At 58.6% G+C, this 56996-nt stretch carries 49 protein-coding genes and 7 pseudogenes (1 of these 56 running past the window's edge); 33 read left to right on the forward strand and 23 right to left on the reverse strand.

Translation table 11 applies throughout. The features are described 5' to 3' along the window. The 3 genes from repA to repC all read left to right on the forward strand — a co-directional run bounded on the left by repA (window position 1) and on the right by repC (window position 3992). Entirely contained in the window at window positions 1–1218 is a 1218-nt protein-coding gene (gene repA, locus G6L01_RS27355; RefSeq protein ID WP_060716600.1) for a plasmid partitioning protein RepA, read from the forward strand. A 229-nt stretch (window positions 1219–1447) separates the two neighbouring features. After that, the gene (gene repB / locus G6L01_RS27360; protein WP_060716502.1) at window positions 1448–2458 is read left to right on the forward strand and encodes a plasmid partitioning protein RepB; all 1011 of its coding nucleotides are present in this window, start codon (window positions 1448–1450) and stop codon (window positions 2456–2458) included. Window positions 2459–2672: 214 nt separating this feature from the next. After that, the gene (gene repC, locus G6L01_RS27365; protein WP_070167515.1) at window positions 2673–3992 is read left to right on the forward strand and encodes a plasmid replication protein RepC; all 1320 of its coding nucleotides are present in this window, start codon (window positions 2673–2675) and stop codon (window positions 3990–3992) included. An 8-nt stretch (window positions 3993–4000) separates the two neighbouring features. Here the strand turns inward: repC and G6L01_RS27370 are convergent, their stop codons facing one another. Together G6L01_RS27370 and fic are read right to left on the reverse strand one after the other, a co-directional pair. Next, complete coding sequence (locus G6L01_RS27370; RefSeq protein WP_060716504.1) at window positions 4001–4921, reverse strand: recombinase family protein; 921 nt, start codon at window positions 4919–4921, stop codon at window positions 4001–4003. After that, window positions 4918–6021: a protein adenylyltransferase Fic gene (fic, locus tag G6L01_RS27375; protein ID WP_060716505.1), complete on the reverse strand. Its 1104-nt coding sequence runs from the start codon at window positions 6019–6021 to the stop codon at window positions 4918–4920. Before fic ends, G6L01_RS27370 begins: the two co-directional genes overlap by 4 nt. 370 nt (window positions 6022–6391) lie before the next feature. Here fic and G6L01_RS27380 point away from each other — a divergent pair, with 370 nt between their 5' ends. Beyond that, a complete protein-coding gene (locus tag G6L01_RS27380; RefSeq protein WP_012654977.1) occupies window positions 6392–7501 on the forward strand; it encodes an RHE_PE00001 family protein in 1110 nt (369 codons plus the stop codon). A gap of 165 nt (window positions 7502–7666) precedes the next feature. On the opposite strand, the gene G6L01_RS27385 is transcribed toward G6L01_RS27380, so the two are convergent. Both G6L01_RS27385 and G6L01_RS27390 read right to left on the reverse strand, forming a co-directional pair. Beyond that, the gene (locus G6L01_RS27385) at window positions 7667–10177 is read right to left on the reverse strand and encodes a DEAD/DEAH box helicase (protein WP_070167514.1); all 2511 of its coding nucleotides are present in this window, start codon (window positions 10175–10177) and stop codon (window positions 7667–7669) included. Between the two features lie 202 nt (window positions 10178–10379). Further along, entirely contained in the window at window positions 10380–11567 is a 1188-nt protein-coding gene (locus G6L01_RS27390; RefSeq protein WP_070167513.1) for a hypothetical protein, read from the reverse strand. Window positions 11568–11800: 233 nt separating this feature from the next. Here G6L01_RS27390 and G6L01_RS27395 point away from each other — a divergent pair, with 233 nt between their 5' ends. From G6L01_RS27395 to G6L01_RS27410, 4 genes are all read left to right on the forward strand, one after another. Next, entirely contained in the window at window positions 11801–12517 is a 717-nt protein-coding gene (locus G6L01_RS27395) for an antitoxin Xre/MbcA/ParS-like domain-containing protein (protein ID WP_012654980.1), read from the forward strand. 92 nt (window positions 12518–12609) lie between these two features. Continuing rightward, complete coding sequence (locus tag G6L01_RS27400) at window positions 12610–13110, forward strand: RES family NAD+ phosphorylase (protein ID WP_337732483.1); 501 nt, start codon at window positions 12610–12612, stop codon at window positions 13108–13110. Between the two features lie 2 nt (window positions 13111–13112). Further along, entirely contained in the window at window positions 13113–14105 is a 993-nt protein-coding gene (locus tag G6L01_RS27405) for a hypothetical protein (protein WP_060716510.1), read from the forward strand. A gap of 96 nt (window positions 14106–14201) precedes the next feature. Then, entirely contained in the window at window positions 14202–14606 is a 405-nt protein-coding gene (locus tag G6L01_RS27410) for a hypothetical protein (protein ID WP_070167511.1), read from the forward strand. A gap of 28 nt (window positions 14607–14634) precedes the next feature. On the opposite strand, the gene G6L01_RS27415 is transcribed toward G6L01_RS27410, so the two are convergent. Genes G6L01_RS27415 through G6L01_RS27425 form a run of 3 tightly spaced genes read right to left on the reverse strand, consistent with a single transcriptional unit; the run spans window position 14635 to window position 16246 of the window. Continuing rightward, the gene (locus tag G6L01_RS27415) at window positions 14635–15027 is read right to left on the reverse strand and encodes a hypothetical protein (protein WP_070167510.1); all 393 of its coding nucleotides are present in this window, start codon (window positions 15025–15027) and stop codon (window positions 14635–14637) included. A gap of 3 nt (window positions 15028–15030) precedes the next feature. Next, window positions 15031–15324 carry a hypothetical protein gene (locus G6L01_RS27420; RefSeq protein WP_070167509.1) on the reverse strand — a complete coding sequence of 98 codons (294 nt, stop codon included), beginning with the start codon at window positions 15322–15324 and terminating at the stop codon, window positions 15031–15033. Between the two features lie 25 nt (window positions 15325–15349). After that, a complete protein-coding gene (locus G6L01_RS27425; protein ID WP_071205640.1) occupies window positions 15350–16246 on the reverse strand; it encodes a LysR substrate-binding domain-containing protein in 897 nt (298 codons plus the stop codon). A 117-nt stretch (window positions 16247–16363) separates the two neighbouring features. Between G6L01_RS27425 and G6L01_RS27430 the strand changes: the two genes are divergently transcribed. The 8 genes from G6L01_RS27430 to G6L01_RS27465 all read left to right on the forward strand — a co-directional run bounded on the left by G6L01_RS27430 (window position 16364) and on the right by G6L01_RS27465 (window position 25444). Beyond that, entirely contained in the window at window positions 16364–17236 is an 873-nt protein-coding gene (locus G6L01_RS27430) for a PhzF family phenazine biosynthesis protein (protein ID WP_070167507.1), read from the forward strand. Between the two features lie 554 nt (window positions 17237–17790). Further along, window positions 17791–18615 (forward strand): ABC transporter permease, encoded by an 825-nt coding sequence (locus tag G6L01_RS27435; RefSeq protein ID WP_233278968.1) that lies wholly within the window; start codon window positions 17791–17793, stop codon window positions 18613–18615. Then, window positions 18612–19415 (forward strand): ABC transporter ATP-binding protein, encoded by an 804-nt coding sequence (locus tag G6L01_RS27440; protein ID WP_081344246.1) that lies wholly within the window; start codon window positions 18612–18614, stop codon window positions 19413–19415. The genes G6L01_RS27435 and G6L01_RS27440 overlap by 4 nt, the downstream gene beginning before the upstream one ends. A 26-nt stretch (window positions 19416–19441) precedes the next feature. Further along, the gene (locus tag G6L01_RS27445) at window positions 19442–20401 is read left to right on the forward strand and encodes an aliphatic sulfonate ABC transporter substrate-binding protein (RefSeq protein ID WP_070167505.1); all 960 of its coding nucleotides are present in this window, start codon (window positions 19442–19444) and stop codon (window positions 20399–20401) included. Between the two features lie 210 nt (window positions 20402–20611). Next, complete coding sequence (locus tag G6L01_RS27450) at window positions 20612–21487, forward strand: LLM class flavin-dependent oxidoreductase (protein ID WP_139190087.1); 876 nt, start codon at window positions 20612–20614, stop codon at window positions 21485–21487. Continuing rightward, the gene (locus G6L01_RS27455) at window positions 21484–22731 is read left to right on the forward strand and encodes an LLM class flavin-dependent oxidoreductase (protein ID WP_070167503.1); all 1248 of its coding nucleotides are present in this window, start codon (window positions 21484–21486) and stop codon (window positions 22729–22731) included. The genes G6L01_RS27450 and G6L01_RS27455 overlap by 4 nt, the downstream gene beginning before the upstream one ends. Window positions 22732–22888: 157 nt before the next feature. Then, on the forward strand, window positions 22889–23659 hold the full coding sequence (locus tag G6L01_RS27460) for an SDR family NAD(P)-dependent oxidoreductase (protein WP_012654998.1): 771 nt from the start codon (window positions 22889–22891) through the stop codon (window positions 23657–23659). A gap of 159 nt (window positions 23660–23818) precedes the next feature. Then, on the forward strand, window positions 23819–25444 hold the full coding sequence (locus G6L01_RS27465) for a GMC family oxidoreductase (RefSeq protein WP_070167500.1): 1626 nt from the start codon (window positions 23819–23821) through the stop codon (window positions 25442–25444). A gap of 101 nt (window positions 25445–25545) precedes the next feature. On the opposite strand, the gene G6L01_RS27470 is transcribed toward G6L01_RS27465, so the two are convergent. From G6L01_RS27470 to G6L01_RS27485, 4 genes are all read right to left on the reverse strand, one after another. Then, window positions 25546–26442, reverse strand: coding sequence for a haloalkane dehalogenase (locus G6L01_RS27470; RefSeq protein WP_156555931.1), 897 nt, complete (start codon window positions 26440–26442; stop codon window positions 25546–25548). Between the two features lie 14 nt (window positions 26443–26456). Continuing rightward, on the reverse strand, window positions 26457–27080 hold the full coding sequence (locus tag G6L01_RS27475; RefSeq protein WP_081344243.1) for a peroxidase-related enzyme: 624 nt from the start codon (window positions 27078–27080) through the stop codon (window positions 26457–26459). A gap of 138 nt (window positions 27081–27218) precedes the next feature. After that, window positions 27219–28424 (reverse strand): acyl-CoA dehydrogenase family protein, encoded by a 1206-nt coding sequence (locus tag G6L01_RS27480; protein WP_070167499.1) that lies wholly within the window; start codon window positions 28422–28424, stop codon window positions 27219–27221. Window positions 28425–28477: 53 nt separating this feature from the next. Further along, entirely contained in the window at window positions 28478–29047 is a 570-nt protein-coding gene (locus G6L01_RS27485) for a peroxidase-related enzyme (RefSeq protein ID WP_070167498.1), read from the reverse strand. Window positions 29048–29232: 185 nt separating this feature from the next. Here G6L01_RS27485 and G6L01_RS27490 point away from each other — a divergent pair. The 3 genes and pseudogenes from G6L01_RS27490 to G6L01_RS27500 form a co-directional block, all read left to right on the forward strand. Beyond that, window positions 29233–29570: pseudogene (locus G6L01_RS27490) on the forward strand (hypothetical protein); the annotation flags it as partial. A gap of 277 nt (window positions 29571–29847) precedes the next feature. After that, window positions 29848–30834 (forward strand): AAA family ATPase, encoded by a 987-nt coding sequence (locus G6L01_RS27495; protein ID WP_045231753.1) that lies wholly within the window; start codon window positions 29848–29850, stop codon window positions 30832–30834. A 3-nt stretch (window positions 30835–30837) separates the two neighbouring features. Continuing rightward, window positions 30838–33348, forward strand: coding sequence for a S8 family peptidase (locus G6L01_RS27500; RefSeq protein WP_070167496.1), 2511 nt, complete (start codon window positions 30838–30840; stop codon window positions 33346–33348). 626 nt (window positions 33349–33974) lie between these two features. On the opposite strand, the pseudogene G6L01_RS27510 reads toward G6L01_RS27500, so the two are convergent. After that, window positions 33975–34712: pseudogene (locus tag G6L01_RS27510) on the reverse strand (ABC transporter ATP-binding protein); the annotation flags it as partial. A gap of 329 nt (window positions 34713–35041) precedes the next feature. Between G6L01_RS27510 and G6L01_RS28220 the strand changes: the two are divergent. From G6L01_RS28220 to G6L01_RS27520, 3 genes and pseudogenes are all read left to right on the forward strand, one after another. Next, window positions 35042–35146: pseudogene (locus tag G6L01_RS28220) on the forward strand (DUF7007 domain-containing protein); the annotation flags it as partial. Then, on the forward strand, window positions 35143–35451 hold the full coding sequence (locus tag G6L01_RS27515) for a hypothetical protein (protein WP_070167551.1): 309 nt from the start codon (window positions 35143–35145) through the stop codon (window positions 35449–35451). The pseudogene G6L01_RS28220 and the gene G6L01_RS27515, both read left to right, overlap by 4 nt. Then, on the forward strand, window positions 35448–35657 hold the full coding sequence (locus G6L01_RS27520; RefSeq protein WP_070167493.1) for a hypothetical protein: 210 nt from the start codon (window positions 35448–35450) through the stop codon (window positions 35655–35657). Before G6L01_RS27515 ends, G6L01_RS27520 begins: the two co-directional genes overlap by 4 nt. A 19-nt stretch (window positions 35658–35676) precedes the next feature. Here G6L01_RS27520 and G6L01_RS27525 read toward each other — a convergent pair whose 3' ends face one another. Next, window positions 35677–35982, reverse strand: coding sequence for an alkylphosphonate utilization protein (locus tag G6L01_RS27525; protein WP_070167492.1), 306 nt, complete (start codon window positions 35980–35982; stop codon window positions 35677–35679). 517 nt (window positions 35983–36499) lie between these two features. Here G6L01_RS27525 and G6L01_RS27530 point away from each other — a divergent pair. Next, window positions 36500–37099 carry a hypothetical protein gene (locus tag G6L01_RS27530; protein ID WP_071205634.1) on the forward strand — a complete coding sequence of 200 codons (600 nt, stop codon included), beginning with the start codon at window positions 36500–36502 and terminating at the stop codon, window positions 37097–37099. Window positions 37100–37412: 313 nt separating this feature from the next. Then, window positions 37413–38180 carry an ArdC family protein gene (locus tag G6L01_RS27535; RefSeq protein WP_234887848.1) on the forward strand — a complete coding sequence of 256 codons (768 nt, stop codon included), beginning with the start codon at window positions 37413–37415 and terminating at the stop codon, window positions 38178–38180. Between the two features lie 34 nt (window positions 38181–38214). Here the strand turns inward: G6L01_RS27535 and G6L01_RS27540 are convergent, their stop codons facing one another. Continuing rightward, window positions 38215–38970 carry a dienelactone hydrolase family protein gene (locus G6L01_RS27540; RefSeq protein ID WP_070167489.1) on the reverse strand — a complete coding sequence of 252 codons (756 nt, stop codon included), beginning with the start codon at window positions 38968–38970 and terminating at the stop codon, window positions 38215–38217. A 144-nt stretch (window positions 38971–39114) separates the two neighbouring features. Between G6L01_RS27540 and G6L01_RS27545 the strand changes: the two genes are divergently transcribed. From G6L01_RS27545 to G6L01_RS27575, 7 genes and pseudogenes are all read left to right on the forward strand, one after another. After that, window positions 39115–40335 (forward strand): site-specific integrase, encoded by a 1221-nt coding sequence (locus G6L01_RS27545; protein ID WP_070167488.1) that lies wholly within the window; start codon window positions 39115–39117, stop codon window positions 40333–40335. Then, window positions 40332–41270 carry a tyrosine-type recombinase/integrase gene (locus G6L01_RS27550; RefSeq protein ID WP_060716546.1) on the forward strand — a complete coding sequence of 313 codons (939 nt, stop codon included), beginning with the start codon at window positions 40332–40334 and terminating at the stop codon, window positions 41268–41270. Before G6L01_RS27545 ends, G6L01_RS27550 begins: the two co-directional genes overlap by 4 nt. Then, on the forward strand, window positions 41267–42259 hold the full coding sequence (locus G6L01_RS27555; protein ID WP_060716547.1) for a tyrosine-type recombinase/integrase: 993 nt from the start codon (window positions 41267–41269) through the stop codon (window positions 42257–42259). Before G6L01_RS27550 ends, G6L01_RS27555 begins: the two co-directional genes overlap by 4 nt. An 84-nt stretch (window positions 42260–42343) precedes the next feature. Further along, a pseudogene (locus tag G6L01_RS27560) lies at window positions 42344–42646 on the forward strand (zincin-like metallopeptidase domain-containing protein); the annotation flags it as partial. Continuing rightward, a pseudogene (locus G6L01_RS27565) lies at window positions 42646–43585 on the forward strand (hypothetical protein). The pseudogenes G6L01_RS27560 and G6L01_RS27565, both read left to right, overlap by 1 nt. Before the next feature lie 318 nt (window positions 43586–43903). Next, window positions 43904–44029 carry a hypothetical protein gene (locus G6L01_RS27570; RefSeq protein ID WP_267967336.1) on the forward strand — a complete coding sequence of 42 codons (126 nt, stop codon included), beginning with the start codon at window positions 43904–43906 and terminating at the stop codon, window positions 44027–44029. Between the two features lie 221 nt (window positions 44030–44250). Beyond that, window positions 44251–44568 carry a DUF736 domain-containing protein gene (locus G6L01_RS27575; protein ID WP_060716549.1) on the forward strand — a complete coding sequence of 106 codons (318 nt, stop codon included), beginning with the start codon at window positions 44251–44253 and terminating at the stop codon, window positions 44566–44568. Between the two features lie 85 nt (window positions 44569–44653). On the opposite strand, the gene G6L01_RS27580 is transcribed toward G6L01_RS27575, so the two are convergent. From G6L01_RS27580 to G6L01_RS27590, 3 genes and pseudogenes are all read right to left on the reverse strand, one after another. Next, window positions 44654–45265, reverse strand: coding sequence for an ATPase (locus G6L01_RS27580; RefSeq protein WP_060716550.1), 612 nt, complete (start codon window positions 45263–45265; stop codon window positions 44654–44656). A gap of 394 nt (window positions 45266–45659) precedes the next feature. Further along, window positions 45660–46465: pseudogene (locus G6L01_RS27585) on the reverse strand (hypothetical protein); the annotation flags it as partial. 71 nt (window positions 46466–46536) lie between these two features. Next, window positions 46537–47292, reverse strand: coding sequence for a DUF4160 domain-containing protein (locus tag G6L01_RS27590; RefSeq protein WP_234614006.1), 756 nt, complete (start codon window positions 47290–47292; stop codon window positions 46537–46539). Between the two features lie 531 nt (window positions 47293–47823). Between G6L01_RS27590 and G6L01_RS27595 the strand changes: the two are divergent. After that, window positions 47824–47982 (forward strand): annotated as a pseudogene (locus tag G6L01_RS27595) (DUF736 domain-containing protein); the annotation flags it as partial. Window positions 47983–48283: 301 nt separating this feature from the next. Here the strand turns inward: G6L01_RS27595 and G6L01_RS27600 are convergent. From G6L01_RS27600 to traC, 6 genes are all read right to left on the reverse strand, one after another. Continuing rightward, entirely contained in the window at window positions 48284–48562 is a 279-nt protein-coding gene (locus G6L01_RS27600; RefSeq protein ID WP_060716553.1) for an HU family DNA-binding protein, read from the reverse strand. 140 nt (window positions 48563–48702) lie between these two features. Beyond that, window positions 48703–48960 (reverse strand): WGR domain-containing protein, encoded by a 258-nt coding sequence (locus G6L01_RS27605; protein ID WP_060716554.1) that lies wholly within the window; start codon window positions 48958–48960, stop codon window positions 48703–48705. A 262-nt stretch (window positions 48961–49222) separates the two neighbouring features. Further along, window positions 49223–51097 (reverse strand): phospholipase D-like domain-containing protein, encoded by a 1875-nt coding sequence (locus G6L01_RS27610; RefSeq protein ID WP_060716555.1) that lies wholly within the window; start codon window positions 51095–51097, stop codon window positions 49223–49225. 136 nt (window positions 51098–51233) lie between these two features. Further along, the gene (gene traG, locus G6L01_RS27615) at window positions 51234–53192 is read right to left on the reverse strand and encodes a Ti-type conjugative transfer system protein TraG (protein WP_070167487.1); all 1959 of its coding nucleotides are present in this window, start codon (window positions 53190–53192) and stop codon (window positions 51234–51236) included. After that, complete coding sequence (gene traD / locus G6L01_RS27620) at window positions 53179–53424, reverse strand: type IV conjugative transfer system coupling protein TraD (RefSeq protein ID WP_114386963.1); 246 nt, start codon at window positions 53422–53424, stop codon at window positions 53179–53181. Before traD ends, traG begins: the two co-directional genes overlap by 14 nt. Continuing rightward, the gene (gene traC / locus G6L01_RS27625) at window positions 53399–53695 is read right to left on the reverse strand and encodes a conjugal transfer protein TraC (protein WP_060716558.1); all 297 of its coding nucleotides are present in this window, start codon (window positions 53693–53695) and stop codon (window positions 53399–53401) included. Before traC ends, traD begins: the two co-directional genes overlap by 26 nt. Before the next feature lie 270 nt (window positions 53696–53965). On the opposite strand from traC, the gene traA reads away from it, so the two are divergent. Continuing rightward, window positions 53966–56996, forward strand: partial view of a Ti-type conjugative transfer relaxase TraA gene (traA, locus tag G6L01_RS27630; protein ID WP_070167549.1) — the 5' portion only. It continues 272 nt past the right edge of the window; the window shows 3031 of its 3303 coding nt (coding positions 1–3031); its start codon is at window positions 53966–53968; the stop codon falls past the right edge of the window.

The following is a 56996-nucleotide window of genomic DNA, read 5'->3' on the forward strand; positions in this document are numbered from 1 at the left end:
GTGAGCAAAGCCGCTGCCATATCCCGAAATGATCGCCCGTCGGTAGATGTTACCATTGGTGAGCATGCTGAGCAGCTCAGCTCTCAGCTTCAAGCGATGAGCGAGGCTTTGTTTCCTCCGACGTCGCACAAGAGCCTTCGCAAATTCACCTCGGGTGAAGCCGCACGCTTGATGAAAATATCTGACTCAACGCTTCGAAAGATGACGTTGGCAGGCGAAGGCCCCCAGCCTGAGCTTGCCAGCAACGGAAGACGCTTTTACACGCTCGGTCAGATAAACGAGATCCGGCATATGCTCGCAGGTTCGGCTCGTGGACGCGAAAGCATCGAGTTTGTGCCTCATCGCCGCGGTTCTGAGCATTTGCAAGTCATTGCCGTAACCAACTTCAAAGGCGGCTCCGGGAAGACGACGACGTCGGCTCATCTTGCACAGTATCTGGCGTTGCAAGGTTACAGGGTGCTCGCAGTCGATCTCGACCCGCAGGCCAGTCTTTCAGCACTCCTCGGCGTTCTGCCAGAAACTGATGTCGGTGCGAACGAAACGCTCTATGCGGCTATTCGGTATGACGAGACACGTCGTCCGTTGCGAGATGTGATCCGACCGACGTATTTTGACGGTCTTCATCTGGTTCCTGGAAATCTCGAGCTCATGGAGTTCGAGCATACCACGCCGAAAGCCTTGACTGATCGTGGTACACGCGACGGATTATTCTTTACTCGCGTGGCCCAAGCCTTTGACGAGGTGGCCGACGATTACGATGTCGTGGTCATTGACTGCCCTCCTCAGCTTGGGTTTCTGACGCTCAGCGGGTTGTGTGCTGCAACATCAATGGTAATCACCGTACATCCTCAGATGTTAGATATCGCTTCCATGAGCCAGTTTCTCCTCATGACACGCGACCTTCTGGGCGTCGTGAAAGAGGCGGGTGGCAATCTTCAATACGATTTCATACGCTATCTCTTGACGCGCTATGAGCCCCAGGACGCGCCGCAGACGAAAGTGACGGCACTACTGCGCAACATGTTCGAGGATCACGTCCTTACAAATCCAATGGTTAAGTCGGCAGCGGTGTCTGATGCCGGTTTAACCAAGCAGACGCTCTATGAGATAGGGCGAGAGAACCTTACGCGGTCGACATACGACCGGGCGATGGAATCTTTAGATGCGGTGAACTCGGAGATCGAGGCTTTGATCAAGATGGCGTGGGGGCGGGTCTGATGAAAGGCTTTGCGTTCCTCACAGGTCTGTTGGGAGCTCCCAACCGAGAGGTGTTGAGTCGCCCCTTGGACATGGGGCACTGGAGAAACCGGAGAAATTTGAGACAACGATGCATGCCAATCGCTAATTGGCCAGGGTGCAATTGTCTTCTCTTGTTGGGAGCTCCCAACCAAGCGCATTTGCAATCAAAAATGCGACGCCACGACGCCAAACCCAAGAGGCCAATAACATGAGCCGCAAAGACGCAATCGATACCTTGTTCCTCAAGAAGCAGCCTGCAACCGATAGAACAGCAGTCGACAAGTCAGCCGTTCGTGTTCGTACAGGCGCGATTTCGGCCATGGGTTCGTCTTTGCAAGAGATGGCCGAGGGAGCAAAAGCTGCAGCTCGGCTGCAGGATCAACTGGCTGCGGGCGAAGCCGTCGTGTCCCTGGATCCATCAATGATCGACGGGTCTCCGATCGCGGATCGGCTGCCCGCGGACGTGGATCCGAAGTTCGAGCAGCTTGAGGCGAGCATTTCGCAGGAGGGGCAGCAGGTACCGATTCTTGTCAGGCCGCATCCTGAGGCTGCCGGTCGATATCAAATCGTATATGGAAGGCGGCGACTGCGCGCGGCAGTAAATCTGCGGAGAGAGGTTTCTGCAATTGTCCGAAATCTCACGGACCGTGAACTAGTCGTGGCCCAGGGCCGAGAAAATCTTGACCGTGCTGACCTTTCCTTCATTGAAAAGGCTCTCTTCGCCCTGCGCCTCGAAGATGCGGGTTTTGATCGGGCCACCATCATTGCCGCGCTTTCCACTGACAAGGCCGACCTCAGCCGTTACATAACTGTTGCCAGAGGCATACCGCTGAACCTCGCCACACAAATCGGTCCAGCGTCGAAAGCGGGTCGATCGCGTTGGGTCGCACTTGCCGAGGGGCTTGGGAAGCCCAAGGCAACAGACGCAATCGACGCGGTGCTTGAGTCGGAGCAGTTCAAGCACTCAGATAGCGATACCCGCTTTGCCCTCATTTTCAATGCCGTTTCAAAGCCGCCCGCTAAGGCTCCAAAAAAGGTAAGGGCCTGGAGCACGCCAAAGGGGAAAAAGGCTGCGACGATCCGACAAGAAGCCGGACGAACGGCTCTGGTTTTCGATGAGAGATTGGTGCCAACTTTCGGCGAATATGTCGCTGACCAGTTGGATGGCCTGTACGCCCAATTCATTGAAACAACAGGAGGAGGCAAGCTCGACCAATAGCCAGGATTTCATCCAATTCAAAGCTTCGCTCGATTGAGATGGACTGGCTCTCACCGCAAAAGAAAAAGGCCCCCGAAACGGCGTTCCGGAAGACCTTCTCTGTAGTCTCGCAGCTAAGAGAATCGCATTTCCAGGAATCGTAGTCAAGGGTCCCGTGAGGGAAAGCGTCATTTCGACGGGCGGATTTCTATTGCCTAACAAAAGGTAAAAGGAAATGCAGACGCATATTTCAACGACGTCCTTTGGGCGGCGGCCGATGACACTCGGCCATATTGCAAGCCAGATGGCAGCAAAAGCGGTCGCATTGGACGCTGTCGCCCACAAATGGCAGGTCTTCCAGCACATCCGTGAATCCCGGGAACAGATCGGAGCCACGGACCGCTCACTCTCGATCCTGAACGCGCTGTTGACGTTTTACCCGGAGACCGCCTTGACTGGTGGCGCCGAACTGGTCGTATGGCCTTCTAACGAGCAGCTGATGGCTCGCGCAAACGGCATGCCTGCCACGACACTGCGCCGGCATCTTGCCGTACTGGTTGACTGCGGGCTCATCATTCGCCGCGACAGCCCCAACGGCAAGCGGTTCGCCCGCAAGGGAAGGGGAGGGGAGATCGAGCAGGCCTACGGCTTCGATCTGTCGCCAATCGTAGCGCGGGCCGAAGAGTTCCGAGATTTGGCCCAGGCGGTGCAAGCTGAAAAGAAGGCTTTCCGGGTGGCGAAGGAGCGATTGACTCTTCTTCGCCGCGACATCGTCAAAATGATCGAAACTGGCATTGAAGAGAGCGTTCCGGGAAACTGGGGAAGAGTTACACAGACCTATCAGGGGATCATCGGCCGCCTGCCGCGCTCTGCACCCCGTCAGCTTATAGAGAGTATTGCCCAGAAACTTCAGGAACTCTGCGCTGAGATCCGTGACGTATTGGAATCGTTTACGAAAACAATGAATCCGGACGCCAATGAGTCCCATTCCGGTCGTCACATACAGAATTCAAAACCAGACACTAAATCTGAATCTGAACACGGCTTTAGAGAAATAGAAGAAGCGTGCGGCGGCGTTGCGGAAACCGACAACGTGCGGAGCTTGCCGAAACGCGAGCTGCCTTTGGGAATCGTGCTGGATGCCTGCCCCGAAATGCAGGAACTGGCCCAGGCAGGGACAATCCGGCACTGGCGCGACTTGGTGGCGGCGGCTGACCTTGCCCGGCCGATGCTGGGGATTAGCCCCAGCGCCTGGCGGGAGGCCCGAGAAACCATGGGTGAGCAACACGCGGCGATCACGCTGGCGGCGATCTATCAGCGGGCCGGTCAGATCAACAACGCCGGCGGCTATCTGCGCAGCCTGACCGATCGGGCCAGGGACGGGAAGTTTTCGACCTGGCCGATGGTCATGGCGTTGCTACGGACGAAGCTGGACGAGCAGAAGAATGCAGCCAGCGTCGGAAAACCACGAACGGATGAGGATGCAGAAGACGATAGCCGCGTCCACGTATCGGATTCGCTGCTGAAAAGCCTGCAGAAGCCGAGGTCGTGGTGATCTCCTCGTTACTCGGCCGCGGCGATGTCGACGTCGGTGATCAACCCCGAACGTCGGGCGCGATCGATGAGGTTCTTCACGGACGAGGGCGACCATTTGGAGCCGCCGCGCGGGGTGCGCTCGTGCAGCCTTTCGAGCTGGGTGGCGATATCGCGCAGGGTGAGGTCTGCGTTCGAAGAATGGATGCCGGCCACAAGCGTCATCAGGCGATCCTCGGGAAGCCGGGGCGGAGATTTTTTCAGCAGCGCTGCGTCCGCCATGCGTTCAGTCACCATCCACTTCACAGCCCGGCGAAGCCGTTCCGGCGTCCAGTCGAGGCCCTGCTGTTTGAGCACTCGGGTTATGTCGTCCCATGTGTGATCGGGCCGCATGCGCCGAACGGTCGGAAGCCATTGGTTCGCGGAGGCCTGAATGCGATCGCCGTATGCCGCTTTCTGGGCGGCCGTCATCCTGGCCAACGCCTCGGGGCGTTTCTCTCGTATGCCGGGGTTGCCGGGAAGTTTTCCTTTGGACTTGGCTGCCCGGATGCCGGCCTTCGTTCGTTCGGAAATGAGCGCGCGTTCGAGCTGCGCGACGGCGCCGAGAACCTGGAGCGAGAACATGCCCTGCGGCGTGGTTGTGTCGATAGGATCGCGAAGCGATCGGAAATGCGCGCCCCTCGCCGTCAGATTCTCGATCACCTCGAGCAGATGGCTGACCGAGCGCGCCAGACGGTCAAGCCGAACCACAACGAGCGTGTCTCCGGCGCCGATCTCGCGAACGAGTTTGGAAAGGGCAGGCCGGGCACGCGACGCGCCGGATCCGTGTTCCTGGACGATCACATTGCACCCGGCCGATCGCAGCTCGATTTCCTGGGCTTCTGTCGCCTGCTCGTCCGTAGAGACGCGGGCGTAGCCGATCAGGCGATGACTGGCGCTCGGACGCTTCATTGGGCAAGCTTCGCCGACGGTAGATCGCTGAGAAGAGCAAGCAGCGCCGGATTGATGTAGAGGTTCTCCCGGCCGGCTTTGATTTCCTTCAGCAGGCCGAGTTCAGCAAGGGATTTCAGGTAGACCGATGCGGCCTGTCGTTTCGCAATGTCCGCGGCCACCAGATCGCCGATACGGCAATAAGGGTTCACGAAGATCACTTCGGCCAGCTCGCGCGAATAAATCTTCGGCAGATCCCGCCTGATGCGCTCCGCGGTCTGATCGAGCAAATCCCGGATCGAACGAATGCGCGCGGTCGACCAGTTTGCAGTCTCACGGATCGCCTCAAGCATGTAGAGGATCCAGTCCTCCCAGGCAGCGTCTGTCGTCACGGCGAGCAGGCGGTCATAGTAGGCGCGCTTGTTGCCGATGATGTAACGGCTGAGATAGAGGACCGGAATGTCCAACAGGCCCTTGTCGACGAGGTAGAGCAGGTTCAGCACCCGGCCCGTTCGACCGTTGCCATCGGTGAATGGATGGATGGCTTCGAACTGGTAGTGCATCACGGCGAGGCGGATCAGCGGATCGATGTCCTCTGCCTCGTGAATGTACCGCTCCCAGTTCGAGAGCTTGTCCCGCAACAGTGCTTGCCCCTCTGGCGGAGTATAAATGACGGCGCCGGTCGCCTCGTTCATCAGCGCCGTTCCCGGCGTCGCGCGGATGTCGAGTTCGACGCCCTTGATGGTCCTGCAGACGGCGATCGCTGTCGACGTCGACACCGGACGTTGTTTGAGCGTTTGAAAGCCTTCACTGAGGGCGGTACGATACCGCAGCGCTTCCTTCGTCGCCGGATCAGCCTGGTTGTTGGCCTCATTGGCGAAGCGGAACAGTCTATCGGTCGTGGTGACGATGTTCTCTATCTCCGAGCTCGCCTGCGCCTCCAGCAGCGGAATAGAATTGATAAGGACCGCCTGGTTCGGAATGAGCTGGCCGGACACACGCAGTTCCGCCAGCGCCGCGCGTGCCGAGATGCAGGCTTTCAGCACGGCTTTCGTTTCCACGTCCTCGCGTGGCGGCAAGGTGGGGAGGTCGTTAAACGGGCGGTTCGGCTGAAACGGCATGTCGATTAATCCTCATGCGATCGACATGTCGGGTGGATATGTCGTCGGTATCGACATATCGTTAATTCATGTCGATAGAATCAAAATATAACGACACATTAAGCGTCTCGCAAGCGCCTTGTACAAATGCAGAAGATACTAACAAACGATCGTTTGTAAACGTCTCTTGGTCCTTTGGAGTCAAAGTAAACACGTCGCAAGTGGCTGGAAAACAGTGATTTTCATCGATGTCACGTCCATCGGCGCTAATCCTGTACAGTTCGAACGCCTTTGGCAGCTCTAATAGTACGCGCGCGAGAAAAAGTATCGGCTATGATTGAAGTGTATGCTATTATAGCTTCAAGATTATCAAAATAGATACGTTAAAACAATGAGATATGAAACCGGTGATTTGCCACTGGCGGCGCTGCTTCCGGCCATCGCAAGGGCGGAAGATCAGCTCGCGCGTCTCGACGAGGTTGTTCGCCGCAGCCCCGTCAGGCAGGGCTTTACCGAAAGGTCGCACTTCATCGAGGCGGCCGCCAGCATGTGGGTCGCCGGCGAGCTTGTCCATCTCGAGGATCTCGTTCTCCACGACGCAAATCGGGATGTCCGCACCCCGACCCATGAAGTCACAATCGCACATTCAATCTTGAGGGCGCGGCGGCGCATCGCAAGCGCTGACCCGGGCTGGGCGACGAGCAGGGCTGGGGTCGTAAGCCTCGCGGGGCGATCAGAGGACTCTACGGAACGAGAGGTGGTAGGCGAAGGGAGCTCGTCATTATCCATCGAACTGGCATTGAACGAAGACGAGAACGGTTTTGCGGCGGAGATGGCGGAAATCGATGCGGTCCTTAATCGATCCGCCCGTGTGCTCGAAGCGGTGGCAACGGGCGAGGGCCGCAAGGCGGATCCTTTGATGGTCGGTGAGCTCATTGTCCGGGATCCGGGTTGGAACGAGGAAGGGCGCCTTTCGGATTGGAGAGCGGCTCTGGCTGAGGCCGACGCCTTGCCGACCACGTTGGCGGCCGCAGTTATATGGGACGCATGGGAATGCATAGAGCCATTGCAGCGGCAGCATTGGCTTGGTACACAACTGGTGAATTCCTATTTCCGGGTGCGCGGAAAGGTGTCCTCGCACCTGTTCGGCATCTGCTCCGGTCTGAAAGCTGTGCCGCGGGAACGGCGGCGATCACACAATCGTGTATCACGAGTGCTTGCCGGGCTGGATGCAATGGCGAGCAGCGCTGAACTGGCCATGAAGGAAGTAATTCGGCTGGGACAGGCTAGGGAGCACCTCGAGCGCAAACTGAAGGGAAAGCGCTCATCCAGCAGTTTGCCGCGCGTTGTGGACTTGCTGATGGCGCGACCGATCGTATCCTCGTCGATTATAGTCAAGGAATTGAAGGTTAGCCATCGTGCGGCGCTCGATCTCGTCGCCGAACTCGGCGTTCGGGAAGTGACGGGGAGAGGAAGCTTCCGTGCATGGGGTGTAATTTGATGCGAAGGCAGCAAACGATGGTCGGTACGAGGTCGGGTCCTCGGGCGTTCAGATGTTTCTGGTGATAGAATCCCCTTTTGTTTCGCGGCTTATTCGTGGCGACGCTTATCGCAAAACGGCAGCGCATTTGCCGCCGTCAAAATCCGTGGGAGAGGGCGGCAACGTTCATCTGAACTCAGTTAAATAGATCGTCTTGATGCCGTCCGGCGTTAGGCCAGTACGGCGCAATTCAGCCTCACAGCGCTCTTGAAGAACCTCCCTGTCTCCGGGTTGCCCAATTAGATAGACATAGAGATTACGGACCGCTCCGACGAGCTTTGTCACTTCCTCCAACTTGAGGGCGTACGTTCCCTGGGTGCTTGCTTTCCGATCGGCGATGGGCTCCGGAAGCGCCGAAACCCGCAAAGACTGCCTTCCGGGATAGCATCGCCTGAACCATTGCTCGGCTTCTAGGAGTTGAGCATGGTCGTTCTTGTAGAGCGGGTTGTCCTTCTCCTTGTCGCTTTTGGCTTCTATGACAAAGTCGAACAAACCGCTCGTTCGCCACAAAACATCAGGCCCTGTTTTGTGCACTGCTTCCGGTCGCTCGGCGTCAAAACCAAGATATGCTCCAAGGTTCTTTAACGCTTCCTCATATTGGAACGGGGAGGCGTCGGGCACTAAAGCCGAGACCGCTTCGTTATAAGCAGGAATGAGCGACCCACGACGTTGGTATTCGAGGATTCGGCTAACAATCGCCATGGATTGTGGACCTGCCATTGGTCGCGGAATGTAGGCGGGTCGGATGCGAGGTGGGATATGGTTGTTGTTGGTTGCGAAAGCTGACGTCTGAAGTCGCTGACCCTTGTGATCGTCATTCATATGGAAAGCGATGCGAGCTGCCAACGAGGAAAGCCATGCCCTTCTCTGACCATCCTGTACTAGGTCTGGTGAGGAAATTAGGTGTTCGAGTTCTTGAATGGCGCTTTCATACTGTCCCACTCTTTCCAGCCGGAAAGCCCTGCGCTCAGCACCGGCGACCTTCAGCGCCAGTTCGTCGATACCCGGGGGCCGGGTGGCGGCTGCCAACTCTGACGCATGGTAGGCAACCCAATCCGGATCCCTGTTCAAACACTTGAGCATCGTTTCGCCAATTTCCTGATAGCTGGCGACAGCCTCACTCACTTCCTGTCCCACGTTGAGTTGGACGCGGCTGCTCGCGGTCAGATGCTCAAGATTCTTCTTGCGTCCGATCCATGCAACCAAATCGCTTCCCGTCAGGACGACAACGCAGAAATCGCCGCCGCCCCTGGAGCCGCGCCCTATGCCCTGCTCGATCCGCTGAGCCAACAACGAGTTGACCGCGGAATCTGCAAGAACACTCGTCCGAAACATATCGTAGTCGGTCGTACCCTGTGGCAGGCCATCCATAATCAGCAGGCGGCAAGACGGACCAGCCAAATCAATGCCGTCGTATCGGTTAGCAAGAACGATCGGACCCTTGAAGGATCCGGCCTGCATATCTTTTATACGGTGGCTAACCGCTTCGCTTGTCTCTGGATATTCCGCAGTATCCAACCATCCTTTGGCAATGGTCCCGGACGGCGCCAAAATCGCGACGCCGGCATAACCGGCAATCCATTTCGCGATCTGTTTAACCATCGGTGTGATAGCGACATTGCCGAGCGGCATCAGCTCGGGCACCAAGATCATGCGCTCGCCTACACCCGCAAGCGATGAAGACTGAATCGGTCTGCCAACTGCAGCAGGGGAGGCACCGAATGTGCGAACAATCTCGCTGTCGTCCGAAATCGTAGCAGACATGTAGATCCGGCGTTTAGCGTCATCGAACGTAGGAAGAAGATCAACCGGTGGAAAGGTGGGGGTGATCGTCACCGATTTGCGGCTGAAGAGGCAGTGGCACATGGCCAGATTGTCACGTAGGAGAGGCCATATGTAGGGATCAACGCCCTCGACATGCTGTGAAAGAAATTCCCGAACTTCGGGGACCTTGGACAGCCAAGCCCAGCTGGGGACCTCGATCACGCCGAAATCCTTCCCCCTCGTGATGTCAGCAAAGGCGCCGCCTCGTCCGACCTCGTCGAACGCGCCCCTGAATCGATCCGCCATCTCCTGATAGACCTCGAGGTGGTCTTTCGACGTGATTGTCAGGCTGAATGCTTTACGAACAGAGGAAAGCGCGACGTGCGCGTCGTCCAAGATGATGCCGCCGACTTTCACTGCCGGCTTCGCGGAACCCCGAACACCAAATTTACTGCGACCACTGAAAAGGCTCTCGTAGGCCCCCACGAGAACGGCGTTACCATCTAGAAACTCGGAGGCTAGAGGCTGCCCCCTCGCGTAGGGTACCGCGCGTATTCCATATTCAGTCGCTTTGGCAATAACCTGTTCGACGAGCTGGGTAGTTGGTGCGAGATAAAGAACGGGTTCACCGAGTTCATTCATGGTTGATTGTGCCATGAGCAGCGCAACCAGGGTCTTTCCTCCCCCCGTATGCAGTTTTACAACGACATCCTTGTCGTTTCTGCGGGATGGATACCAAGCATCGAGAGCCTCGGCTTGGCTAACATAAAGGTCATTGATCCCGACGGCTTTCGGGAGGGAATGAAAGATATCTCGTGGGGCGACGGGCTTCGGCTTTGCCTTGTCCTCGCGAAGCTTTTTGAAGTCGACCATCTCTTGTCCCCCAATTTACTGACAGTTCTGCTTTAACAGATGTATGCCCATGAGAGAGGCATTAAAAATTCTTACTACTTTGAAAAACCTGTTGCAGGTTATTTTTTCGGCGGGCGTTACTGACGCCTAGCGATGTGGCAGGAGCAGGATGAAAAACCATGCTTTCTGCATCCACTAATTCACAGACGTCCAAGGTTGAGGGTCAGAAATCAATTCTGTCCTCTCGCATTTCACCACCAAGGCCAAATAAATACATGGAGCCATAAAATGACAACAGATCGCTCCGCGGCGCGCCGTCGACTCGTTGTGTTAGCGCCTCGGCCACCACGCCGACGTGCTTTACGAGTGCGTCCAGATGTTGCTTTGTTGGTTGGTTCCTATCTCCAAGCGCTGCATTCAGCGCATACAGCCGTTCAAGCGGCGCGGGATGGGTCTCGGATACCGAAAACCGAGGTATATCGAGAAATCGGGAGCCCAGAAGTTCAATTAAGTGGAGGAAGAGAAATATGTGATAGGCGCCGTTGGAAAGGCGGAGTTTTGCATCTTTATCCGACCCGATGGCTGTAATCGCGTGGAGGTCAGCACTGAATTCTAGATCGTGGTTATAGGTTTTTAGATCCTCCAGATTTTCGGTCGAAGATGCTTCTTCCATATGACCTAGAAGCAAATGACTAAACTCATGCCCGAATGTGAATTCGAGCATGTCGTCTACATCGCGCTTGATAGCAGCGTCCACACTCGCTGGAAGTTTAGCTCGCGGATCGATGTCAAAGTCCTGGGCTTCTGACCCTATCATCGTCCGCAGGGCGATTAAGGCTGCATCAATCCGGTCGCCCATCGGAAATTCATAGTGTGCGCCATGAAAACATACAGTCATGAAATAGAGGAAGTAGCGCAACGCTTCGGAGACGATGATCACCTCGCCTACCAGGGACTTTAAGCAAGCGGCGTTCACTTCCAGGGTTGGGACGTAGCCACAGGGGATTGAGCGAGCGGATTTTCGTAAGGCCTTCGGCAGTCGCTCAAGATAGCGTCTCGGAGCCAAATTGACGGTTTCGTAGTAGGATGTCAGAGTCCAAGGGCGACCGTTCTGCTGAAATGCACGCTTCCGGTGGGCAAGCACCCTCGTAACTCGAGGAGAATCGGCAACGGAGTTAGCCCGAATTCGCAGCAAGTAGTCATGCGCGCTTCTCAACGACCTCAGCCGGAGAATCTCATTCTTAGAGCAGAAGGGCGCATAAACCAGTTCTTCATTGCTGAGATCTGGATCGAGTGGTTCGATCCCTGTGACGTAGAACTCGCCACGTTCATCGCCGATGATGAAACCATTCGCGGCGCGGCGCGCCCCGGGAAATTCCTTCAGCCATTTCTGTATTTCGTGCTCTTCCATTGCGAAACGACAACCCTCGTGCCAAGTAGAAAAATACGCAAACTAAAAAGTCCGATAGTAATACGCGAATAAGCCTAACTGCCCGTCTGTAAATCAGGTCGATAAAAAGAGGGTAAGTTCGCCATCAAATCTCTAAGGGCCTCAGTGCTGGCCGCTCCCGAATCTGAGGACAACAATCTGGACAAATCGGACAATCCGCATTATCTTGGCTGTAGTCAAGAAGGAAGACGAAGATGGTTGCTGTCACCCGTAAATCGCAGATGGGCGCAAAGCTAGAAGTCAATCCGGCTGCGGTAGCCGATGTTCTCAAGGTTCTGGCCCGACACAATCCAGGCCTTTCAAAGCCGGCTCTTGCAGCGACTGGCAAGGTCATGGCCGTGGTCTCTGCGGTAGCAGCGCGCCTTTCTGTCGAGCAACAGCGTCGGATTGCCGACGATGAAACGGAACTCGCCCATATTGTGGAAGCCGCCGTCGCCGAACTGGCTGCGAAGCCAGGTCATGTGCTCGCGGAGGTATCGGTCGAAAAGCCTGTGGAGGTCAGCCGAGGTGCCGGTCTGGGGCAATCGGTAGACATTGAGGAAGGGCGCCGCAGGCTCGACGAATTTGCGACGCCAACCCGCATCGAAGACTGGGCCGGTCCGGTCGCCGGTCCGGGCGATATCGAGAAGAAGTTCGGCACGAAGCGATCGACCTTGCACGACTGGCACAAGCGCGGAGCTGTCGTCGGTCTGCTCAAGGGCGAGCGAAAGCATGTCTTTCCCCTGGCTCAGTTTGTGGATGGTCGGCCGGTCGAGGGCATGCCTCAGGTCACCAAAATCATCCGCAATCCGCGTGTAGCGTGGCAATGGTTGATCCAGCCGAAGCCAAGCATAGGCGGAACGCCGCTCGACAATCTCAAGATGGGCAATCTGGACGAGGTTCTGGATGCAGCTGAGCGCGATTTTGGTTGAGCTGAATCGTGAAACTTGATCCTCAAACGGTTCGGGAGCTCGCGCTTGCGTTTCTCCCGCAATCCTATCTCCGCATCATCCCTGTAGCCCACATGTCGACCCCGCTCGGCATGGGTTTCGGTCAATCGCGATTCTCAAGTCCAAACCAGATCTTCCGACTGCTTTATGCCGCATATGATCTCGCGACCGCGATTGCGGAGACGATCGTGCGCGACCGCTTCGAGGGGACGCAGGACCGAGTGCTGGATGAGAGTGAAATCGAGGACTGGTCGGTCACTGAGGTGACGGCCACGGATGCTCTCATTCTTCTCGACCTGCGCACGACCGGCCTCCTGAGGTTGGGCGTCAGCACGGACGCAGCCCGGGGCAAGGAACATCAGGAAGGGCAGAGACTGAGCGAGTCGATCTTTCGATCCTATGCTGTCGATGGATTGCTCTATTCCTCACGCCTCACGGCGGCAGATTGCGTGGCGGTCTACGATCGGGCTGTCGCTGCGAAACTTGTCGCCTCTCCGGCGGTCGAGCTGGTTCGTCAAGCCGACTTGATAGCCGCCCTGCGGTCTATCGGGGTGTCGATCCGGGCCGGGCGATAAGCATGTCCGTTACAGTCACTTCCGCAAACTTCTCTGGGCGATTTACGGCGTTGAATGGCACGAAAACGTTGCCAGCGACACATGCCGACATCATCCGCTCGTTGCTGACCGTCGGCTATCCCAGCCGTCGAGCCGCTGTCCGCACCGTTGGCCCCTGGCGGGAGAAAATGCTGGTCGCGATGGCGACGGGCTATCTGGATGCCTCCTTGAACACGACGGCCTATTTTCGGAGTTTGGAGCAGTCGGAGAAGGTGGGGGTTTCGTTCCTTTTCGGCGAGGCGTTCACGCACTGGTATGCTCAGAGTCAGATGAGCGTGCAGTATCTCGTGCATGTCGCCGGCCTTGCCTCCTGTCGATGGGGATCCCCAACGGCTCCGGTCGCGCCGAAAGCTGGCGCAGCGCCTCCTCCTCCAAAATCGCGTCCCGATTTTATCGGCATCAAGCGAAGGGAACGCCATGTGTTCGAGAGCAAGGGTCGCATCCGAGCGCCAGCCGCAAGCACCGTTGCGAAGGCACTGGGGCAGGTTTCGGCGCTTCACACGGTCAACGGACGGGCGCCGACCACACGCTGTGCAAACTTCTTCATGTTCAAGGCCGGTGGTGCAGAGGGCAGAGTGCTGGATCCGCCGGCAAAGGGTGACGACATCACCGTGACGTTTGATCTCTTCGAAGCGATTACACGAGCCTACTCCATTATCCTCGATCAGCCGGTACTTGATCTATCCGATCAGGTTGGTGCGGGTTATGTCGGACGCGAGATCGATGATGGTGTGTTCTTGGGTATCGACAAGGAAATCCTTGCCTTGGTACGAGAGCGGCCCCCGACTGAAGCAACGCGTCGCAGGCGTGTCGCCCAGGTCTTCTCTGCTCTTGAAGATCGGTCGCAGAACTATGCGGGTCGGCAGGATAGAAGTGTTTCGTCCGGCCTTGACGGGGTCCTGCTTCTTGACCGCCGTTCGCCGCGCGCCCTTCGACGCTTCCGGACGCAGGGTTAAATGGCCGACTTTATGTCGGTGTGTTGGTTTCACCTTCTGACCAGCAAATCATGTGATTTACTACAATCCCATAATTCCATCAGAGATGCTCGCTCCATGACGACCCTTCTCGGCCTCACATATATCTCAAATGAAAAAGTGCCGCTCGCGGACCTGGACGACTATGTAACCGTCCACGTGCCGAGTGCTGGGTTTGATCAGCACCTCGGAAATCATGCACCATGGTTTTGGTCGATCGATAGGAGAGGCGGCGGCGGCGTGGATTTCAAGCAAGGGAAATATGACTATTGGGTGCGCCGGGTCGGTTCCAACCAACCAATAGGTTTTCCGGTGCTGACATCGACCTCAAAAGAGGAGGGCTGGATCTCAGTCATGGACGGCCGACATCGCATAATGGCAATTGTCGATACCGGTCGGCAGGCCTTTGCAGCGAGACTTCCCAGACCAATGCTGGGAACGGCGCAAATGATAATTCCAGGCCTCGAAATCTTTGATCTGTAGACTACAGACGGCGCCGAAGCGCCCCCTGTCAGACTTCTCCGTCGACGACCATCGAAGTCGGGAAGCCACCATGAGGCTTCGTAATGAACGCCAGGCGCGCTTTGCGGAGTGGCCACGTCTTATCTCGCCACCAGTAAAACTCCAGATGCGATCTGCCCTGCGCGCGGATTTCCGACTCGATATCGCGGCTCTCACGTGAACCCGGGACAGCAAGAAAAGTTCCCGTCACGATGCAACGGGTGCTGCCCCTTACAGTGGCCTCGGTGTCGAAGACGGCGTCGCTGATGCAAACGCCCATGAAATCCCTGCTGCGCTGGCCTTTAGGGGTCTCAATGATGAGATCACCAGACGTGCGGTCAAAGTAGATTTTCACTCGGCTGCCGATCTCAGGTGGCTGACGAGAGACGTTCGGTATATCCATTTTCTACTCCTCTGGAGACTGCGTTGGCACCTGTGGGACGGTCGCAAACACACCCGGGGAGCTGTCTTGCACCGCCGGTAGGTCGAAGCGCGGATCGGTGAGATCGAGCGCGCCAGACCGCATCAGAGACTTCTCGAGCCGATCGAATATCCATTTATCTGCCTGTGACGTGAGCGCCATATGCGGTTTTCTCATGATGGCGCGCCGCGGATTGAGATTGCCGCCACTGCCGGCGTTCAGATTGCGTTGCGTTGGCGCAAAAGAATCCGGACCAAGTTCGATCATCATATCGACCATGGACACGTCTGCCGAAAGAGGTCCGTTAATGACACATTGGCCCGAGCGATGCCTGAAACCACTCCCTAAGTGCGACGATGTCAGCTCTTGTTTCTAACCCAATAGCGCAGGCAAAGTGATAGGCATCTCCGGCAAGCTCCCCGGAAAAAGGCGCTATCAGCAAGCCCGCAGCAAGCGCATCCGCTACCAGAACCCGGCTGGCTATGACCACGCCTTGTCCCGCGATAGCCGCCTGGACGGCTAGCATGCTATCGGGAAAGCGGGGTCCGACACTGGTGTCGACGTCGGCCACACCGGCCTGCGCGCACCAGCGCAACCAGTCTGGTTCCGGCGAGGGCCGGTTTCGTCCGTCGATATGAATCAGTATAGCGCGCCGCAGATCATCAGGGTGGGACAGACCGAGCCGTGCGCTACAAACGGGTGTCATCACGTCATCGCAAAGGCGGGTGCTGATCACGCCAGGGAAGGGACCACGCCCGTAACGTATTGCAGTCTCGACACCACCCGCCCGCAAGTCCTCGACGGAATTCGAAGTATGCAGCCGGAGATCGATCATCGGAACAGCCAGGCGGAGCGTATCCATCCGCGGCACCAGCCAGTGGCTGAGAAACGCAGTCGTGGACGAGAGGGTGACTGTCGTCGGGGTCGTATCTGCCAGCAGCCGCGTGACTGCCCTTTCGATTTCGCCGAAACCAGAGGCCGTCGCCTCGTACAGCGTCTTGCCCTGCGGCGTTAACGTCACCGCTCTCGGCGACCGGTCCAGGACACGCAGGCCCATATGGGCTTCGAGTTGCTTGATCTGATGGCTGATGGCCGTCGGCGTCACGGAGAGTTCTTCAGCCGCGGCCTTGAAACTCGCCCGCCGTGCAGCGGCTTCGAAAGCGCGAAGGGAGGACAATGGCGGCAAGCGAGAGCGACTCATGCTGAATCCAGTTCACCTTGAAGCTGAGTAATTTGACTTTTTCTATTTGTATAAGCGGCTGTACAGTGCTGATCGTCAAACCCTATCAAAATAAACTCATTCAAGGCAGCAGGAAAAATGGTCGAACTGGTCGCAGGTCTCATTGATGTCTTCGCAGATGCGCCATTGACCGGCAATCCGCTCGCGGTGGTGCAGGACGCCGACGACCTTACCGATGATGCGATGCGGCGGATCGCCGGTGAATTCAATCAGGCCGAGACCACCTTCATACTTCGGAGCGCATGTGCCGATTGGAAACTGCGGTCGTTCACCGCCAGCGGCGCGGAAGTGTTCGGTGCGGGCCACAACGCACTTGGTGCGTGGCTCTGGCTAGGAGAACATGGGAATCTCGGTTCGCTGACGACCGCCCGGACCTTTCAGCAGGAGATCGGTCAGGATGTTCTGCCGATCGAGCTCGAATTGATCGGCGGTCGCGTCCACGGCCGCATGCGCCAGGCGCCGCTGCGCTTGTCGGACCCGCTCAGTGATGTCGCGCCTCTCGCCGACGCCCTTGGCCTCGGTCTGGGCGACATTCTGTCAGAACCGCCGCCACGTCCCGCCGACACCGGCGCGGCTCATCTGATGGTGCGCGTTCGCAATGCCGGCACGGTTGACGAGGCGCGACCCGATGCCGGCAAGCTGCTCGCCGTTCTGAGAAAGACGGCGGCGGAAGGCTGCTATGTCTATGCGTTCGATGCCGAAGCACCGAACACTGCCTACGCCCGGTTCTTCAATCCAACCGTTGGCCTGTGGGAAGATTCTGCGACCGGAACCGCCGCTGGGCCCTTGGCCGCGTATCTTGCAGCCACGGGAAACCTCAGGAACAACGAATTGGTGATCGAACAAGGTACCAAGATGGGGCGCCGCAGCATTCTGCATATCCGGCTGAAGCCCGAACCGGAACTCTCCGGGACAGGCATTGTCGTGTTGAGAGGCGTGATCCGGCTTTAATGCTTGCACCCGGTCCTAGCGCCCGTACCGATCCTTCAAACTTCAGCAAGCCGGCGCTGCGACGTCTCTTGGTTCTGGGGCGACGACTTTATCGTGCTGCCGCCCTTTATGCGAGCCAACCGCGCTCTCTTCCTCGAACACGTAATGCCAATTCTTTAGGATCGCGGCATTTTCCATAACGACTGTACCGGCGGCGCCGACGCGAGACTTTTGCCCTGCCGCTCCCCAAAGCCAGTACGTGATGGCCCGCAGCAAAAAATCTGCATTTGAACAACTTAGAAAACTCACTTTGCTTCCTCGTGCCCATAAAAGAGAACAACATTTCATGACTTTATACATAGATTTTATAGACTGGCAGGCTCAGGCTCGTTTTAAGTCCATACCGTAAGGCACGCGGAAAACGAGGTTCACCCTACAATTGCGACGAGGAGGTTGGATGACAGCCAACGGTCTGTCCATTCTGGTGCGTTCAATTCGAGAGACGCCCTTCTCCTCGGCTCTCATTTCCTGGACGCCAAACGCAACGTCGTGGCAGCCGGGAGGGCGGAGGGATCGTGAGTAAGCAAGCTGTCTCTACCACCATTGGTCATTCAGTTCCGTCGTATCGCCCGTTCGCGCTCCTCTCCGCGTTCGCCGTTCGAGTGGGGCCGCTTGTGGTGCTCGTCACCGTTTGGCAGGTGGCATGTGATTTTGGAGCCGTGCGACCCGTGTTGCTGCCGGCCCCATCAACCATCGTTCGCACCATATGGAACATGACATTGAGTGGGGAGCTTGCCGAGCATGTGGCGGTAAGCAGCGCCCGTGTGCTCCAAGGATTCGGCATCGCCGCTGTGCTCGCCCTCGCGCTTGGCATCGTTATGGGGCTCATCGGGCCGTTGAACCGGCTGGCTGATCTAATGGTGCAGGTGTTAAAACCCATCCCGCCTATTGCCTGGATCCCGCTGTCCATCCTGTGGTTCGGTATTGGGGAGGAGGCCAAAATTTTCATCATCGTCCTCGGCGCCTTTTTTCCCATTTTAGTAAGCACTCTTGACGCTGTCCATCAGACTGATGTCCGCTATGTGGAACTAGCTCGGGTGCTGGAGGTGCCACGGCTCAACTTCATCCGTCAGGTGATGATCCCCGGCGCCCTGCCGCAGATCATGTCGGGGCTCAGGCTCGGCATCACCATGTCTTGGATGTGTGTTGTGGCAGCCGAGCTGATCGCAGCATCGAGTGGCATCGGATTCCTCATCATGGACGGCCGCGTAATGTCGAATGCCAGCGTTGTGCTTGCGGGAATGATTACCCTCGGCGTCCTTGGCAAGCTGACCGACGATGCCTTACGCTTCGCTGAGCGACGTCTGGTGCGCTGGCGCGCCGGCTTCAGCGGGTTATGAGGGGTGATATGACCGCTGCCGCATTCCCTGCAACACCCCCCGCCGCTACCGATCACACGCTGCTGGTCCAGGGCGTCTCCAAAAGCTTCAGTCGGCCTGACGGGTCGGAAGTGCGTGCTCTGGACCATGTGGATCTCGTTGTACGGGACGGCAGCGTCACCTGCATCATCGGTGCAAGCGGCTGCGGCAAGAGTACCCTGTTGCGCATCGTCGCTGGCTTGGAACCACAGTTCGGCGGGACGGTGCTGCTGGGCGGTCGGCCGCTGAAGGGACCGGGCCTCGACCGAGGCATCGTGTTCCAGGACCACCGCCTCGTTCCCTGGATGACGGTGGAGGCGAACATCGCCTTCAGTCTCCACCGTTTGCCCAAGGCGGAGCAGCGGCGAGTCGTGACTGAGAAGTTGAAGCTGGTGGGCCTTGAAGGATTTGGGCGGTCCTATCCGCACCAACTGTCCGGTGGTATGGCGCAGCGCGTCGCCATCGCGCGCGCGCTTGCGCACCAGCCGGATTTGCTGCTGCTGGACGAGCCCTTCGGTGCGCTCGATGCGCTGACCCGCCTCCAGATGCAGGACGAGGTGCTGCGCATCCGCCATACTGACAATCTGACCACCGTGCTCATCACTCATGACATCGAGGAGGCCATCTATCTCGCAGACGAGATCGTGGTGTTCTCTGATCGTCCCGGCCGTGTACGGGCGCGGTTTACCGTGGAGCTGCCCCATCCGCGCGACCGCGGCGATCCCGCCTTCGCCCGTCTGCGCCATGAGTTGCATGCCCAGTTTTTCCACCACCGCAATTAGCTCATTTTGAAAGAAAGTCGTCCAAGATGCTAAAAAACATTGCCAAAACTGCCACTGCCTTGGTCGCCGCCGCACTTCTCTGGTCCGGTTCCGCTGCAGCGGAGACCGTAAACATTGGATTCATGCCGTTCGTGCCTTATTCCGCCATCCTGCTGGCCAAACAAAAAGGTTGGGTAGATGAGGAGTTTACCAAGGCCGGCTTGAAGGACGTGGAGGTAAAGTGGCACCAGTTCGCGGGCGGTCCGCCGGTGAACGAGGCCTTCGCCTCGGGCGCTCTCGACATTGCCGCGCTGGGCGACACGCCCTCCCTCATCGCCTTCGCCAATGGCATCGATACTCGCTTTGTAGGCCTCGCCTGCAAGGGGGCCAAGGCTGAAGCGCTGGTAGTGCTCAAGGACAGTTCGGTGAAGACAGTGAAAGACTTGAAGGGCAAGAAGGTCGCCACCCTGCGCGGCGGCAATGTACATGAGCTGCTGGTGTTGGTGCTGGCCGAGGCCGGCCTGAAGATTTCCGACGTGGAGTTTCTCAATCTTGGCCTGCAGGACATGGGCATCGCCCTCACCAAAGGCGACGTCGATGCCGTCCTGGTGTGGGAACCGCTACTTACCAAATTGGACAGCGAGGGTGTCTCGCGTACCCTGCGAGACGGCGCCGGCCTGAAGAGTAACCTCAACCCGATAGTCGCCTTAGGCAGCTTCGCCGCCAAGCATCCGGATGTGCTGAAGGCCTATTTGCAGGCGGTAAAGCGCGGGGCCGAGGCATTGCGCTCTGATCCGGCCGGTTCAGCCCAGGTCCTCGCGCCGGTAGTAGGCCTGACGCCAAAGCAGACTGAGCTCGCCTTCTCCCGTTTCGAGTGGAAACCGACCGTAACCGAGGCGGACCAGGCAGAGCTGGCGGATTCCGTGAAGTTCCTCCTGGACAACCACTTCATCAGGCAAACCTTCGAAGTCTCCAGCTTCGCGGATCAGGCCTTTTTCAATTTCTAACGCGAGGCAGAGGATGCCCGAGAAAATCAGGTCAAATGCGTTTTTTATGAATACCACCGGTCACCTCGTTCCGAGGCTTTGGCGGCATCCGGAGGATCAGACCCGGAACTATTGCGATCTTGATTTTTCGACCAAAAACGCACGTTCACGCAACTTGGGTCTGGCTCAGCAACACGAACACGCGTTCAGCGAAATGAGAAGGGTATGTTGATGGGCGTTCGCCAAGTATTCGGTCTTGGGCTGACGATATCAGACCCAATCACTACGGCAGATCTTGTTACGGTCGCCCGAACGGCTGAAAAGGCTGGGTTCACGACACTGACTATCGGGGGCAGGGAAACCATCCTGGATCCTACAACAATCCTGGCCGCGCTGGCGGCCAGGACCGAGCAGATCGGGCTGGTTGCGGCGGTGAACGTCGATACGGCTCTGCCTTACGATTTTGCACGCCGTCTGGCGTCTCTTGATCACCTCTCGAGTGGACGGGCAGGCTGGAAGCCATATTCGACTGCCGATGAGCCTGAAGAAGCCCGGATCGCGGAGTTCGTGCATGCCGTCAGCCACCTCCTGGACAGCTGGGATGACGATGCCGCCCTTTACGACAAGGAGAGTGGAATTTATGTCGACATCAGCAAGGTTCATCGGCTCGATCACATCGGGGAATATTATAGGGTAGCTGGCCCGCTCGATATACCGCGCGCCCCTCAAGGTCGACCGGTCCTGGTTCGAGAGGTCCTCGCTGCCGATCTTGCCGAAGGCGCATGGCCCACGGCGGACATCATTGAAATCGTTCCGGTCCCCGGTCAGAGCACGAACAAGCCCCTCGCACCTCGTGCCGAGGGAAATACCACCCTCCTAAGTATCGTTGCAGACACTGGCGATCTCGCGTCGATGCATGCACTGCTCAACGATGGGGACGTTGATGGAGCGACTGTCCGTGTAGCGCCACGGATCGATGCCGTCGCGCGGGCGGCGAGAGATATTGGGTTATGGTCAAAGCCGCGCGGAAGCAATTTGCGTGACACGCTTGGGTTATCCCGTCCGGAAAGCCTGTTTGCCCTTAGAAGAAATGGAATTTCCGCATGACCAGCCGTCCTCTCGCTCTTCTGGTCAATCCCCTGCTGTGCGGCCACCACGAGGCAGCCTGGCGGACGGAACGCGCACAGCCCGAGCGGATTCACAGTCTCGATTACTTCCAGCAACTCGCCCGGACTGCCGAACGTGGACGATTCGACGCCGTGTTCATGGCCGACTTTTTCATCTTCAATCCTGCGGTCATGTACAGCCCGCGTTGGGAAGTCGAACCCGTCACGCTCTTGTCTGCGGTCGCTCAAGCAACCGAGAATCTCGGTTTCATCGCCACGGGCTCGGCGATCTTCTCCGATCCGGTTGAGGTCGCCCGGGTCTTTTCGACCTTCGACCATGCCACGGGAGGCCGCGCTGCCTGGAACATCGTGACCTCGGGCGAGCCGGCGGCCGGTGCCAACTACGGCCTCGATAAGCCGATCCCCCATGCCGAGCGCTATGAATTGGGCGCGCGCAACACAGAACAGGTGCTCGCATACTGGGACGGCGCACCGGTCCCCGACGATGTTGCACCGATTGCCCGTCCGGTCCAGGGCCGCCCGGTTCTGGTGCAGGCCGGGTCTTCCGCCACGGGGCGAGATTTCGCGGCCCGTTTCGCCGAACTGGTGTTTAGCGCCCAATGGAATTTCGAAGCTGGCAGGGATTTCAGAAATGACCTTAGGCGCCGCGCCGTGACGCATGGCCGAAACCCCGATGATGTGCGTCTTATCCTGGGCCTCAGCTTTGTCATCGGCTCCACCGAGGCAGAGGCCCGCAGCAAGAAGAAGGCGCTTGACGACTTGATCCTGCCCCACGCCTCACATGGCTGGTTACAGAGTTTCGGTATCGACCTGACCGCGTTCGATTTCGACGAGCCCCTGCCGCGGACACTCGGGAACATCGATCTGTATGAGGGCATCAAGAGCCGCTTTTCGGTCATTTCATCCCTGGTTGACAGCACATCGCCACTAACCATCCGGCAACTGGCCAGCGCCTTGGCCGGAAGCCGCGGCCATCATCTTGTTATCGGCACGCCGGAACAAATCGCTGATGCGGCAGAAACCTGGTTTGTGGGAGGGGCGGCGGACGGATTTATGGTGATGCCCCATGAATTGCCTGCGGAATTCGAGTTGTTTGTGGACGAGGTCATCCCGATCCTGCGTCGTCGAGGCCTCGTGGATCGCGATTATCGTGGACATACGCTTCGCGAGAACCTTGGGCTGCCCATCAGCCCGCCCGCGCCGTCATGGGCATTCCAGACATGAATATCGAACAGGGTTCCACCGGACAGCGGCGGCAAGATAGCTGTCGCAATTCCGAGCATGTTCGGGATACGCACGTCTTTAAAGACCTGTCAGTCGATTACGGACTTGCAAGCGGCGTGCAGGGCTCGCGTTCGCATCCCATGATGGTGGGCCTGTCATGACATATCCTTCGCAAATCCCCAACATCTCGACGCTGTTTGACCTTTCCGGTCGGAGGGCCGTCATCACGGGCGGCGCTCGGGGGATCGGGCGCGCTATCGCTGACGGCTTCTTAGAAGTGGGAGCTGATGTCGTCTGCATCGACCGTGGATGGGAAAGCTCTGACCTCCCGGCCGATAACCGGCAGATTGTCACGGCCGATCTTAGCGACCGTAGCGACCTGAAGCGCGGATTCGATGAAGCTGTGGAGCGACTGGGGGGCCAGATCGATGTCCTTGTCAACAACGCAGGCATCTGGGACGACACGCCGTCGCTCGATATGGAGCTCGAGATGTGGGACAGGATCATCGAGGTCAATCTGACTGCGGCCTTCGCGCTGAGCAGGCATGCAGCCAGGCTGATGCTTCCCCGAGGCCGCGGACGAATAATAAACATTGGCTCCATCCGCAGTCTGAGGGGAGGCCACAATGCGGCTGCCTATGCAGCCAGCAAGGGAGGGATCGCCTTGCTCACTCAGACCTTGTCGAATGAATGGGCACCTTCAGGACTAAGGGTCAATGCCATAGCGCCCGGCGCTATGGTCACCGCCCTGACTGAAAAGCTGCGCCACGATCCTGAAGTGGTCACCCGCTTCATCGAGCGCATCCCTGCCAGAAGATGGGGATCGCCCGCCGATGTGGCGGGCCTGGCGATCTTCCTGGCCAGCGACGCCTCCGATTATGTCACTGGTGCAATCATCCCCTGCGACGGGGGGTTCCTTGCCGGTTAATCGAGCGAAACACGTTTTTCTGGAAAAGCAGAGACCGGACCAAAGGAAAACAGGAACTGATGAAGTGGTTTCAATCCACGCAGCGCTGGCTCGTTCGAGGCGAAACAGTTCAACAGGAACGCCGGTAAAGTTTCATTCTCAACACGTGGGAAGAAAATCTTGAAGCAAGTAGAAGCTGATGAATTCGATTTCATCGTCGTCGGAGGAGGATCCGCTGGCGCTGCCGTCGCTGCAAGATTGGCTGAGCGTCCGGAATTGCGGGTTCTGCTCCTGGAAGCTGGTCGACAGCAGTCCGGCATCCGGTTCCGGCTGCCGATATTGACTCCGTTCGCGCTCGCGAAAGAGGATGCAGTCTGGAACTTCACGACATTGCCTGAACCCGGCCTCAATGGCAGGGAACTTGTCTGGCCGCGCGGCAGGGGACTTGGGGGTTCCTCTCTCATCAATGGCATGCTCTGGGTACGGGGAGACCCGGTGGAGTATGACCTCTGGGCTGCCTCAGGCTGTACCGGCTGGTCTTATGGCGATCTGCTGGATTTCTTCAAGCGCAGCGAAACATACATTCCCGGTGATCCGGCGAGCAGAGGGCAGCGCGGGGCTGTGACGGTTACCAGGCACCGTCCAGCAGATCCTCTCTCTGATGCGTTCCTGAAGGCTTGCGGTAACATGCAGGTATCACAGCAGGATGATTACAATGCGGGTATTTCGGAAGGCGCAGGCTATCTCCAGTTCAACCAGCGCCGGGGATTGCGTCATGGCACAGACCGTGCCTATCTCTCGCCCGCCAGCAGGTGTGCTAACCTGACCATTCGCGAAGGCGCTGTTGCAAACCGCATCCTCTTCGAAGGGAAGAGAGCGATCGGGGTGGAGTATCGCGCGGCGGATGGCCTGAGATGTGCCATCGCACGGCGAGAGGTCGTTCTATCCTGCGGCACCGTTCAATCCCCGAAGCTGCTTGAGCTTTCGGGTATAGGGGACGGTGAGGTGCTTGGCCGGGCAGGTATCGTGCCACTGGTGCACCTCCCGGGCGTCGGAGAAAATCTGCGCGATCACCTTAATGTGCGCGTCGGTTTTCGTACCCGTTTCCGCGGCACCCTGAATGATGTCCAACACAGCTACGTCTGGAAGGTACGCGCCATGCTTTGCTGGCTTGCGCGAGGCGGCGGTCCCCTATCTACCATAGGGGCGACAGCCCATGCATTTGTGAGAACCCGGTCGGACCTCGAACGGGCGGACGTGAAAATCCAGATGCTGCATTTCAGTGCACCCCACAATACCGGAAATATCAGCGGACGTCTGGATGAGTTTCCCGGCTTCAGCATCTCGACGTTCGTCCTGAGGCCGAATTCGACGGGTTCCAGCCACATCCGGTCGGGCGCCGCCGCGGAGCCGCCGGCGATCGTTGCGAACTACCTTTCACACGAGGAGGATCTCCGCTCGATGCTCGGTGCCTTTCGATTCATCAACAGAATTGCCTCGGATTCGGTCTTTGATGATCTTATGGTCTCACGGGACAACGACCTCGCGGGTCTGCAGAGCGATCAGGACATCCTGGAATGGGCAAAAACAACCGGTCTGACGTCCTACCATCCCATCGGAACGTGCAAGATGGGTACGGATTCCGCAAGCGTCGTCGATCCGAGACTGAGAGTGATCGGTGTTGACGGACTGAGAGTCGTTGATGCGTCCGTCATGCCGACAATGCCATCCTCCAACACGCACGGACCCACCGTCATGATTGGCGAGAAGGGGGCGGCAATGATCCTGGAGGATAGTTTGTCGTGATAGTCGTTCGACATTGACAGGTTCAGCGTCTGTGGGTGCCGCCCAAATTCAGAAGGAGAATATTTTGATCCGAGATTCAGGGATGATTGGTAACGTTCTGCCTAATTTCCTGCAATGCGTGTTAGCCATGCGTCCAGGAGGCGTGCGATCGTCTCGGGTTGCTCTTCTTGTACGAAATGGATCCCCGCGCCCGCTGCTTCTATTTCCAAATTACGGATGGTAACTTGACTCCACTTCAATATGGCATCGGTGAGTAGAAAACCAGGTTTGAATGTCAGCAGTAGCTTGGGAGTATCGCTCGTATTGAGCCAGTTTACCGCCTGTTCCAGGAATGCCACAGTGCTTGCTGGCTCGCCATCCACTGGAAGATTGCGTGGTCCTGCGAGTATCACCTTGCGCGAGTGCGGCGTCGGAAACGGCGTTTGGTATTGCCTTAGGTCCTCCGCCGCCAAAGGGGTAAGGAAAAACCAGGGGAAAAGCTCAGTCAGGAAGCGGTTTTCCTGCTGAACGAAGATTTCACCTTCGCCCGGTTGGCGGAGCTTCGCTCGGCGGGTGACGAATTCCGGTGACAGATCCACCGAATCAATGTTCCGTAACACTGGCTCGAAAAAGGCCACGGCTCGGACGCGGTCTGGATTCCGGCTGGCCCAGTTTAGTCCAAACGCTGCGCCATAATCCTGCAGAACCAGCGTCACATTCCTTAGGTCGAGGGCGTCGAACCAAGCGTCAACGTAACGCTGCTGATTCTCCAATGTGTATTCGATATCAGGCTTGCTAGATTGGCCGTACCCGATCAGATCGACGGCCAATAGCCGACCGTGTCCATGGAGACGGCGGAATATGTGGCGCCACAGATAGGAACTCGTGGGATTGCCGTGGAGAAAGACGATTGGAGCACCTGAACCATGTTCAACCGTGTGGATTTGCAGGCCGAATGCCGGCACATCATACGCTTTCGCGCCGTCACCAAAGGCGGGATGTGGTGATTTCTCAGTCATGTGACGGTGTTCCTTCAAGCCGAAACGAAAAACTGAGGGTCGGGAAGCACGTTCAATGCGATGGTTAAACGATTGCCGTAGGAGAAGAAAGCAGAGACTTCCAGCACCTCCAGAATCGCGGGTTCGCTGAACCCAATTGCTCGGAGCCGGGCGAAGTCGTCACTGCCCACACTATGGGGCGTAGTGGCCAGCTTCTGCGCCAAATCGGCCAGCGCTCGCTCGCGTGGTGCCAACGTCACATCATTGTGGTTTCGAGCAATCCGGTCCGCCAACACACGATCTCCAAGGGCGGCTGCCAACGCCGGGCGGTGGTTGAACACGCAATAGCTGCAGCCTGTCGCTACAGACGTCACGACTGCGATCAACTCACGCTCGGATGCGCTGAGATGGCTGTTGCTCTGGTCGAACAGGTGCTCATAGAAGGCCATAATACGCAGAGCGGTACCCGGATTGGCAGACAGCGCCGTCAGGAAATTCGGGACAAAACCGAACTTCTTTCGAATCCTCACATGGATGTCGCGCAATTTCTGGGGCAGTTCGTCCTCTGTCGGAACGCGAAGACGCGAAACGGGCTCTTCCAACTGCCCGGTCGATACGGGAGATGACGTGACGGAATGGGGCGCTGTTGCCTGGCTCATAATGGAGAGTCTCCCGATTGTGGGGTTGAAGTCGAGATCGCTGTTAAAATCCCTTTGCGGCGACTACGTCCCGATCGCCACGATGCGTCGAGTACCAATGAGTCCGCCACGCCAACGAATCTTGCAAAGATCGCCATGTCATTCGGCGGCTAGCGCTGCCGGAGGAAAGACGCCGAGATGGATCTGGCCAATGAGGTCGTGGGTCGCGTCGCTGTTCGGCGGATGGAAGGGGCCGGAACGGACGTCGCGCGTCAGCCGCTCCAGTTCGTTTCGACGGGGCAACGAGCTTGCGCCGGCAACCTTGCTGGCGCGATCAACGATCCGGAGTGCCCCATCGACAGCGTGCTGTTTGGCGCCAAGCAACTTGGTTGGCCAGAGTAGCCCGTGATCCACGCCCTCGGTCCATTCCGCCGCTACGCGGCTGAGAAAAGCCCAAATACTATCGAGTTCTATAGAAGCCTTGGCGATTTCGACCTGTGTTTGCGGATGATGGGCATAGGTCCGACCGGAGAGTGCCGGAGAAACGCGGGATTTAGCCGTTTCCACCGCGATGTCGAACGCGCGATTGGCAATGCCGTAGTACACAGCACCGATCGGAAGAACAGCCGAAGCAATGATGCCGTCAATAAAAGGATCGTTCGGCGGGCCGGCTGGAAGCACGCGCGTTACATAAGGTTTTGCCGCGATCACTCCCTCCAGGATTGTATCATCACTCCGCGTCGCGCGCACGCCATGCGAATCCCAGGTTTCTCGTGTGTGGTGCCCGGGATCCTGCCGGCGAATAAAAGCGTGGACAATTTTTGGTGTGGCTGGATCGCTTGCATCGAGTGCATGGATTCCGAGCCAGTCCCAGACGGGTGAAAGAGAGGTAAAAATCTTCCGTCCGTGAAAGCGGTAGCCACCGTCGGCGAGTGGTTCGGCCACAACGTTGGAGCCTGCGAGGCCAAGATCGTTGCCTGGCTCGCCATGGCCGGCTGCAAAGATCCGACCCGCTGCCGCCTCTTCGAGGATCCAGTCGGTTGAGTGATCGCCACGCCGCCAGAGATAAGCAGCAGTACCGATCCAATAGAGGTGCATGTTGATTGCCAGTGCCGTGGCGGGTGCATGATAAGAAAGCCGCGCCTGTTCGGCCAGTACCTGTGACAGGGTCAGCCCCCGGCCCCCGAATTCCACCGGCAGTGCTGCCTGTAGGTACCCGACTGCTTTGAGATCGGCGAGATCCTCAAAAAAGAAGCGGTTTTCCCGGTCATAATCCGCAGCGCGACTTTGAAAAGTGTGAAGCAAGACTTCATCAAGGAGATGTTGGCCTGCCTCCAATTTTGCATCAAGGGAATAAGTGCCCATACTGATCCTTTAGTCCTCCTTAAGTCTTAAACGGACTATTGGAAAATCGGTTATTATGAGAAGAATTTATCATCCGGAAGGATCCCCAAAGATATAGTGACCCTGTTGGTGTGATTGAACCAGGAAGCTGTTTCAACAGCTTCCAATAATTCTTCATCGGAAAGCTCAAGATCCCTGAGCTTCTCGAAGTCGGCTTGCGAGATAGTTTTGGGGCTTAGAGTCACCTTGACCGCCAAATCAGCCAAAGCCCGCTGTCGCTTTGACAAGTCGGCGAGGTGGTAGTCGAGCGCGACCCGACGAGCAAAACCCGGATCATTGAGCAGGTCGCCAAAGGCGCGCGTGTGATGAATCTCGCAAACGCCACATCCGTTCGTCGCTGAGACAACCACGGCGATTAACTCGCGATCCTGTAGCGGCAACCGCCTGCTCGTCGCCGCGAACAGATGCTCGAAATGACCGGTGAAGCGGCGAGCTGTGTCAGGATTGAGCGAAAGCGCCCGAACCCAGTTCTCATGGTGGTGACGATCAACTAAAGCCTGAATATCTTCAGGCAGTTCGGATTCGTCCGGAATGCGCAAACGGGAAATCCGCTGGCTCCGAGCCAGCCCGTCGATCGTTGTCATGCCATTCTCCGTCGATATTGAGGGGCCGACTGAATAAACAGTAGTCAGTTCTTCATTGATACAGTTTATAAAATCTATAGACGAACTAGATGAATCCAAATTCGATCGCGCGGAGAGAAAAACGTTCTCATCGCCGCTGCTCCGGGAACGATGTCGTCATTTTACAATGTCTTGCAGGCTGACCCGGTCGGCTCGACCCAAAGCACGCCTCCACAAAAGCTGTCCTCGAGACAATTGAAGCCACGGTAGAGGATATTCCGAACCACCGCCTACATTCCCCGGATGCAGAGATCTGGGTACAGGCCGGTGTGTTGGCCGGCTTGCTCTTCCGGCTGAGCAATCTGCCCAAGGGGCAGGGAACGAGCGCTGCTTCCTGAATGACGCCCTCGTGTTCCTGCAGGCGCGTCAATTGGGGGCGAGCGTGCTGACCGGCAACGTCCGCGTTTTTGATTTCCTCACCCAGATTCTGCCGACCGGACGGATCATCCTCTATCGAGCACCGCCGGGAGCGCAGACATCATGAACGTCACGGTCGGGCCTCCTGTCGATATTCTCCACGAACTGGAACAGCTACCGTGGGCGCCGGCGCCTGACTCGTTGCAGTCTCGAATGTTGGGAACTGTTGCTTCGTTCAAATTGCTTTTCTCTATGGCGATCAATAAACTGGATTTTAACCAGTTCTTGGGGAGAGGCGTCTATCTCTCGAAAGTGCCCAAAAGTCACCGCGAGAGGAACACGATGACGCAAATGTGGACCGTTCAATCAGAAGGAGCTCGACCGATGAACCGAGCTCAGTCGTCATGACCACGGCGCAGCAGTTGATCTCGCTGCTGAAGAGCCACGTCGAAGGCGACGACGAGCAGTTCCTGACGATTGCATTGCAGGCTGCAGCGAGTGAGGCTCGCAGAGGCCATGGAAAGGTGGCTGTGCAACTGCGCGAGCTTGTCGATGCAGCGCGCGCCAACAAGGACCGTACCTCCGGGCGCAAGAAAGCCCCTGTTCCTATTGCGCAGCCACGCGGTGATCTCGCGAATCTGGTTGCGGTCCGCTACACTGACGTTCGGTTGTCGAGCATGATCCTTCCAGCAGAGCTCGAAGCTCGTTTGAAGCGCGTTATTCTCGAGCAGCGACAACAACATAAGCTTCGCAGCCATGGGCTGGCCCCACGGCGCAAACTGTTGCTCATCGGTCCCCCCGGATCCGGAAAAACCATGACGGCCGCTGCGCTCGCCGGTGAACTCCATACACCGTTGTTCACCGTTCAGCTCGATGGTTTGATGACGAAGTTCATGGGGGAGACCGCCTCGAAGTTGCGGCTTGTGTTCTCCGCCATGGCTGAAACCAAAGGCGTCTACTTCTTCGACGAGTTCGATGCCATCGGCGCGAAGCGCGCAGAACGCAATGACGTGGGCGAGATCCGGCGTGTCCTCAATTCGTTCCTTCAGTTCCTGGAAGAGGATGAGAGCGACGGTCTGGTGGTGGCGGCGACCAATCACCCGGAATTGCTCGATCCAGCGCTCTTTCGGCGTTTCGATGACGTCATCGAGTATGCATTGCCGAGCGTTGAGGTCGCGACCGGGATTTTGCAGGCGCGCCTTTCCAGCTTCGACACCCGGGATATCAACTGGACAAAAGCGGTTACAGATGCTGCCGGTTTGAGCCAGGCCGAGATTGCTCGCGCTGCGGCCGACGCCGCGAAACTCGTCGTCCTGTCCGACCGGGACCGCATCACCCAGAACGATCTGTCCCTCGCGATAGCCGAACGCAAAGGAGCGGCGTCGCAATAATCGATGGCAGAAGAACCACCGCGTCCACTCCCACACGTTTATTTGCCCGGTCACGGGAACATCCAGGACTACACCGCCAGAGGCGGAGGTGGCGGCGCAACCGTGCCGGTGCGCGATAGGGCTCAGCATGCTGTAAAGCTGACAGAAGCCCTTACCCGGGCAGTGGCAGACGCGGAAGCACAATTAAGAGCTCGCGAGCCCGACCTTGCGGGTGGAACGCCAGGTTTCTATCTTGAGTTCGAGCTCCCTTCATCCCAGAGCGAGATCGTCGATAAGCTCGAAAACCGCCAGGGCAAGTTTCCGATCGAACTTGTTAGCGTTCGCCCGATAGGGGAGGGAGGGAACGCGATTGCCGCCACCGTCTTCGTCCCCGAACGCCAGCGCGACTATTACCTCAAGAAGGTGGCCGAATATCGCGACCAGGACCGGATCCAACGGATCGAGGTCGACGGTGAGATCGTCGAAAGAAACAACGGACCCAAGAATGAAGTGCTCGTGGCCTCGCTTGAGACCGCGCGTCTTGCGGTGGCCAGATCCCTCTATACGGATGACGAGGCGTTCTTTCCGCTGCCCGGTACGGCCATCTGGTGGGAGGTCTGGCTGCGTCTCGGGACCAGAGACACCTTTGCGGCTGCGGCAGAGCGACTGGAGCTTCCAGTGCGTGAACACGCCCTTCAGTTTCCGGAGCGGGAGGTGTTGATCGTCCACGCGAGCGCCGAAACCCTCGGGCGGATCATTGCGCACACCGACACGATCGCAGAGCTAAGAACCGCACGCGATACACCGGCTTTCTTTATGGAGATGGACGGCGCCGAGCAACGCGCCTGGGCCGCGGAGACGGCGGGCCGCATTGTGCCCCCCGATGGTGACCGTCCCGCCGTCTGCCTGCTCGATTCAGGCTCTACCCGCCGTCACCCTTTGATCCTCCCGGCGCTCGCAGCAGTGGATCAGCAGGCATTCGATCCCGGCTGGAACGTCGAAGACACGAGCAATCAGGGGCACGGCGGCCATGGGACCCAGCTTTCCGGCGTTGCCATTTATGGTGACCTGACCGATGTTCTCGCCGGAGCCGGGCAGATCATCCTGACGCACCGACTGGAGTCGGTAAAGATTCTGCCCGACCACGGTGCAAATGACCCCGATCTCTTCGGCGCCATCACCGCCCAATCGATAGCGCGTGCCGAGATCGTTGCACCGAACCGGCCTCGCGCCATCTGCCTTGCCCTGACCAGTGATGGCGATCACTGGCGCGGCCGTCCGTCGTCGTGGTCTGCGGCTCTCGACGCACTCGCCTATGGCGCCGATAATGCGCCACGCCTGATTGCGGTCTCCGCCGGCAACATTCGTGAGGATATCCATCAGAACGATTATCTCGTCCGCAACGACATCACGCCGATCGAAAGTCCTGCCCAGGCGTGGAATGTGCTCACGGTCGGGGCATTTACCGAGAAGACGGCGATCACCGACCCTGTCTTCAACGGATGGGGTGTCATGGCCCAGGTTGGCGATCTCATGCCACGTAGCCGTACCTCCGTCACTTGGAACTACGATTGGCCTCTCAAACCCGATGTCGTCTTCGAGGGCGGCAATCTGGGCGTAGATCCGGCGACGCTAATCGGCGATCACCTCGACGATCTCGCGCTGCTGACGACCTATCGGACGCCCGAGAACCGGGCGTTCACCACGACGGGCGAGACCAGTGCGGCGACCGCGCTTGCGGCAAGGATGGGTGCGCAGGTTCTGGCTCAGCGTCCTGATCTGTGGTCCGAGACGGTCAGAGCGCTGATCGTCCATTCGGCCGAATGGACGCCGACGATGAAGGCCCATCTCGGCGGGATCAACAAGAATGCCTTGATGCGGCGTTACGGTTTCGGGGTTCCATCACTGGTGCGCGCCCTTGGAAGTCTCGATAACGATGTCACCATGGTCATCGAGAACGAGATGCAACCATTCAAGACCGTCGGCAGCAAGATCGAGACCAAGGACATGGTCCTGCACGCGCTTCCCTGGCCGACGGCGGAGCTCGAGGCTCTTGGTGAAACCCAGGTCCAGTTGCGGATCACGCTCAGCTATTTCATTGAGCCCAATCCCGGGGAGCGTGGCCAAACACGCCGTCACAGCTACGCTTCGCATGGAATGCGGTTTGCGTTGAAACCGGGCGACGAGCGCCCCGATGTCTTCTTGCGTCGCATCAATGCCGCGGCCGGGGCCAGGCCGCCGGCAAGGGCGGCGGGAGACGCAGGCTGGACGCTTGGTCCCGTTCTTCGCAATCGGGGATCGCTGCATGGGGATATCTGGGAGGGAAACGCCGTCGAGCTCTCCCAGCGTGACGCTATCGCCATCTATCCGACTGGCGGATGGTGGCGCGAGAATACAGGTCAGAGAAGGGGTGATAGAGCGGTTCGTTATGCACTTGTCGCAACGGTGCGAACTGCGGCTGATGTCGATCTCTACACACCGATCAGCACCCCCATCCTTCCAGAGGTGGTGCCCGAAATTCTGATTGAGACTTAGACCCTCCCGCATGGGAGATATCGGTGAACATCCCAGACATGTCGCCTTCCAGTCAGTCACCCGACTCGGATAGCTCATAGGGTTCCGGCGCCACCGCCGTGAAGGAGAGATGTGTGCCTTTCCCCGACTGATCAGGGCACACGCGTGCTCGGCAGATACCGACGGCGCCGGGCCAGTGGAGGCGGCTGATCCGGCCTTATTCGATGGGGCCGGTACGGTCGCACGCGACGCATTGAAACCCTCCCAGACTGGCGAAGGTGCAGCGCGAAAGCGCAGCACGCGGCAAGAAAGCGGAACCGATTGAAGCCGTTCCGCCACCTTCTCCAGGCGTTCCCGCCGTTTCTGACGATGCAATCCGCCTTGATGAGGAGATCAGACTGCTGGGGGAGCAGCTGGCGCGCAATCTTCAGCTGCAAAATGCACAAGAGGATGCCGGAGCGGTTCGAACGCTGAACGTGTCATTGTCTCTGACATTCAATCGAGCTAATGTGCCTTGGCTCGGCGCATTCTGGATCCCCGCCATCGACGCCATTGCTCATCCCCACATTCGCACTACAAACCCGAGGGGAAACGTCAGTGTCGTCGGTTGTCGGCTTCTATTTAGATTCATATTCCAAGGCGCCCATTCACTGACCCGCAAGCGCTGCGTATTCGACCTGAGCCGATCCAACGGACTGATGGCCGATCAGTTCGGCGTAAAATCCACCCAGGCTCATCAGATCACGGTGTTTTCCCCGCTCGACGATCCGCCCATCCCGCATCACCAGGATCTGGTCGGCTGCCCGGATGGTCGAAAGGCGGTGGGCAATGATAATGGTGGTCCGGTTGACCATGAGCTCATCGAGCGCGGCCCGCACATGTGCTTCGCTTGCTGCGTCAAGGTGCGAGGTCGCCTCATCCAGGATCAGAACAGGCGCGTTCTTGAGGAATGCCCGGGCGATGGATATCCGCTGTCTCTGTCCACCGGATAGCTGAACGCCCCGCTCTCCGACAGGAGTTTCGAGACCAGCGGGCAATGACGCAAGAAAATCCGTGAGAGCAGCCCGCTGGATGGCGAGGTCCAGGTCGTCCTGAGTGGCATCTGGACGAGCGAGCCGAATGTTTTCAGCTAACGTCGCATTGAAGAGGTACGTATCCTGGGCGACGAGCGCGATATGTTCGCGGAGACTGTCGAGCGTGATTTCGCGCAGATCATGGCCGTCGATCGTGATGCTTCCCTGCTGAGGATCCCAGAAGCGGAGCACCAGGTTTGCGATTGTCGTCTTCCCGGCTCCCGACGAGCCGACGAGAGCGATCCGCGCCCCGGCCGGCACCTTGAAATCGATCTCCTCAAGCACGGTAGATCCGGCTTTGTCGTAGGAAAAGGTGACGTTCGAAAATTCCAGCTCAGATCCACCGGCTGTTTCGGGCAGGAGCATTGGACCGTCGACAACCGGAATGGGCTCGACATGGACGGCATGAACGCGCCGCGTGGACGCGATCGAGTCTGCCAGCTGTCGTGCCGCCTGCGCCAGTTCCGACACGGGCAGGAAGGCTGCGGACGATAGCAAGGCGACCAGCGGGAGAAGCGTCGGCTCGAACGCATGGCTATGGATCATGAAGGCCGCAGTGACCAGCACTGCCGCAGATCCGAGGGCGGATACCACCTCCTGCCTGGCCGTCTGGAACGACAGGTCCGCATTGAGCGCCACCCGAATACGAAGCAGGCCGTTTCGGCTACGTCATCGATGAAGCGCGCCATGCAGCCTACGACGGCCCATCAAGCCTTGCCTCATGGAAGGGGAGGACGGCGGCATGAACCGGTCCATCGATCGACAGGCGGAATTGCGGCGCATGGAAGAAGCGTGCCGGCAGACGCGGCATCAGCTCGACATGATCGAGCACCAGATCATTCGCAGGATGACCGCGCTGATCCCATCGCTTGGACGGCGCAAATACGGATATCGCCGCGGCAGGCCTCCTGAACCCGAAGCCTTCCTCACCCGCTACCGCTCAAATCTTGCGGCGATCACCGCGCAGCGCCAGCCAGAGATCGATGCTCTGGCGCGCAAGCTTATGCGGCAGCAGTCCGCGATTGCGGCATTGCAGGAGACGATACCATGAAGCGCCATGAACCGCTTCCGTCTCTCACGGATCAGGAGGTAAAGGCGCTTCAGCATTACGCAGCGAGGCACGGCCGATCATGGAAGCGCATCCTCAACACCGTCTGGATGGGCGAAGGGCGCTGCGATGACGACCAGATCCTTCGCAAGCTGCGCAACACGCACGGCCCGACCTGGCTGGACCGCTATCGGCTGCCGAAACCTTGAGCAATCGGCACAGCCCTGATCAACGCTTGCGCACGAACTCGGTGCGCAGGACCAGGCCTTTGATTGCGTCATGCCGGCAGTCAATCTCTTCCGGATCGTCTGTCAGCCGGATCGAGCGGATCACCGTGCCCTGCTTCAAGGTCTGGCCGGCGCCTTTGACCTTCAGGTCCTTGATCAGCACGACGGAGTCGCCATCGGCCAGCACGTTGCCGGAGGCGTCGCGCACTTCTGCGGCTTTTGCTTTTTCGGCGGAAATCTCGGATGCCGGACGCCATTCGCCGGTTGCTTCGTCATAGACATAATCGTCGCCGCTATGATCGCTCATCTGCGGTGTTCCTTTCGCGAATACTGTTGGTCGGTCGTAACGCCAGAGGCGCGTCTATCGTGGAAAGCCGGCGCAAGCAAATCAGGGTGTTCTGACAGGCACATCGGGCATATCGGCGATCCATTCTGGCGACGCGGAGCAGCAGTGACGTCAGCATGGAAGGACCAGCTTGCAGGCGCGGGCCTGGCGCGCGTTTTGCATGACCTCCTTTCCGGCTTCGGCATCCGGGATCAGCCCCTTTGCCGTTCTGTCCTTCGGTTTCGTGGCGGTCTGAACCAGCGCCCGTCCGGTTCAAGGCCGCTGTCGCGCCGCGGGGCGGCCGGTCATGCCGCTCTCGACAAAACAGGCACGCGGGCTTCGCAGAACCGTGGGTTCCGCTTGCCCGCCCACCTGCTTCGCTCGTTCTGGCCTGCCCGGACCCTGAACCGCCCGGCTTGCGCCGGTTCTTTTCGACCGCACCGAAGGACAGAACGGCCAAGGGGCCGAACCCTTCGGGCAAACCGAAAAGGAAACCATCATGGCAAAGCCCGCAACCCCTTCCCGTCAAGCTTCTCGCCCTGCCGCCCGTGTCGTGCAGCTCCGCAAGGGCGCCACGATCGAAATGGTCCGCCTGACATGCCCCGACGAAGCGCAGGCGCTCCGGATCGCCGAAAGCTTCGGAACGGCCATCCTCGACAGCGACGGCATCCGCGACATGCACGAGCGCCTTATCGTCGAAACCGCGACCGGCCTCTCCGATGGCCTCGGCGAACGGGCGATGCAGATCCATCTCCAGCGCATCGTCGGCGCCTATGTGGGATCGGCCCATGGCGCTGGCCAGTTCTACAGCAAGGCCGTCACCGAAGCACGCGATGCGACCGCCAAGGGTGCGTCGGACGCTCGCGACGAGGATCTCGATGGCCCCGTCGGTTACGACAGCGCCGCCCAGCGCAAGCGCGAGTTCGCAGCCGACATGGGTATTCAGGCCCACGCGCTCCGCCTGGCAGCTGAAGGCGCCGTCGCAGCCTACGAACAGATTGTCGGCGAAGCGTGGAAGCCATTCGATCGGCCGGTCGACAACCCCGGCCAGGCGCTCGACCGCAAGGCGGCCGCAGCACAGATGGACGCTCTTGGCTGAGACGTCTCCGGCGGAGCATCCAGCTCCGCCTTCGTCGGGACGAGGCCGCCTCACTCCGAGGCGGCCATTTTTTGTGTCGCCGTTGGAGTAAAGCTCAATGGGGATACAGAAGAAAGACGAAGAGACGCGGGGCGACATCGCTGCCCCGTCCCGTTCGTCGGTCCTGCAGGAGCCGGCGGCAAGCCGCAACGGCTGCGCCGTCCTCCACTGGCGTTCCGGCCGTTCCGGTGCGCCTTCGCCCCGATCGCTCCTGCTTTCGGCCCTCCGCAACGGGGCCGCGATGGGCGCGGCCTCCTGAAACGGAGGTTTGGAAATGAGCAGGAAAGCAGCAAACACGCGGACCGACATTTATGCACGCATCACCGACAGGATCGTCGCCGATCTGGAAAAGGGCGTGCGCCCGTGGGTGCAGCCGTGGAGTGCGGCCAATCTATCGGGCCGGGTGAGCCGGCCGCTTCGTCACAACGGACAAGCTTACACCGGCCTCAATGTTCTGCTTCTGTGGTCGGAGAGCGTCGCCAGTGGTTTCATGTCGTCAACATGGATGACGCTGCGCCAGGCAAACGAACTCGGCGCTCACGTGCGCAAGGGCGAGAGCGGCGCGACCGTCGTCTATGCCAGCCGCTTCACCAAGACCGAACCCGATGCGGGCGGCGGAGAGGTCGAGCGCGATATTCCCTTCCTGAAGGCCTATACAGTTTTCAATTGCGATCAAATCGATGGCCTTGCAGATCATTATTACAGTCGCCCCGAACCGATCGCGAAACCGCTCGAGCGTATCGAGCATGCCGATCGCTTCTTCGATAACACGGGTGCTGTCGTCCGTTACGGCGGCGACAAGGCCTATTATTCTCCTGCCTCCGACCACATCCAGCTGCCGCGGCCCGAACAATTCCGGGACATGGCCTCTTTCGTTGCGACGAGAGCGCACGAAACCTTGCATTATGCCGTAAGTCCGATTATGCCGCATGGCCAATTTTCAGGGCGGAAGCTCCTCCAATTGGCCATGCAGCTGGTCGGCATAATCAGAGCCGTCAAGAGTGGCGACTATCGCGTGACAAGACGACAGTGCGCGTTCTAGCTTGTCCGGTGTTAAGCTGCCCCGGTACTGCGACTTAAACCATCACGTCTTGCAAATATTGGTCGACGTGCTCGGTCCAAAGCGCTGGCTTGAACATCAATGCGTGGCCCATGGGTGCCGCCACAAATTTTCCCTGTCCGCCCGCGGCCTGAAACTTGTCAAAGTTCCCCCTACAGTGTGCTATGCTGTAGTATTGATCTGAGCTGCCATGCAGCCAAAGAGTTGAAACTTCTGCGGATGCGCCCCGCTGGAAAAGCAGTGGGTTGACCAATGCATGTGACGGGCACCCTGTTCCCAGCCAGCCTCCATTGAAATTGATGGAACCGCGAAACGTCTTTGGCCTCATGCCAGCATAAGCGATGGCCAAGATACCCCCGCGTGAGACGCCCCCGATGACAAGCTTTTCCTGATTTACGTCAGATCGACCGCGCAGATGGTCGACTACCGCATCGACGTCCTCAACGGCCCGCTCGAAGCCGGCTATGGCTATTTCTGCGTCGCAGGAATAGCCGGAACCGTCTAGGGCAAGACCTTCACCATAGGCTCCGCCAGATTTTCCCCTTCCTCGACGTTGAGGGAACAGTGCCAACCATCCCCGCTCGACAAAGTAGTTTGCCACAATCGCGGGAGCCACCGTTCTGGAATAGAGGGATCTATTCTGCCCCCTGCCGGTCGAGCCGTGGTTGAACACAATCGTTGGAAACGGGCCTTTGCCAGTGGGCTTCGCGGCGACGATCTCCAATCGAGCTTCAGACTCAGCTGAGGGTATGAATAACTTATCAAACTTCATTGAGTGTGCCGCCGGAGATGTCTGCTCAGTTCGCAGTTATCATTTTGGTCAACGGTCCGAAAGGGGTCGGAAGCTGTCGAAGATCTGCTTAACAGATGTGTCTTTGGCGTGAAGATTGCCGCTCCAACAACAAGGAGCGCTAAAATGTCAATATCCGGCCATACCACCTGCCTTGACGCTTACCTGGCGTCATTCGAGCAGACTTTTGCTGCCAGGAACTACAAACCTGCGACCCTCGAAAACTATCGTCACCACCTCCGACGCTTTGGCAGACTTCTGGAGGTCGAGGGCATCGCGCCATCGGAGCTGACGGCGGATATTGCCGTCGAATTGGGACGGCGATTGCCAACGTCACCCAAATCCCAGATCAAGGTTCCCAACCTTGCCACGCTGTTCGTCGAGCACCTGATCGAAATCGGCGTGGCGACGCGACCGCCACTCACTGCTGCGCAAGCCGAACGCCAAGAGCTTCTCTGCAACCTTGAGCTTTACCTTCTGCGGCAGCGCGGCCTCAGTCCGCGGTCCGTCAAACACGTGCGGGGGTTTGCCGCCCGCTTCCTGGTTCATCGCTTTGGAGACGGTGGGCTCGATCTTGCTGTGCTCGGCGCCCGCGACGTCGTTGCGTTTATGGAGCATGTTATCGCGCGCAAGACGCCCTACCGCGACAAGACGTTGTCCACGCATCTGCGCGGCTTCTTCCAGTATCTGTTCGCCCAAGGTCTCACTACCGCCAACCTATCGCTCTGCGTGCCCAGGGTGCACAAGCCCTGGGGCGAGAGGCTTCCGAGATATCTGTCGCCCGATGAAGTGGAGGCCGTTCTGGCATCGGTCGCGACCAATCCGCGGCGAGGCGCCCGCGACTACGCCATGTTGTTGTTGATGGCGAGGCTCGGTATCCGCGCTCCGGAGGTCATGGCGATCCAGCTCGATGATATCGACTGGCGAGCTGGAGAGCTTCTCGTTCGCGGAAAAGGTCAACGTCACGACCGGCTGCCAATCCCGCCCGACGTCGGTCAGGCAATCAGCCGGTATCTGCGGGAGGAGCGGACTTCGACGACAACCCGCACACTGTTCGTGAGCCATCGGGCGCCGAACCGCCCGTTCAAGGATAGCCAGATCATCAACTCGATTTTGCGGGAGGCGTTCGCGGCAACCGGGGTGAAGCCGCCAACACCATATGTCGGATCGCATGTCCTGCGCCACAGCCTTGCGACAAACTTGGTTCGCTCCGGTGCCTCGCTGGAGGAGATCGGCGATCTGTTGCGGCATCGATCGCGTGCAACAACGATGATCTATGCGAAGCTCGACACGGATGGATTGCGCTCCATCGCCCAGCCTTGGCCGATCACGGAGGCAGCACAATGAGCTTCATTGCTGAACAGCACCGTTACATCAGTATGAGAAGGCGGCTGGGTGCCGACCTGAGTACAGACGAACGCATATTGCGTCGCTTCTCCGCCTTCGCCGACAGCAATGGTGCCGAGTACGTCGATACCAGATTGATCATGTGTTGGCTCGAAAGCCTGTCATCCGCCAGTGCAGGAACACGAGGCACTCGCTTCCGGGTGGCTCGTCAATTTGCCCTCTGGCTACACGGCATGGATCCTCGGCACGAGGTTCCGCCCCAGGGATTAGTGCCTGCTCATGTCCAACGTGTACATCCACACATTTACAGCGACGCCGAAATCATTGCGATTATCGAGCATGCCCGCACGTTGCCATCAGTCTACGGCATGCGCGGTCTCACCTGTTCGACGCTCTTCGGCCTGATCGCCGTGACCGGACTTCGGATTAACGAAGCCTTGCGTCTCGACCAGACCGATCTCGATGTTGAATCCGGCGTCCTTCGTGTTCGCTTCGGAAAGCTCGGCAAGGAACGAATGTTGCCCCTAGATCAAACCGTCGTGCACCAACTGGAGACCTACGGGCGTGAACGGGACCGGCTATTAGGTCACAGATCAGAGCCTATGTTCGTCACGTGCGATGGCCATCGTCTCGGCGATTGCGGCGCCCGCTACAACTTCGCGCTGGTCTGCCAACAGATTGGTTTGAGGCCGAGGCAGGCTTACAAGCGCCATGGGCGCGGGCCACGCATTCACGACCTTCGTCACACCTTCGCGGTTCGGACGCTGCTAAACTGGTATCGTTCCGGCCAGGATGTCGGGCGCGAGATGATCAAACTCACGACTTGGCTCGGTCACGCGAGCCCCGCCAATACCTATTGGTACCTGGAGGCGGTTCCGGAATTGCTGGAATTGGCTTCCGCCCGCATAGCAAGCGCAGCGGAGGGGATTCGATGAAGGCGAGCAGTTTCCCCGCGCTGATCCAACGCTTCTTCACTGACCGGCTCTGCACACAGATGGAGGCAAGTCCCCACACCATCGCCGGTTACCGGGATACATTCCGGTTGCTGATACGCTACGCTGGCTCACGGCGTGGAAAGCCGCCCACGAAGCTGACGATCGAAGATCTTGACGCCGATCTTGTCGCCGACTTCCTGACCCACGTCGAGACGGCGCGCGGTAACACGGCACGAACCCGCAATACGCGCCTTGCCGCAATCCGCTCATTCTTCCGATACGTTGCGATGACCGATCCGACCTGGCTTCTCCATTGCCAGCGCATTCTCTCGATGCCAAGCAAACGATACGTCAAGCGAAGCGTGACGTTCCTCGACGCAGACGAAATAGCAGCCCTCATGGCCGCGCCGGATCGGACGACGTGGGTGGGGCGCCGCGATTACGCCCTGCTGTTGCTTGCGCTTCAGACCGGATTGCGGGCATCCGAGCTGATCGGTCTGCGCTGTAAGGACGTGGTTTTGGGAGACGGCGCCCACATCCGTTGTATCGGCAAGGGGAGAAAGGAGCGTAGTACGCCTCTCCGTCGCGATACGGCAAAGCTGATCCGGGGTTGGATTGGGGAGCGTAGTGACAGCGACAGTCCCCTGTTCCCCTCGATCCGGGGCGAACGGCTCAGTCGTGATGCATTGGAACATCTGGTGCGCAAGCATTGCCTCACGGCATCCCGAGCATGCCCGAGCCTGGCAAGCAAACGGGTTACACCGCACACCTTGCGGCATAGCACCGCGATGGAACTGCTCCATCACGGCGTCGACCAATCCGTGATCGCGCTCTGGCTTGGTCATGAATCCGTGGAAACGACCCAGATCTACATCCACGCCGACATGCGGTTGAAGGAGAAGGCGCTTTCTCAGGTCGCGAGACCGGAGGCCCATCTAGGGCGGTATCGACCCAACGACGAACTGCTCGCGTTCCTTGAATCGCTCTGATTATGCCGAACCGCCGCATGGCTGAATGGGAAAGTCTCCGCGCTGAAAATTGGCCATGCGGCATAATCGGACTTACGGCATAATGTCCATTGGGCGGGCGGTCCTGCCCGGCTGAACAGGGACCTGAGCCGCTATCACAAGGATCGCCGCGAGAGGGCCTTCGAAGAGATGCTGGTGGAGCTTGGGGCAGCGATGATCTGCGCCGATCTGGGTATCGTGCCGGAGCTGGAGCCGCGCCCGGATCATGCCGCCTATATCCAGAGTTGGGCCGAGATCCTCGGCTCTGACAAGCGGGCGATCTTCAATGCGGCGGCGCATGCGCAGCGCGCTGTCGCCTATCTGCACGACCTTCAGCCGCAGGCAGCCTCCGGACAGGAGGCGGCCTGATGCTCCAGGTGTCGAACTTTACCGGGGAGGGCGCGTCCTCGCCGATCCGGCTGCGGGCGCTTTCGCTCGGCGCCGGCGTCCAGTCCACCACCATGGCGCTGATGGCAGCGCATGGTAAGATCGGGCCGATGCCCGATTGCGCGATCTTTGCCGATACCGGTTGGGAGCCAAAAGCCGTCTACGATCATCTTGAATGGTTGATGTCGCCGAATGTCGTTCCGTTCCCGATCCATGTGGTGTCGGCCGGCAATATTCGCGACAATCTCATGGACGCCGTCGCCGGCAAACGGTGGGCTTCGATTCCGGCTTTTGCAAAAACCGTGACGCCAGCCGGGAGCGCACGACCGGTTCTCGATGAGGACGACGACGGCGAACTCGTCCAGATCGGTTCCCGCGCGACATCGCGCGAGACCGTATCGATCGGCATGATGCGCAGGGCCTGCACTGCGGATTACAAGATCGTGCCGATCCGGAGGAAGGTCCCGGAATTGTTCGGGCCTCAGGCGCAAGCGATCACCTGATCATGCGGTCGCGGAGCAGTGGATTGGCATTTCGACAGACGAGGTCAGCCGGATCAAACCCTCATTCGAGGACTGGCAGATCAATCGTTGGCCGTTGATCGAACAGCGCATGAGCAGGCGCGATTGCCTGGCCTGGTTGCGCCGTCATGATTATCCGACGCCCCCAAAATCGGCCTGCATCGGATGCCCGTTTCACGATAAAGGACGCTGGCGCCACATGCGTGATCATGATCCGGAAGCCTGGGCAGAAGCGGTGATAGTCGATCGAGCACTGCGGACCGGCATTCGACGCATCCGTGGCGAAGTTTATCTTCATCGCTCATGTGTTCCTCTTGACGAAGCCGACCTGTCGACGGCCGCCGATCATGGCCAACTCGATCTCTGGCCCATCGAATGCGAAGGCATGTGTGGCGTCTAGGGCAGCCTTCTGGCGCTGCGGTGACGGATCCGCTCCATTTGGAGCGGAAGAGGCACCGCCATATGGTGGAACTCTGCCGTGAAAGACGCCGGCCCAGTCAGTTCCTGAAGCGGGGGACATGTTCCATGCTGACCAGCCGTTGGGGTGTGGGGCGCTGAGGGCGAGTGCGATTGCAGCATAGCCGAGGCCTTGCCGGTTGGGAGGAGACACCATCCAGTCGAAGATGGCTCTGCTGTCGAACAGTCGGTAGTGCAGACGCACCCATCGGCGATGGCGTCGAAGGGAACTGCAGGTCTGCAGCCGTGACGTGGTGTGAGCATGGTCCCGAAACGATTGTGCCAGCGGCGTGCTGGTGGTGAGTTCAACGATTGGTCTCGCGGCATGTCGTGGTCGATCCGGTTCGGACAGGCCACACCCACGCAGACCTCGATTGATCTGGTGTGACCGAAGGACGCCTTCGTCTCGATCGCCTTGGCCGCAACGGCCATACGCAACTTTCTTCCCCTGCGAACAGGTTCGCATTCCTCGCGGGCCAAGAAAGCCGCTCCCGGCCGTCCTCCACTTCGTTCCGGCCGCCAGCGGTGCGGCGTCGATCGCCGTCGGTCTTAACACCGTCATCGAGGACGCGATGGGCGCGACCCGAGCAAACCGGAAAGGTTACGACAATGGCAGTCATCGGCGAATTCACCACCAACGGCAACAACTCGATCATCGGCAACGTGCGCACGCTCACCGTCAGCATGAAGGCCCGCCTGAACCCCATCGAGCGCGTCTCGCGCGACGCTCCGGACTTCCGCATCACCGCCGGCAACGGCGTCGAGGTCGGCGCCGGCTGGAAGGTGGTCTCCAACGACGGCGAGGAATACATCTCGGTCAAGCTGGACGACCCGAGCTTCAACGCCCCGATCACCGCAGCCCTTTGGCCGGGCGAGAAGGAAGGCGACTACGCCCTCATCTGGAACCGCCCGAAGCGGGAGGCCTGATCCACGCCGAGGAGCTCCGCCGAAAGGCGGGGCTCTTTTCAGTGAAAGGAAGCTGCAACAAAGTCGCGTGGCTGCGGCGCGCTATTCACTCAGTCGCGATAGATTGCACAGCAGACGAGATGACGCTAAGGGCATTCTCGTCAAGAGTAATGATACCATCCTGTTTTTCGCCGATCAGCTTTGGCGTTGCACCGCTGTTGTCCCAAATCCAGGCTCTGTCAGCTCGTTCGAGAAACCAAGGGAGTTGAGCGAGAGATCTTACGTAGCGTGCACGCACCTTATCGGCAGGCACGTCATGCCCACCCTTCGCAACACGAAGTTTGATACGCTCGATCGACCGCTCCGGGCTGTCCAAAACGGTGTAGAAAAGCCATACGGCAAATCCCAAAGCTTCAGCTGCCTCAACCAGACGCCGATACTTATCCGTCGATAATACGGTCTCGACACCGATTGTTTTATGAACGGCTATGGATGACTGGATCCACGCTTCGATGCGCTGAACTGCAACCAAGTTGGCTTCGGGAAGTGGCTCCTTCTCCACTTCACTGATCCGGGCGGCTAGAAGATCCGGATTGACAATCCATACGGACCGCCCTTCCAATTCGAGATCCGCATTTGCGTAGACGCTACTCTTGCCGGATCCGTTCGGTCCAGCGACGATCAGAAAGACGGGCTGTTCAAGCTTTTGCAGGAGCACGATCGACGACGCCAGTCACAGCCTTGTTGTCACGGCGCGCCTTGGCCACATTCTTGCTAAATACATAGGTAAGATCTTGTCCGAATGTTTGGCTTTTCGCGTCGATCGTGCGCACGGTGACGAACTGCCCGCTACTCGAATCGCGAACTCGTTTCTCCGTGACCGCCTTGCCACGCACTCCGGACTTTGGGCCACCAAGCTTTTTGACGACGACTTTTGCCATGTCTGCTCCAATCTTTCGTTTAATATAGCAAGCATTATCGAGGACGAAAAGGCCAATCCTCTTAAGGAGCACTCGCAATTGATCAGGTGTCGCCGAGCAAGTTGCGGACGGGATCGCTGGTCGGTAGCCGGGTGATTGAGAGCCGAGCGAGGAGGCTGCAGAAGCATCTGGCAAAGGCCGACCCTCCCCGATCAGATAGTGACGAATATCGAGTGTTTCCCAGTTGTTGACGTGTGCCGACGAACTGAACTTGTCGATGGTGCCATCGCGCTTAACCGACAACGCGTGAAGCATCAACAGTGCCGACGCAGCAGATCGGATATTGAGCCTGTAAACGAACTGGTTCTCATACATATCCCCTGTGTGCGATGTCAGTCTGACCAACATCGAGGGGTTGGTTTTGAGCCACTGCGCAGCATGAAAAAAATGCTCGATGCCGCTGCGCTCTATGCACTGGCATATGCCCAAACCACGCGCCATCTCGACCAGTCGATCATAAGCCCGGGCAACGGAATTGGTCTGGGCGCTGACCGCAAACCCGGAGTTCGAAACACGATGTGGCTTTTTAGTCCCGAATTCATCCACGGCAGCGTTTCCATCTTCATGCCGAAGCTGGTCAACGGGTAAAGTACGAACCCCGGGCGCTCGATCCCGGCCGACGCGAGACCGCTCAGGATTTTTGCCGGAACACCACCACCACCTTGCTTGGCGCAGGCGAAAACGTGCTCATCCAGGAGAGACGTTCCGACATAGATCTCCCTGGACCATAACAATCGGGCCATCGCCGCGCGAATATTTACGATATGGTGCTCGATTGCGCCACGTTCGCTGTCGCTGAGTTTCTTCTCATCGGTAACCAGATGATCGAGCGAGTTGAACAGGTTGAGCTGATTGTGTTTGCTGGCAAGGAAAGCGTCGGACTGGTTGACCGACTTCGACTGCGGAGTGACGACTGTGGCGATTGTGGGATGACGCAACTGCTCACCATGATTAGCGATTAAACAGAGAACGCCAAGCGAACCGGCAACGGGTCGCTGTTGACCAGATTTCACGAATTGCTGATGAGCTGCGTCCTGCTCTTCTCCCAAGCCTCGTTTAGGTCATTGAGATGCCGCTCGATCCAGGCGACAATCTCTTCCCCATATCGACCGGAACTACCTTCGAGCACTCTAAGGGTCACGAGGTTGAATGCCACGTTGATTCCTCCGCCGCGAACGACAACGTTTGCTGGCATTGCAAGATTGGCGCAGGTCACAACGGCGCTGGCGCGGTCATATCTGTGCCGAGAACCGAGAAGATCGCGCAATTCGGAGAGAGCTTTTTCGTCTGCGGCGTAAATTCCAACCGCCTCAAGCTCGCGACGGCCGTGTTGTTCGAAGTCATAAGGCACGTAGCCGTCTTCGGTCCGGTATAATACTTCTTCAAATTCCTCGGGAACAATGGGCCGAAACGAAAGAAACCATGTCTCTTCCTTCGTTGCTGTCATCGACATCATTCTTTCCAGCTCCGAGGCGTTCAGACCGGCGACGGTCTGAACGCAGGAAAGGCCCATGAGCTTCGCGAATTTCGGACCGTCATTTTTTCGGGACCAGGCGGAGTAGTTGTAAAGCTTGCGATCCCGAGTCGGAATTTTGACCTTAATTCTGATGCGCGTCTTATCAGCCGTCCAGACACGACCCTGGCGGAGCTTCGTTTGCTCTACCTTTTCGACATACGGACGATGAACCGGATCGAGTTGTTCTCCTGTCGTCAGCCCATGACCTTCGTGGCTTTCATCGGTTGTCAGCCAAACGACATCGCGCAACGGCTCTCCAGATCGTCTCTTGACGTGACCTAGGTTGAGCTGAGAAGCCAAAATCCCCTCAGCGAGGGAAACGGAAGTATGATGAAAGAGGATCATTAATATCTCGGAACAGAGAAGACTTGGAGTTGAAACGTCCTATAGACCATCGAGAATAGATTGTTTACCCCTAATAGAGTTATTGTCACTTTGGTCTGGCGCGAAACCATGTGCATGAAAGGGAACGCAAGAAATTCCGATTCGATGCTTTGTCGTGTCTATTGTCCTTCTCCGCAAGGCCGCCACGGGAGTTTCATAAAGAAACCGGCCCGACTTGCGATCAGCTCATCGACGGGACTGGTAGGATCACAGCCGTGACATGGTAAGAGCCCCGAGGCCAAAGACGATACCGTGGCGGATCGGTCTTGAATTCGCCGATGTTTTTTTCGCAACTGTACCCATCCGGTCCCGGACTGGGCGCACTTGCGCGGACCTCGATGGATCTGGTGTGACCGAAGGACGACTTCGTCTCGATCGTCATCCCGCAACGGCTCCGGTGCAGGCTGGAAGGCGGTCTCCAACGACGGCGAGGAATACATCTCGGTCAAGCTGGACGATCCAAGCTTCAACGCCCCGATCACCGCAGCCCTGTGGCCGAGCGAGAAGGAAGGCGACTACGCCCTTATCTGGAACCGACCGAAGCGGGAGGCCTGAGCTTCCACCGAGGAGCTCCGCTAGACAAGGCGGGGCTCTTTCTCTTTGCGACAGATAAACCGGTCGCGGGTATCGAGCCCGTTCCCGACTTTTCTGGTGCCATCAGATCGACCCATGGTGCCGGGAGCCAATGCCGGCATCAAGGAGAGCGGTACCCCCAAAATGCCAGCGCATTTCGGCTCTCCACTCCCGGCTCCGTGAGTCGCGTTCGCGATCCTTGACCCCGCCATCGCCTCCCGACCTGCGGCGTCTTCTTTCAAAAACGTCAAGGAAACGCCACCGAACCAGCAGCACAGGGACGTCAGCCGTTGAGCGCGTCCTTTACCGCCTTGCCTGGCGTGAATGTCAGCTTCTTAGACGCCGCAATCTTGATCGTAGCACCCGTCGCCGGATTGCGTCCGTCTCGTTCCGGGGTTTCCTTGACCTTGAATTTGCCGAAGGACGGGATGGATGTTTCCGTGCCAGCCTGGGCTGCGTCCGCAATCTGTTTGAAGACGCTTTCGACGATGGCCTTCGCCTGAACCTTGGTCAGGTTCTGTTCGGACGCGATCTTGTCGGCGATTTCGTTGGTGGTGGTCATGGAAGAATAGTCTCCTCTATCGATTGGTGTTCTTCTGGTATGACAACGAAGATGTGGCGGGGATAGGGGCGTAAAAGCTGGATTTGCTGCAAGAATGGCGAAAACCACAGGAAAATTCGGGTTTGGATCGCGGGCGCCGGCTATTCGCTGGGCTGAACGCTGATATAGCCCCGTCGCTTCTTTGTGCGCTCGATGCGTGCAAGTGCCGTATCCGCATCTTCTTCGCTATCGAAGGTATCAACCATTGTCTGCCCGCTCGATCCAATCCGGCCCCAGTTACGAATGACGGAGGCGCCGCCGAAGAGCGTTGGCTGAATCGCAAGCATATAGAAGCGCCGCATGTTCTGCGTCGTATCGATGCGGTGAAGATGAACCAGGCCAGTTGCGTCTTTTTCCATGGCTGGATTCTCGCTTCCTTTGGAGGGAGCGTCCAATGACGATTCTGAATCAATCAGGAAGTATCGATTCATCTGTGTGATGAGTTCGATCGGGAATGGGCGAGGCGACTTCGCCGCACTGGCTCTATGCGCGAGCGCACCGAACCCGCTCAGCAGTTCCGTCCCATGCGGGTCACGATCCTCTCGTCACCCAACTCTGGTTGGCTCACCCAAGTCAATCGGCAAAACTGCGCATGCAGCTCTCATTATCGATCGGCAACGCTCAGCTTTGCTTGGCGGCTCGTCGCTTCTCGGCGGCCTTCCGCTTGTCCTCGAGCGCCTGTTGCTGGGCCATGACGGCGGATTCATTCGGATCGCGGGCTTGTGCCTGCTCGCCCCACGAACCTGGAGCGTCCCGGAAGAACATCTCGCGCCGTGCGTTGAGATAGGTTCCGGGGAGAAAATCATCTGCTGTCCAGTCTTTGATCTCTTCGAGAAACGCGCCCTCTGCGTCCTTTCCCTTGCCTGCCTGACTATTGGCCGCGTCCCGAAAATAGAAATGTTCGTGGAGCCTGAGGAACTCCGTCAGATAAATATCGGCGACGCGGGTATTGCCTCTGATCAGGACCATGTTCTCGTCGTTGTTCTGAAGGCTGTTGGCGGAGAAGTTCGCTGATCCGGTGCAGATCAGGGGATCATCAGATAGCGGGTCGATCATCAGGTATTTGGTATGAATGAAAAAGATGTTGCCGCTCTCACGGGTGTGTTCCTCGCGCCAGAACCATTCCCCGAGCGGAAAATTTTTGATGTCGATGGTTCTGGTGGTCTTTTTCCCGTTCGGCAGCGTGATCATGATTTTCTTCTTGCCCAGCACCGCCCCATAGGAGGTGGTCAACATCGGGTCACGACCGTCTTTACGAAAGGCCGCAATCAATTCTGCCGGTGGACGCGATTCCATCACCAGCATGCGCAGGCAATCACGCTTTTGCGCCAGAGCGGAGATCAGAAGTGGGCTGACAGTGAACGCGACGGTGAACATCGCAAGGTCGCGTGCGTCGAGAATCCTGTTACCATACCAGAATAGCATTGCGAGATCGTCGCGCGCGCAAAAGATCGGGGAGATTGAGCCGGGCTCAACAACCTCCTGCGGTTGGGGCGAGATGGTTTTCGTTTCTTTTCTAACCGGTGCGCCTGTCGGGTTTTTCGATAGCAGATCCCAGTATTTCTTGTAACGATCAGCCAGCATTGGATCGCGGAACAGGTGACCAAGATTGGACTGTCCCAAAAAACCCGACATGGTAATGTTCGTCGAGCCCGTCCAGAGGGCCAGTGGCTTGTCGGATTTCGAAGAGTGGACGATGAATTTGTTGTGCGGAATGGTAGGTCGTGTCCGTTCTATCAGGACATCTTTGCCGGATAGTTTCGTGCCGATCGCCTTCTTGTTCGCCTCGGTGGCGTGATAGATAATTCGAACGTTGACGCCTCTCTTCAGCGCATCGTCGAAAGCATCGATGATGGGCTGATAGCTGAACTCGTAGAGGCAGGCGTGAAGCCACTCCCCTTTCTTGGGTGCCTTGATATAGGCAAGGCAGGCTTCGAGTAGCCCACGCGAGAGCCACCGCGTCTTGATATTGTTGAGGTCAAGCACTTCTTCTTCTGTCGGAGGGATATTGCCGAACTCGCGTGCATAATGCTGGCTCGCAATTGCTCCTCGATTGAACCAGATTCCGTGCTTGCCGTCGTCTTCGTCTTCTGTCCGGATTTTCAGCGCGATCATACGATGTTTATCAAGCTGAAGATCGCCTACCGGACCATAGGCGGGAAATATCTCGTACTGATAATCGGTGCTCGGCTCCGCTCCATAATCCGACCAGAAGAATTTCTGGATCGGGTGTTTGTCCGTCCGGAAGATCTTGAATCTTCCGTTGATCTTCTCCTTCGGCTTGGGTTCGACCGTCCTGAACACCTTGCTCGACTGGAGCCACTTCACGCTTGTAACCGTTTCGCCGTCGGGTTTCTTGAGATATTCGGAGCGGCGGATCGAAAATCCTCTCAGGCTATTTCGCGTGTCCCGATCGGCATCGAATGCTAGAAGGATCGAACGCGTGCCGGTGATGGCGCGAACCTTCAGGCCGTTGTTTTCCTCAAAATACCGCATGCCGTTCCCCCGTGTGATCAAGAGTTCCAACGAAGCTTTTGTTGAGCGCTGTCAACTATACAATTTTTCGGTCACGATAGAAGTGGCCATTCGTCTTGGTCGCGAGCCGGTGTGATTATTGTGAAGCTTCTCGTCGTCACTTTTGGTCGGCTTGCCGAGACTCCAGCATCGTTTGCGCCTTGGCTGGACGATGGAACCTGTTCTCACCGACACAAGTCCTCATATCCTCACGACGGAACCAGATGGCGCGTCCGCATCTGAGCGGCGGATTGCCCGATGTGAACACGATCTGCTCGTCAGCGCGCATGCGCAGCACCTCATGTGGCAGGATCAGCGGCCGGCGGCTGAGCTGCCGGGAACGTGAGCGCGACGATCCCTTCATCCCTGACGAGCGGTTTGTCTGGTCCACCTCGACCGTCGTATCGCCGCAGCGTTTCGAGATATAGTCGGCAGTATCAGGATCGTTGATCGCGGCAAACGAAATCCACGACGCGGATTCGAACCACTTGCTCGTCGCGTCCCGCCCGCCATAGGCCTCGCGCATCTGGCCGATGGACTGGAAGATCATCGTCAGCGTGATGCCGTATTTCCGTCCGGCGTCGCGGGCGGTCTCTAAGATCCGCAGATAGCCGAGCCTGGCGACCTCATCAAGTAGGAAGAGCGCGCCACCTTTCACATCGCCATTTCGATTGTAGATGGCATTGAGCAGCGATCCGATAACCACTCGCGCCAGTCCGGGATGGGCTTCCAGTACCTTCAAATCGAGCGCTATGAAGATGTCGGTTCCGCCCTCGGCGAGATCGTCGGTCGAAAAACTGTCGCCTGAGACGAGCGCGGCGTAGTTCGGATAAGATAGCCAGTGGGTTTCTTTCACCGCATTGGCGTAGACCCCGGAAAAGGTCTCAGGCGTCATGTTGACGAAGACCGAAACATTCTCCTTCACGAAGTCCGATTCCGACTGCTCGTAGATCTTGGTCAGACGCGCCCGCAGCTTCGGTTCCGGCTCGGAAAGATTGACTCTCACACGGCGCAGCGTCTGGTCTTGCTCGTCCGTGTGACCGGACAGCCAGACGTCGGCAATCAGAGCCGTCAGAAGCTGCATGGCCGACGCCCGAAAGAAGTCGTCGCGCGCAGAGGCCGAGCGGGGATTGTCGGTCATGATCCACGTTGCGACGGCGACGATGTCCTCTTCTTTCGTGCTGCCATGTCGCCCGATCCAGTCGAGCGCATTGAAGCCCACGCCTGACGTCGAGGGATCGAGAATGATCACCTTCCGGCCAGCCTTGCGGCGATGCTCCGATACCATCGGTGCGACCTCGCTCGACGGGTCGAGGACAACGAGACTGCCACCCCACTTGAGCGCGGTCGGGACCGTGACCGACGTCGTCTTGAAACCGCCGGATCCGGCGAAGACGATGCCATGCGAGGAGCCAAAGGAGCCGTCGAAGCATAGGAGCGGGCTCTTGCCTCCCGCGCCCCAGGTCGACGGATCGTCGGCGCGGAACGACACAGCCGCAACGCTGTCGCGATCGACGCGGTACCGTTCGCCGACGACGATGCCGCCGGGATCGGGGAAAAGTTTTGCCGCCTCCTGCACCTTCATCCAGTCGGCCTCGCCATGCACGGCGCGTTTGCCGCGGATACGGCGCGGCGCCGAACTGGCAAAAGCCGCATTGCCGCGAAGACCGACGCGCAGCGCGAAGACGCCGGCAAGGAATGTGACGGACGCGCCAAGCATCGTCGCCGGGTCCGCGTAGGCGAATACCGACTGTCCGCCCGGAACGTTGCCGGCGATGCTGGCAAGCCGGACCGCCTCGCGGATCGCCGCGATGAAGATCGCCGCCACGCTGCCGCTGACAACGCCCCACCCGGCCGCCCTGATGTTCGCAGCGCCATTGGCCGCGAACAGGAAGATCGTGCCGATCGCAGCCGCTGTGATGTAGGGCAGGGCGAGACCGATCCGCCCGAGCATCAGCTTTGTCTGCGCTGTCCTTCCGAACGCCGCCAGCCATCGCTCGATCCCCGGCATGAGCATCATCGCGGCGATCATGATTGTGGCCGGGATGACGGTGAGGAGAATTCTATTCACCGTCACGACCAAAGGCCTCCGCGCCGATGGCGGTCAAGCGTGACCGCTCTTCTTCGTCGCCCTTGAACCGGCGGCCGCCGTCGACCAACAGCCCGAGCAGCAGCGCCCGCTTTTCGTAACGCAGTCCTGCCTTGACGATCAGCCCGCCGAGCTCGATTTTTTCGCGGGAGTCCTTCTTGCGTGCTTCTGACGTCATCGACTTTGCCATCCGTTCAAGCCTCGCCAGACCCGCCTTCATCCGCGCCAGACGCGAGCGCCGCGGACGGCTCGGTACCGGTCCGGCTCTCTCCGGCTTGTCTCTTTCCGGTCGCCGAGCCCTTGCCGCCACGAAACCGTTTGGCGACTTCCTCGAAGGCTGACTGAAGCTCGGCCTCCTCGATGTCGATTTCCCCAAGCCCAGCTTTTAGCGCAATCCGCCCGATGCGCTCGGCCTCGCGTGTTTCGGCCTGTTTCAGCTGGTCCTGCAATCTGGCGATTTCTTCCCTGATCTTCGATGATGGTTTCTTCATTCCGGTCGCATCTCCCTGGAAATCTTGGGCGTCTGTTCCGTTGCAAGATTTCCCCAAAAGCACGTCCGAAGGAATGTGCAGATCTGCACGTCGGCAAAGCCGACACTTTGGAGGATGATCCCGCCGTTCCGAAGGAGCGGATCCAAGGGCGCAATTATACGTCGCTGATGCGACGAGCTTGCCCACGGCCCCTGGCGGGGCCGTCGTAGGGTTGCCGCTCGACCTGGCCGCTCTTTGGGAACGAGGTTCGAACCGGGAGTGTTTTACGCCGTGGCCATCGCCCATTTCTCAGCCAGCATCGTCAGTCGCGGCGGCGGCCGCAGCGTCGTGCTGTCTGCGGCCTACCGGCACTGCGCGAAGATGGAGTATGAGCGCGAGGCCCGTACCATCGACTACACTCGGAAGGAGGGGCTTGTGCATGAGGAATTCCTGCTCCCGGCCGATGCCCCGAAATGGGTCCGCGCGATGATTGCCGACCGATCTGTTGCCGGAGCTTCGGAAGCCTTCTGGAACAAAGTCGAGGCGTTCGAGAAGCGCTCCGATGCTCAGCTTGCCCGGGACATGACAATCGCGCTTCCGCTGGAGCTCACCCCGGAGCAGAACATCGCGTTAGTTCGCGACTTCGTGGAAAAACACATCCACGCCAAGGGCATGGTTGCCGATTGGGTCTACCACGACAATCCAGGCAATCCGCACATCCATCTGATGACGACATTGCGCCCGCTGACCGAGGAGGGGTTCGGATCGAAGAAGGTTGCGGTTACGGCCAAGGACGGCCAGCCGGTCCGCACGAAGTCCGGCAAAATCCTCTATGAGCTCTGGGCCGGATCGACGGGTGACTTCAACGTCCTGCGCGATGGATGGTTCGAGCGGCTGAATTATCACCTGGCGCTTGGCGGCATCGATCTCAAGATCGATGGCCGTTCCTACGAAAAGCAGGGCATCGACCTCGAACCGACGATCCATCTCGGCGTTGGCGCCAAGGCGATCGAGCGCAAGGCACAGCAACAGGGCGTCCGGCCGGAGCTGGAGAGGATCGAGCTGAACGAGCAGCGCCGCAGCGAGAATGCCCGCCGCATTCTAAACAATCCAGCCATCGTGCTCGACGTGATCACGCGAGAGAAGAGCGTTTTCGATGAACGCGATGTCGCCAAGGTTCTGCATCGCTATGTCGATGACCCGGCTGTCTTCCAGCAACTGATGTTACGCATCATCCTGAACCCGGAAGTCTTGCGTTTGCAGCGTGACACGATCGCGTTCGCGACCGGAGAAAAGGTGCCCGCCCGTTATTCGACCCGGGCGATGATCCGCGTTGAGGCGACGATGGTGCGGCAGGCGTTATGGCTGTCGAACCGGGACGGTCATGCTGTCTCTGAAGCTGCTCTGGACGCAACGTTCCGGCGGCATGAGCGGTTGTCGCAGGAGCAGAAAGCGGCAATCGAGCGCATCGCCGGTCCCGCCCGGATCGCAGCGGTGGTCGGCCGTGCCGGTGCTGGCAAGACCACGATGATGAAGGCTGCCCGCGAGGCGTGGGAACGGGCCGGATATCGTGTGGTCGGCGGAGCGCTTGCCGGCAAAGCAGCCGAGGGTCTGGAGAAGGAAGCCGGGATCCAGAGCCGGACGCTTGCGTCCTGGGAACTGCGCTGGAACCGTGGTCGTGACGTTCTCGATGACAAAACCGTCTTTGTCCTGGACGAAGCAGGTATGGTCGCCTCAAAACAGATGGCCGGCTTTGTCGATACCGTGGTCAGGGCAGGTGCCAAGATCGTGCTGGTCGGCGATCCCGAACAGCTCCAGCCGATCGAGGCGGGGGCTGCCTTCCGCGCCATCGTCGACCGCATAGGTTATGCCGAACTCGAGACAATCTATCGCCAGCGCGAGGACTGGATGCGCAAGGCGTCACTCGATCTGGCCCGAGGCAATGTGGAAAAGGCGCTGACCGCCTATGATGCCAATGTCAGGATCACGGGCACGCGATTGAAGGCGGAAGCCGTCGAGCGGCTGATCGGTGACTGGAACCACGACTACGATCAGACGAAGACAACGTTGATCCTCGCGCATCTGCGCCGCGACGTTCGCATGCTGAACATTATGGCCCGCGAAAAACTCGTTGAACGCGGCATTGTCGGTGAGGGTCATGTCTTCAAAACGGCTGACGGTGTCAGGCAGTTCGACGTGGGCGACCAGATCGTCTTCCTGAAGAACGAGACCTCGCTCGGCGTCAAGAACGGCATGATCGCTCATGTCATTGAGGCCGCACCGAGCAGGATCGTTGCTGTCATCGGAGAGGGTGATCAGCGCCGGCAGGTCATCGTCGAGCAACGCTTCTACAGCAATCTCGATCATGGTTACGCTACCACGATCCATAAATCGCAAGGCGCTACTGTCGACCGCGTGAAGGTGTTGGCAAGCCTCTCGCTGGACCGGCATCTGACCTATGTGGCCATGACCCGCCATCGCGAGGATTTGCAGCTTTACTACGGACGCCGGTCCTTCGCCTTCAACGGCGGCCTGGCCAAGGTACTCTCCCGAAAGAATGCCAAGGAGACCACCCTCGATTACGAGCGCGGAAAGCTTTACCGCGAAGCGCTGCGGTACGCAGAAAACCGTGGCCTCAACATCGTCCAGGTGGCGCGTACGCTGCTACGCGACCAACTCGAGTGGACACTGCGCCAGAAGACGAAACTGGTCGATCTCAGCCAGCGCCTTGCCGGCTTTGCAGAGCGTCTCGGTCTGCACCATCCCTCGAAAACCCAAACGATGAAGGAGGCCGCGCCCATGGTCGCAGGCATCAAGACATTTTCCGGTTCCGTTGCCGATACGGTAGGCGAAAAACTCGACGCCGATCCAGCCCTCAGACAACAATGGGAAGAGGTCTCGACCCGTTTTGCTTACGTCTTCGCCGATCCCGAGACCGCCTTCCGGGCGATGAACTTCGATGCGGTGCTAGTGGATAAGGAAACGGCCAAACTGGCGCTTCAGACGCTGACGACCGCCCCGGCGTCGATCGGACCGCTGAAGGGCAAGACCGGCATTCTTGCCAGCAAGACTGAGCGCGAGGACCGTCGCGTTGCAGACCTCAATGTTCCGGCCCTGAAGCGCGATCTTGAGCAGTATCTGGGGATGCACGAGACCGCCGTGCAGCGGCTGCAGGCTGACGAGCAGGCATTGCGTCAGCGCGTGTCGATCGACATCCCGGCATTGTCGCCGGCAGCGCATGTGGTGCTGGAGCGCGTGCGTGATGCGATCGACCGCAACGATCTGCCGGCGGCCATGGCATATGCACTAAGCAACCGGGAAA

Source organism: Agrobacterium vitis (genome assembly GCF_013337045.2).
Taxonomy (GTDB): Bacteria; Pseudomonadota; Alphaproteobacteria; order Rhizobiales; family Rhizobiaceae; genus Allorhizobium; species Allorhizobium vitis_B.

Excerpts from the sequence above, each read along its gene's own strand:
- repB (WP_060716502.1), top strand. The coding sequence starts at position 1,448 with ATGAGCCGCAAAGACGCAATCGATACCTTGTTCCTCAAGAAGCAGCCT.
- repC (WP_070167515.1), top strand. The coding sequence starts at position 2,673 with ATGCAGACGCATATTTCAACGACGTCCTTTGGGCGGCGGCCGATGACA.
- G6L01_RS27370 (WP_060716504.1), bottom strand. The coding sequence starts at position 4,921 with ATGAAGCGTCCGAGCGCCAGTCATCGCCTGATCGGCTACGCCCGCGTC.
- fic (WP_060716505.1), bottom strand. The coding sequence starts at position 6,021 with ATGCCGTTTCAGCCGAACCGCCCGTTTAACGACCTCCCCACCTTGCCG.
- G6L01_RS27380 (WP_012654977.1), top strand. The coding sequence starts at position 6,392 with ATGAGATATGAAACCGGTGATTTGCCACTGGCGGCGCTGCTTCCGGCC.
- G6L01_RS27385 (WP_070167514.1), bottom strand. The coding sequence starts at position 10,177 with ATGGTCGACTTCAAAAAGCTTCGCGAGGACAAGGCAAAGCCGAAGCCC.
- G6L01_RS27390 (WP_070167513.1), bottom strand. The coding sequence starts at position 11,567 with ATGGAAGAGCACGAAATACAGAAATGGCTGAAGGAATTTCCCGGGGCG.
- G6L01_RS27395 (WP_012654980.1), top strand. The coding sequence starts at position 11,801 with ATGGTTGCTGTCACCCGTAAATCGCAGATGGGCGCAAAGCTAGAAGTC.
- G6L01_RS27400 (WP_337732483.1), top strand. The coding sequence starts at position 12,610 with ATGTCGACCCCGCTCGGCATGGGTTTCGGTCAATCGCGATTCTCAAGT.
- G6L01_RS27405 (WP_060716510.1), top strand. The coding sequence starts at position 13,113 with ATGTCCGTTACAGTCACTTCCGCAAACTTCTCTGGGCGATTTACGGCG.
- G6L01_RS27410 (WP_070167511.1), top strand. The coding sequence starts at position 14,202 with ATGACGACCCTTCTCGGCCTCACATATATCTCAAATGAAAAAGTGCCG.
- G6L01_RS27415 (WP_070167510.1), bottom strand. The coding sequence starts at position 15,027 with ATGGATATACCGAACGTCTCTCGTCAGCCACCTGAGATCGGCAGCCGA.
- G6L01_RS27420 (WP_070167509.1), bottom strand. The coding sequence starts at position 15,324 with ATGGTCGATATGATGATCGAACTTGGTCCGGATTCTTTTGCGCCAACG.
- G6L01_RS27425 (WP_071205640.1), bottom strand. The coding sequence starts at position 16,246 with ATGAGTCGCTCTCGCTTGCCGCCATTGTCCTCCCTTCGCGCTTTCGAA.
- G6L01_RS27430 (WP_070167507.1), top strand. The coding sequence starts at position 16,364 with ATGGTCGAACTGGTCGCAGGTCTCATTGATGTCTTCGCAGATGCGCCA.
- G6L01_RS27440 (WP_081344246.1), top strand. The coding sequence starts at position 18,612 with ATGAGGGGTGATATGACCGCTGCCGCATTCCCTGCAACACCCCCCGCC.
- G6L01_RS27445 (WP_070167505.1), top strand. The coding sequence starts at position 19,442 with ATGCTAAAAAACATTGCCAAAACTGCCACTGCCTTGGTCGCCGCCGCA.
- G6L01_RS27450 (WP_139190087.1), top strand. The coding sequence starts at position 20,612 with ATGGGCGTTCGCCAAGTATTCGGTCTTGGGCTGACGATATCAGACCCA.
- G6L01_RS27455 (WP_070167503.1), top strand. The coding sequence starts at position 21,484 with ATGACCAGCCGTCCTCTCGCTCTTCTGGTCAATCCCCTGCTGTGCGGC.
- G6L01_RS27460 (WP_012654998.1), top strand. The coding sequence starts at position 22,889 with ATGACATATCCTTCGCAAATCCCCAACATCTCGACGCTGTTTGACCTT.
- G6L01_RS27470 (WP_156555931.1), bottom strand. The coding sequence starts at position 26,442 with ATGACTGAGAAATCACCACATCCCGCCTTTGGTGACGGCGCGAAAGCG.
- G6L01_RS27475 (WP_081344243.1), bottom strand. The coding sequence starts at position 27,080 with ATGAGCCAGGCAACAGCGCCCCATTCCGTCACGTCATCTCCCGTATCG.
- G6L01_RS27480 (WP_070167499.1), bottom strand. The coding sequence starts at position 28,424 with ATGGGCACTTATTCCCTTGATGCAAAATTGGAGGCAGGCCAACATCTC.
- G6L01_RS27485 (WP_070167498.1), bottom strand. The coding sequence starts at position 29,047 with ATGACAACGATCGACGGGCTGGCTCGGAGCCAGCGGATTTCCCGTTTG.
- G6L01_RS27495 (WP_045231753.1), top strand. The coding sequence starts at position 29,848 with ATGACCACGGCGCAGCAGTTGATCTCGCTGCTGAAGAGCCACGTCGAA.
- G6L01_RS27500 (WP_070167496.1), top strand. The coding sequence starts at position 30,838 with ATGGCAGAAGAACCACCGCGTCCACTCCCACACGTTTATTTGCCCGGT.
- G6L01_RS27515 (WP_070167551.1), top strand. The coding sequence starts at position 35,143 with ATGAACCGGTCCATCGATCGACAGGCGGAATTGCGGCGCATGGAAGAA.
- G6L01_RS27520 (WP_070167493.1), top strand. The coding sequence starts at position 35,448 with ATGAAGCGCCATGAACCGCTTCCGTCTCTCACGGATCAGGAGGTAAAG.
- G6L01_RS27525 (WP_070167492.1), bottom strand. The coding sequence starts at position 35,982 with ATGAGCGATCATAGCGGCGACGATTATGTCTATGACGAAGCAACCGGC.
- G6L01_RS27530 (WP_071205634.1), top strand. The coding sequence starts at position 36,500 with ATGGCAAAGCCCGCAACCCCTTCCCGTCAAGCTTCTCGCCCTGCCGCC.
- G6L01_RS27535 (WP_234887848.1), top strand. The coding sequence starts at position 37,413 with ATGAGCAGGAAAGCAGCAAACACGCGGACCGACATTTATGCACGCATC.
- G6L01_RS27540 (WP_070167489.1), bottom strand. The coding sequence starts at position 38,970 with ATGAAGTTTGATAAGTTATTCATACCCTCAGCTGAGTCTGAAGCTCGA.
- G6L01_RS27545 (WP_070167488.1), top strand. The coding sequence starts at position 39,115 with ATGTCAATATCCGGCCATACCACCTGCCTTGACGCTTACCTGGCGTCA.
- G6L01_RS27550 (WP_060716546.1), top strand. The coding sequence starts at position 40,332 with ATGAGCTTCATTGCTGAACAGCACCGTTACATCAGTATGAGAAGGCGG.
- G6L01_RS27555 (WP_060716547.1), top strand. The coding sequence starts at position 41,267 with ATGAAGGCGAGCAGTTTCCCCGCGCTGATCCAACGCTTCTTCACTGAC.
- G6L01_RS27570 (WP_267967336.1), top strand. The coding sequence starts at position 43,904 with ATGGTCCCGAAACGATTGTGCCAGCGGCGTGCTGGTGGTGAGTTCAAC.
- G6L01_RS27575 (WP_060716549.1), top strand. The coding sequence starts at position 44,251 with ATGGCAGTCATCGGCGAATTCACCACCAACGGCAACAACTCGATCATC.
- G6L01_RS27600 (WP_060716553.1), bottom strand. The coding sequence starts at position 48,562 with ATGACCACCACCAACGAAATCGCCGACAAGATCGCGTCCGAACAGAAC.
- G6L01_RS27605 (WP_060716554.1), bottom strand. The coding sequence starts at position 48,960 with ATGGAAAAAGACGCAACTGGCCTGGTTCATCTTCACCGCATCGATACG.
- G6L01_RS27610 (WP_060716555.1), bottom strand. The coding sequence starts at position 51,097 with ATGCGGTATTTTGAGGAAAACAACGGCCTGAAGGTTCGCGCCATCACC.
- traD (WP_114386963.1), bottom strand. The coding sequence starts at position 53,424 with ATGAAGGCGGGTCTGGCGAGGCTTGAACGGATGGCAAAGTCGATGACG.
- traC (WP_060716558.1), bottom strand. The coding sequence starts at position 53,695 with ATGAAGAAACCATCATCGAAGATCAGGGAAGAAATCGCCAGATTGCAG.